This is a genomic window from Novosphingobium sp. (assembly GCF_037133355.1).
Lineage (GTDB): Bacteria > Pseudomonadota > Alphaproteobacteria > Sphingomonadales > Sphingomonadaceae > Novosphingobium.
Window position 1 is genome coordinate 1 of sequence record NZ_JBAXOI010000002.1, and the last position, 57,146, is coordinate 57,146.

The 57,146-nt window shown below is 64.8% G+C and carries 52 protein-coding genes (1 of these 52 running past the window's edge); 25 read left to right on the forward strand and 27 right to left on the reverse strand.

The features are described 5' to 3' along the window. Window positions 1-70: 70 nt before the first annotated feature. Window positions 71-307: a hypothetical protein gene (locus WCL10_RS02250; protein WP_336893993.1), complete on the reverse strand. Its 237-nt coding sequence runs from the start codon at window positions 305-307 to the stop codon at window positions 71-73. Between the two features lie 108 nt (window positions 308-415). Here WCL10_RS02250 and WCL10_RS02255 point away from each other — a divergent pair, with 108 nt between their 5' ends. Genes WCL10_RS02255 through WCL10_RS02265 form a run of 3 tightly spaced genes read left to right on the forward strand, consistent with a single transcriptional unit; the run spans window position 416 to window position 6,651 of the window. Beyond that, the gene (locus tag WCL10_RS02255) at window positions 416-2,959 is read left to right on the forward strand and encodes an FAD-dependent oxidoreductase (RefSeq protein WP_336893994.1); all 2,544 of its coding nucleotides are present in this window, start codon (window positions 416-418) and stop codon (window positions 2,957-2,959) included. A gap of 3 nt (window positions 2,960-2,962) precedes the next feature. Then, complete coding sequence (locus WCL10_RS02260; protein WP_336893995.1) at window positions 2,963-5,407, forward strand: FAD-dependent oxidoreductase; 2,445 nt, start codon at window positions 2,963-2,965, stop codon at window positions 5,405-5,407. Next, window positions 5,407-6,651 (forward strand): aromatic ring-hydroxylating dioxygenase subunit alpha, encoded by a 1,245-nt coding sequence (locus WCL10_RS02265; RefSeq protein ID WP_336893996.1) that lies wholly within the window; start codon window positions 5,407-5,409, stop codon window positions 6,649-6,651. Before WCL10_RS02260 ends, WCL10_RS02265 begins: the two co-directional genes overlap by 1 nt. Before the next feature lie 605 nt (window positions 6,652-7,256). Here WCL10_RS02265 and WCL10_RS02270 read toward each other — a convergent pair. Next, entirely contained in the window at window positions 7,257-7,568 is a 312-nt protein-coding gene (locus WCL10_RS02270; RefSeq protein ID WP_336893997.1) for a hypothetical protein, read from the reverse strand. Here WCL10_RS02270 and WCL10_RS02275 point away from each other — a divergent pair. Genes WCL10_RS02275 through WCL10_RS02320 form a run of 10 tightly spaced genes read left to right on the forward strand, consistent with a single transcriptional unit; the run spans window position 7,567 to window position 17,791 of the window. Then, entirely contained in the window at window positions 7,567-8,040 is a 474-nt protein-coding gene (locus WCL10_RS02275) for a (2Fe-2S)-binding protein (protein ID WP_336893998.1), read from the forward strand. The genes WCL10_RS02270 and WCL10_RS02275 overlap by 2 nt on opposite strands. Continuing rightward, window positions 8,037-10,409 (forward strand): xanthine dehydrogenase family protein molybdopterin-binding subunit, encoded by a 2,373-nt coding sequence (locus WCL10_RS02280; RefSeq protein ID WP_336893999.1) that lies wholly within the window; start codon window positions 8,037-8,039, stop codon window positions 10,407-10,409. Before WCL10_RS02275 ends, WCL10_RS02280 begins: the two co-directional genes overlap by 4 nt. Next, complete coding sequence (locus WCL10_RS02285) at window positions 10,409-11,203, forward strand: xanthine dehydrogenase family protein subunit M (RefSeq protein WP_336894000.1); 795 nt, start codon at window positions 10,409-10,411, stop codon at window positions 11,201-11,203. Before WCL10_RS02280 ends, WCL10_RS02285 begins: the two co-directional genes overlap by 1 nt. 18 nt (window positions 11,204-11,221) lie before the next feature. Next, window positions 11,222-11,800 carry a carbon monoxide dehydrogenase subunit G gene (locus WCL10_RS02290; protein WP_336894001.1) on the forward strand — a complete coding sequence of 193 codons (579 nt, stop codon included), beginning with the start codon at window positions 11,222-11,224 and terminating at the stop codon, window positions 11,798-11,800. A gap of 39 nt (window positions 11,801-11,839) precedes the next feature. Further along, on the forward strand, window positions 11,840-13,186 hold the full coding sequence (locus WCL10_RS02295) for an amidohydrolase family protein (RefSeq protein ID WP_336894002.1): 1,347 nt from the start codon (window positions 11,840-11,842) through the stop codon (window positions 13,184-13,186). Then, on the forward strand, window positions 13,183-14,403 hold the full coding sequence (locus WCL10_RS02300; protein ID WP_336894003.1) for a cytochrome P450: 1,221 nt from the start codon (window positions 13,183-13,185) through the stop codon (window positions 14,401-14,403). The genes WCL10_RS02295 and WCL10_RS02300 overlap by 4 nt, the downstream gene beginning before the upstream one ends. Next, window positions 14,403-15,611, forward strand: a complete 1,209-nt coding sequence (locus tag WCL10_RS02305; RefSeq protein ID WP_336894004.1) for a cytochrome P450 — start codon at window positions 14,403-14,405, stop codon at window positions 15,609-15,611. The genes WCL10_RS02300 and WCL10_RS02305 overlap by 1 nt, the downstream gene beginning before the upstream one ends. Beyond that, the gene (locus WCL10_RS02310; protein WP_336894005.1) at window positions 15,611-16,339 is read left to right on the forward strand and encodes an SDR family oxidoreductase; all 729 of its coding nucleotides are present in this window, start codon (window positions 15,611-15,613) and stop codon (window positions 16,337-16,339) included. Before WCL10_RS02305 ends, WCL10_RS02310 begins: the two co-directional genes overlap by 1 nt. Further along, complete coding sequence (locus WCL10_RS02315; RefSeq protein WP_336894006.1) at window positions 16,336-17,049, forward strand: ThuA domain-containing protein; 714 nt, start codon at window positions 16,336-16,338, stop codon at window positions 17,047-17,049. The genes WCL10_RS02310 and WCL10_RS02315 overlap by 4 nt, the downstream gene beginning before the upstream one ends. Beyond that, window positions 17,039-17,791, forward strand: a complete 753-nt coding sequence (locus tag WCL10_RS02320; RefSeq protein WP_336894007.1) for an SDR family oxidoreductase — start codon at window positions 17,039-17,041, stop codon at window positions 17,789-17,791. Before WCL10_RS02315 ends, WCL10_RS02320 begins: the two co-directional genes overlap by 11 nt. Before the next feature lie 2 nt (window positions 17,792-17,793). On the opposite strand, the gene WCL10_RS02325 is transcribed toward WCL10_RS02320, so the two are convergent. Further along, a complete protein-coding gene (locus WCL10_RS02325; protein WP_336894008.1) occupies window positions 17,794-18,783 on the reverse strand; it encodes an amidohydrolase family protein in 990 nt (329 codons plus the stop codon). Window position 18,784: 1 nt separating this feature from the next. After that, window positions 18,785-19,549 (reverse strand): SDR family oxidoreductase, encoded by a 765-nt coding sequence (locus WCL10_RS02330; protein ID WP_336894009.1) that lies wholly within the window; start codon window positions 19,547-19,549, stop codon window positions 18,785-18,787. 198 nt (window positions 19,550-19,747) lie between these two features. Here WCL10_RS02330 and WCL10_RS02335 point away from each other — a divergent pair, with 198 nt between their 5' ends. The 4 genes from WCL10_RS02335 to WCL10_RS02350 all read left to right on the forward strand — a co-directional run bounded on the left by WCL10_RS02335 (window position 19,748) and on the right by WCL10_RS02350 (window position 24,707). Beyond that, on the forward strand, window positions 19,748-20,986 hold the full coding sequence (locus tag WCL10_RS02335; RefSeq protein WP_336894010.1) for an MFS transporter: 1,239 nt from the start codon (window positions 19,748-19,750) through the stop codon (window positions 20,984-20,986). Continuing rightward, entirely contained in the window at window positions 20,976-21,509 is a 534-nt protein-coding gene (locus tag WCL10_RS02340) for a MarR family transcriptional regulator (RefSeq protein ID WP_336894011.1), read from the forward strand. The genes WCL10_RS02335 and WCL10_RS02340 overlap by 11 nt, the downstream gene beginning before the upstream one ends. 528 nt (window positions 21,510-22,037) lie before the next feature. After that, window positions 22,038-23,138 carry an NAD(P)-dependent alcohol dehydrogenase gene (locus tag WCL10_RS02345; protein ID WP_336894012.1) on the forward strand — a complete coding sequence of 367 codons (1,101 nt, stop codon included), beginning with the start codon at window positions 22,038-22,040 and terminating at the stop codon, window positions 23,136-23,138. A gap of 9 nt (window positions 23,139-23,147) precedes the next feature. Beyond that, window positions 23,148-24,707, forward strand: coding sequence for a long-chain-fatty-acid--CoA ligase (locus WCL10_RS02350; protein WP_336894013.1), 1,560 nt, complete (start codon window positions 23,148-23,150; stop codon window positions 24,705-24,707). 10 nt (window positions 24,708-24,717) lie between these two features. Here the strand turns inward: WCL10_RS02350 and WCL10_RS02355 are convergent, their stop codons facing one another. Genes WCL10_RS02355 through WCL10_RS02390 form a run of 8 tightly spaced genes read right to left on the reverse strand, consistent with a single transcriptional unit; the run spans window position 24,718 to window position 32,418 of the window. Then, window positions 24,718-25,833: an alkene reductase gene (locus WCL10_RS02355; RefSeq protein WP_336894014.1), complete on the reverse strand. Its 1,116-nt coding sequence runs from the start codon at window positions 25,831-25,833 to the stop codon at window positions 24,718-24,720. A 19-nt stretch (window positions 25,834-25,852) separates the two neighbouring features. Then, window positions 25,853-26,356, reverse strand: a complete 504-nt coding sequence (locus WCL10_RS02360) for a hypothetical protein (RefSeq protein ID WP_336894015.1) — start codon at window positions 26,354-26,356, stop codon at window positions 25,853-25,855. Further along, window positions 26,353-27,267, reverse strand: a complete 915-nt coding sequence (locus WCL10_RS02365) for an SDR family NAD(P)-dependent oxidoreductase (RefSeq protein ID WP_336894016.1) — start codon at window positions 27,265-27,267, stop codon at window positions 26,353-26,355. The genes WCL10_RS02360 and WCL10_RS02365 overlap by 4 nt, the downstream gene beginning before the upstream one ends. A gap of 10 nt (window positions 27,268-27,277) precedes the next feature. After that, on the reverse strand, window positions 27,278-28,456 hold the full coding sequence (locus WCL10_RS02370) for an acyl-CoA dehydrogenase family protein (RefSeq protein ID WP_336894017.1): 1,179 nt from the start codon (window positions 28,454-28,456) through the stop codon (window positions 27,278-27,280). After that, window positions 28,453-29,328, reverse strand: a complete 876-nt coding sequence (locus tag WCL10_RS02375; RefSeq protein WP_336894018.1) for a CoA ester lyase — start codon at window positions 29,326-29,328, stop codon at window positions 28,453-28,455. The genes WCL10_RS02370 and WCL10_RS02375 overlap by 4 nt, the downstream gene beginning before the upstream one ends. Beyond that, on the reverse strand, window positions 29,325-29,777 hold the full coding sequence (locus tag WCL10_RS02380; protein WP_336894019.1) for a MaoC family dehydratase: 453 nt from the start codon (window positions 29,775-29,777) through the stop codon (window positions 29,325-29,327). Before WCL10_RS02380 ends, WCL10_RS02375 begins: the two co-directional genes overlap by 4 nt. 14 nt (window positions 29,778-29,791) lie before the next feature. Beyond that, window positions 29,792-30,991: an acetyl-CoA acetyltransferase gene (locus WCL10_RS02385; RefSeq protein ID WP_336894020.1), complete on the reverse strand. Its 1,200-nt coding sequence runs from the start codon at window positions 30,989-30,991 to the stop codon at window positions 29,792-29,794. Beyond that, a complete protein-coding gene (locus WCL10_RS02390; protein WP_336894021.1) occupies window positions 30,991-32,418 on the reverse strand; it encodes an OB-fold domain-containing protein in 1,428 nt (475 codons plus the stop codon). Before WCL10_RS02390 ends, WCL10_RS02385 begins: the two co-directional genes overlap by 1 nt. 232 nt (window positions 32,419-32,650) lie before the next feature. Between WCL10_RS02390 and WCL10_RS02395 the strand changes: the two genes are divergently transcribed. The 8 genes from WCL10_RS02395 to WCL10_RS02430 all read left to right on the forward strand — a co-directional run bounded on the left by WCL10_RS02395 (window position 32,651) and on the right by WCL10_RS02430 (window position 40,859). Then, entirely contained in the window at window positions 32,651-33,814 is a 1,164-nt protein-coding gene (locus tag WCL10_RS02395) for an acyl-CoA dehydrogenase family protein (protein WP_336894022.1), read from the forward strand. Between the two features lie 74 nt (window positions 33,815-33,888). Then, on the forward strand, window positions 33,889-34,368 hold the full coding sequence (locus WCL10_RS02400) for a MarR family transcriptional regulator (RefSeq protein WP_336894023.1): 480 nt from the start codon (window positions 33,889-33,891) through the stop codon (window positions 34,366-34,368). 25 nt (window positions 34,369-34,393) lie between these two features. Then, complete coding sequence (locus tag WCL10_RS02405; protein WP_336894024.1) at window positions 34,394-35,155, forward strand: SDR family oxidoreductase; 762 nt, start codon at window positions 34,394-34,396, stop codon at window positions 35,153-35,155. Between the two features lie 42 nt (window positions 35,156-35,197). Next, on the forward strand, window positions 35,198-35,980 hold the full coding sequence (locus WCL10_RS02410) for an enoyl-CoA hydratase-related protein (protein WP_336894025.1): 783 nt from the start codon (window positions 35,198-35,200) through the stop codon (window positions 35,978-35,980). Between the two features lie 21 nt (window positions 35,981-36,001). Continuing rightward, window positions 36,002-37,243 carry an acetyl-CoA hydrolase/transferase C-terminal domain-containing protein gene (locus WCL10_RS02415; protein WP_336894026.1) on the forward strand — a complete coding sequence of 414 codons (1,242 nt, stop codon included), beginning with the start codon at window positions 36,002-36,004 and terminating at the stop codon, window positions 37,241-37,243. Window position 37,244: 1 nt separating this feature from the next. Next, window positions 37,245-38,174, forward strand: a complete 930-nt coding sequence (locus WCL10_RS02420; protein ID WP_336894027.1) for a 3-keto-5-aminohexanoate cleavage protein — start codon at window positions 37,245-37,247, stop codon at window positions 38,172-38,174. After that, complete coding sequence (locus WCL10_RS02425; protein ID WP_336894028.1) at window positions 38,158-39,579, forward strand: AMP-binding protein; 1,422 nt, start codon at window positions 38,158-38,160, stop codon at window positions 39,577-39,579. The genes WCL10_RS02420 and WCL10_RS02425 overlap by 17 nt, the downstream gene beginning before the upstream one ends. Next, entirely contained in the window at window positions 39,576-40,859 is a 1,284-nt protein-coding gene (locus WCL10_RS02430) for an enoyl-CoA hydratase-related protein (RefSeq protein ID WP_336894029.1), read from the forward strand. The genes WCL10_RS02425 and WCL10_RS02430 overlap by 4 nt, the downstream gene beginning before the upstream one ends. Here WCL10_RS02430 and WCL10_RS02435 read toward each other — a convergent pair. The 15 genes from WCL10_RS02435 to WCL10_RS02505 form a co-directional block, all read right to left on the reverse strand. Further along, window positions 40,847-41,704, reverse strand: a complete 858-nt coding sequence (locus tag WCL10_RS02435) for an aldo/keto reductase (protein WP_336894030.1) — start codon at window positions 41,702-41,704, stop codon at window positions 40,847-40,849. The genes WCL10_RS02430 and WCL10_RS02435 overlap by 13 nt on opposite strands. A gap of 41 nt (window positions 41,705-41,745) precedes the next feature. Further along, entirely contained in the window at window positions 41,746-42,240 is a 495-nt protein-coding gene (locus WCL10_RS02440) for a hypothetical protein (protein ID WP_336894031.1), read from the reverse strand. Beyond that, window positions 42,237-43,466, reverse strand: coding sequence for a phosphotransferase family protein (locus WCL10_RS02445; RefSeq protein ID WP_336894032.1), 1,230 nt, complete (start codon window positions 43,464-43,466; stop codon window positions 42,237-42,239). Before WCL10_RS02445 ends, WCL10_RS02440 begins: the two co-directional genes overlap by 4 nt. Window positions 43,467-43,470: 4 nt before the next feature. Beyond that, window positions 43,471-44,466: a hypothetical protein gene (locus WCL10_RS02450; RefSeq protein WP_336894033.1), complete on the reverse strand. Its 996-nt coding sequence runs from the start codon at window positions 44,464-44,466 to the stop codon at window positions 43,471-43,473. A gap of 53 nt (window positions 44,467-44,519) precedes the next feature. Continuing rightward, on the reverse strand, window positions 44,520-45,296 hold the full coding sequence (locus WCL10_RS02455) for a cyclase family protein (RefSeq protein ID WP_336894034.1): 777 nt from the start codon (window positions 45,294-45,296) through the stop codon (window positions 44,520-44,522). Between the two features lie 3 nt (window positions 45,297-45,299). After that, the gene (locus WCL10_RS02460) at window positions 45,300-46,226 is read right to left on the reverse strand and encodes a 3-keto-5-aminohexanoate cleavage protein (RefSeq protein WP_336894035.1); all 927 of its coding nucleotides are present in this window, start codon (window positions 46,224-46,226) and stop codon (window positions 45,300-45,302) included. A 16-nt stretch (window positions 46,227-46,242) separates the two neighbouring features. Further along, the gene (locus tag WCL10_RS02465) at window positions 46,243-47,058 is read right to left on the reverse strand and encodes a nuclear transport factor 2 family protein (protein ID WP_336894036.1); all 816 of its coding nucleotides are present in this window, start codon (window positions 47,056-47,058) and stop codon (window positions 46,243-46,245) included. A 5-nt stretch (window positions 47,059-47,063) separates the two neighbouring features. After that, window positions 47,064-48,584, reverse strand: a complete 1,521-nt coding sequence (locus tag WCL10_RS02470) for an AMP-binding protein (protein WP_336894037.1) — start codon at window positions 48,582-48,584, stop codon at window positions 47,064-47,066. A gap of 4 nt (window positions 48,585-48,588) precedes the next feature. After that, window positions 48,589-49,767, reverse strand: a complete 1,179-nt coding sequence (locus WCL10_RS02475; protein WP_336894038.1) for an acyl-CoA dehydrogenase family protein — start codon at window positions 49,765-49,767, stop codon at window positions 48,589-48,591. 24 nt (window positions 49,768-49,791) lie between these two features. Next, window positions 49,792-50,646, reverse strand: a complete 855-nt coding sequence (locus WCL10_RS02480) for a 3-hydroxyacyl-CoA dehydrogenase family protein (protein ID WP_336894039.1) — start codon at window positions 50,644-50,646, stop codon at window positions 49,792-49,794. A gap of 10 nt (window positions 50,647-50,656) precedes the next feature. Next, window positions 50,657-51,421, reverse strand: a complete 765-nt coding sequence (locus WCL10_RS02485) for a crotonase/enoyl-CoA hydratase family protein (protein WP_336894040.1) — start codon at window positions 51,419-51,421, stop codon at window positions 50,657-50,659. After that, the gene (locus tag WCL10_RS02490) at window positions 51,418-53,364 is read right to left on the reverse strand and encodes an NAD(P)/FAD-dependent oxidoreductase (RefSeq protein WP_336894041.1); all 1,947 of its coding nucleotides are present in this window, start codon (window positions 53,362-53,364) and stop codon (window positions 51,418-51,420) included. Before WCL10_RS02490 ends, WCL10_RS02485 begins: the two co-directional genes overlap by 4 nt. A gap of 93 nt (window positions 53,365-53,457) precedes the next feature. Next, window positions 53,458-54,651, reverse strand: a complete 1,194-nt coding sequence (locus WCL10_RS02495) for an LLM class flavin-dependent oxidoreductase (RefSeq protein ID WP_336894042.1) — start codon at window positions 54,649-54,651, stop codon at window positions 53,458-53,460. A 40-nt stretch (window positions 54,652-54,691) separates the two neighbouring features. Continuing rightward, window positions 54,692-55,351, reverse strand: a complete 660-nt coding sequence (locus tag WCL10_RS02500) for a glutathione S-transferase N-terminal domain-containing protein (protein ID WP_336894043.1) — start codon at window positions 55,349-55,351, stop codon at window positions 54,692-54,694. 58 nt (window positions 55,352-55,409) lie between these two features. Continuing rightward, window positions 55,410-57,146: the 3' portion of a TonB-dependent receptor plug domain-containing protein gene (locus tag WCL10_RS02505; RefSeq protein ID WP_336894044.1), read on the reverse strand. Its footprint extends 669 nt past the window's final position; only the last 1,737 of its 2,406 coding nucleotides appear in the window; its start codon lies beyond the right edge, outside the window — the gene reads right to left on this strand; the stop codon is at window positions 55,410-55,412.

A 57,146-nucleotide genomic window follows, 5' to 3' on the forward strand; every position in this document is an offset into this window, starting at 1 on the left:
GCCGGTGCATGGGCTTCGGGCTGGGCCAGCCAATTCGCTTCGCAGGAAGCATAGCCGGGGCCCCATCGGGTCATGATCGGTTGCCTGACCCAGCTAGCGCGACGGCACAGTAGGCCGGCAATTCCTCCGTCTCGACCGTCTTGCCCTTCATCACACAGCGCCCTGCAACTGCTCCCCGGCGGTGGCCGGCATTGAGCATGCCGCGCGCATCCTCGTTGTCCTTGGCCTTCGGGCCGAACACGGTGTCCATCAAACCGGCAGCAGCCCAGAATGTCATGAGATGGCGCAAAGCCGGATTCGGGCTCATGCCGTCGGCCGGAAACATGTTCGCGTTGGACTGGACAACACCTTTCGGACTTCTCCAAACCTTGCACCGCCAGCAACATCCTCAGCCTGCTAGATCTGATGAGCCCCGATGCGGCTGGCAGGCCTTAACCCATTAAAAAAATTAATGAACCAATCTCGGGATATTCGCTGTTTGCCCCGACGGGAGTTCAGGGCCTATTATTGCGTCCATAAATGTACCCTGGGGAGCGGGCTTGGCATGCAAACATCGGCACGGGTTGTCATTATCGGTGGTGGGATCATGGGCGCTTCGCTCCTCTATCATCTTGCCGAACTCGGTTGGACCGATTGTCTGCTCATTGAGAAGGATGAGTTGACCTCAGGGTCGACCTGGCATGCCGCGGGTCAGTGCCCCAGCATCACCGGCAGCTATAATCTTGCGAAAATACATGCCTATAGCAACGATCTCTATCCGCGACTGGAGGGGATCACCGGACAGTATGTCAGCTGGCACAAGTCCGGCGGCATCCGCTTGGCGACGAATGAGCGGGAGCTGGCCTGGTTCAAGCAGATCCATGGCTATTCGAAGATCATCGGCTTCGACATGGAGATCATCGATCCGGAGGAAATCCGGCGCATCAATCCCTTCTTGACCACCGACGGCATAATCGCCGGGGCGCACACCACCGGTGACGGCCATGCCGACCCTGCCGGTCTGTGCAATGCTATGGCCATCGGGGCCAAGAATATGGGCGCAAAGATCGTGCGCCAGAACCGGGTCACCGGCCTCACGCAACTGCCGTCGGGTGAATGGGATGTGATCACCGAAAAGGGCACGGTCCGGGCCGAAATCGTGGTCAATGCTGCAGGTTGCTACGCCCGGCAGGTCGCTCAAATGGCGGGCATCGACATTCCGGTGACCAATATGGAGCACCACTATGTCGTCACCGATCCCATCCCGGCCTTTGCGGAGCGCGACGGGGAAATCCCGGTCATGCGCTGCCCCTACGTGTCGGGCTATTTCCGTCAGGAGCAGAAGAGCGCCCTGATCGGCGTCTATGAGAATATCGGCCTGGCCGAGGCCTGGGCGCCCAAGGGGATGCCCGAATGGGAATCGACCAGCGAGCTGTTCGTCGATGATCTTGACCGCATTTCAAAATGGCTGGAACGGGCCATCGAGCGGATGCCCATCCTGGGGGAGGTCGGCATTCGCCGGATCGTGAATGGCGCGATTCCCCACACGCCCGATGGGGGTCCGCTGCTGGGTCCAGCCGCTGGCCTGAGGAATTTCTGGCATTGCTGCGGCACTTCGTTCGGCATCGCCCAAGGCGGCGGGGCGGGCAAATATCTGGCGCAATGGATGGTCTATGGCGATGCTGACATCAACATGACCGAGTTCGATCCGCGTCGCTACGGCCCCTATGCCGATGAAGACTATAGCCGCGACAAGGTATTCCTCGACTATCGGATGACCTTTACGACCCGGCTTCCGGGCGAAGAGGAGCCGGATGGGCGCCCGCAAAAGACCAGCACGCTCTATGAGCCGCTCAAGGCCGCGGGCGCGGTCTTTGGCGAGACTTTTGGCTGGGAGCGGCCCAAATGGTTTTCGCTCGATGGGCGCGAGGAAGAGGGCGGCTATCACCGCACCAACACATTCGAAGTCGTGGCCAAAGAGGTCGAGGCGGTTGCCGAACGGGTCGGCGTCCTGGACCTGTCCGGCTTTGCCAAGTATGACGTGACCGGCCCCGATGCCGAGGCGTTCCTGAACCGCATCTGCGCCAATCGCATGCCCAAGAAGATCGGCGGGATCGGCCTGGTCCATCCCCTGTCGCGCCAAGGGCGCATCTATGGGGAAATGACCGTCACGCGCTTTGCGGATGATCATTTCTATTGCCTCTCGGCCGCCGCCGCTGAACAGCGCGACTGGGTTCTGATGATTCAGAGCAAGCTGCCTGATGAGGCCGTAACCATCACCAACCGCACCATGGAGCTCGGGGTGCTGGTGCTCAGCGGGCCCCGCGCACGCGATGTCTTGGCAAAGCTCACCGATGCTGACTTGAGCAATGCCGGATTCCGCTGGTTGAGCGGCCAGGTGATCTCGGTGGCCGGCATCCGCCTGCGGGCGCTGCGGGTGTCCTATGTCGGCGAACTGGGCTGGGAACTGCATCCCGCAATGGCCGATCTTCCCGCGCTCTATGATGCCATCTGGCAAGCGGGCCAGGAGTTTGGCATCGCCAATTATGGCCTTTATGCCGTCAACACCATGCGGATGGAGAAGGGCTACAAGGCATGGGGGTCGGAGCTCACCAATGAGCTGACCATGATTGAAGCCGACATGCCGCGCTTTATCAATTTCAATAAGGATGACTTCGTCGGCAAGCAGGCGACTTTGGCTGCGCCGGATCGGTTCCGTATCGTCTATGGGGAGGTCGACGCGGACAATGTGGATGTGCGCGGGGCAGAAGCCTGCCTGATCGGCGACACCTGCATCGGCCTCACTACCTCGGGCGGCTATGGCCACCGGGTCGGCAAGAGCCTGTTCTTCGCCTGCGTGCCCATCGATCAATCATCTCCCGGATCGACATTCGATATCTACCTGCAAGGCGCGCGGCGTCAGGCACTGGTTCTGGCCGAGCCCGCCTATGATCCCGACAATGCGAAAATGAAGGTCTGACCCGTGGCCGAACTTCCAAAAAAGGCGCGGGTCGTCGTCATTGGCGGCGGTGTGATCGGATGCTCCATCGCTTATCACCTGACCAAGATCGGCTGGAGTGATGTTGTCCTGCTCGAACGCAAGCAACTGACCAGTGGCACCACCTGGCACGCGGCCGGACTGGTGGGGCAATTGCGGCCATCGATCAACATGACCAAGCTGGCCAAGTATACGGGCGAGCTCTATCGCGGACTGGAGGCCGAAACCGGCCAGGCCACCGGCTATCGCCAGTGCGGATCCATCTCGATGGCGACCAATTCCGAGCGCTTCGAGGAACTGAAACGCAGCGCCTCAATGGCCAAGGTCTTTGACCTTCCGGTCCATGTCATCAGCCCAAAAGAGATCCAGGCCCTGGCCCCGATCGTTAATATTGAGGATGTGGTCGGCGGGATTCACATTCCCAGCGACGGCTACGCCAATGCGGTTGATATCACTCAGGCGCTGGCGAAGGGGGCGCGCAGCGGCGGCGCGCAGATTTTTGAGAACACCAAGGTCACCAAGATCCACCACGATGGCGAACGCGTCACCGGGGTCGAAACCGGCGAAGGATCGATCGCCGCCGACTATGTGGTGATTTGCGGTGGTATGTGGACGCGCGATCTGGCGGCAAGCATCGGTGTGGCCGCGCCGCTCCATGCCTGTGAGCACTATTATGTGTTGTTCGAAGGCGTCGAGGGCATAGACCCGACTTTGCCGGTGCTGCGCGACTATGATTCCTGCGGCTATTATAAATATGACGCGGGCAAGCTGCTGGTCGGTGCCTTTGAGCCCAATGCGCGCCCCTGGGGCATGGACGGCATTTCCGAAGATTTCTGCTTTGACGAAATTGCCGGCAGTTTCGAGCATTTTGAACCGCTGTTGATGGATGCCATGCGCCGGGTTCCTGCCCTTGAAAACGCCGGAATCAAGAAATTCTTCTGTGGGCCGGAGAGCTTCACCCCGGACGTCCGCTATCATCTGGGCGAAAGCCCCGAATTGAAGGGGTGCTTTGTCGCCGCCGGCCTCAACTCCATTGGCCTGCAATCAGCAGGCGGTATCGGCAAGGTTATGGCCGATTGGATCCGCGATGGTATTCCACCGGCTGACCTCTGGACGGTCGATATTCGCCGCAATATGCCGTTTCAGATCAACCGCAAATATCTGCGCGAGCGGGTGACCGAAAGCCTCGGGCTGCTCTACGCCACCCATTATCCTTTCAAACAATATGAGACCGCGCGCGGCGTCCGCCGCTCCGCCATCCATGATCGGCTGGTGGCCGCGGGCGCCTGTCACGGCGAGGCTTATGGCTGGGAACGGCCCAACTGGTATGGCGAACCCGGCAGCACGCCCAGATATGAATACAGCTATGGTCGCCAGAACTGGTTTGAGGCCAATGCGGCCGAATGCAAAGCGGTGCGCGAGACTGTGGGCCTGTTTGACCAGAGCTCCTTTGCCAAATTCCGCATCGAGGGGCGTGATGCCTGCGCGGTCCTGAACCGGGTATGCGCCAACGACGTCGATGTGGCGCCGGGCAAGCTGATCTACACCCAATGGCTCAATGACAAGGGCGGCATCGAGGCGGATTTGACCGTCACACGCCTGTCCCAGACCGCCTATCTGATCGTCACCGGCGCCGAAACCGAGGTGAAGGACTTCAACTGGCTCAAGCGGCATATTCCGGACGAGGCCCATGCCATCTTGACCAATGTCTCATCGTCGATGGGGGTCATCTCGATCATGGGGCCAAAGGCGCGGGACCTGCTCCAGTCCATCTGCCCCAATGATCTGTCCCATGAGGCCTTCAGGTTCGCGACCAGCCAGGAGATCGAGCTGGGCTATGCCTTGGTCCGCGCATCGCGCATCACCTATGTCGGTGAACTGGGCTGGGAGCTCTATATCCCGACCGAATTCATGACCGGCGTCTATGATGAAATCGTCGCGGCCGGCGCGGCCTTTGGCCTGAAACATTGCGGCTATCATGCGCTCAATGCCCTGCGCATGGAGAAGGCCTATCGCCATTGGGGCCACGACATCACCGATGAGGACACCCCGCTCGAGGCGGGCCTTGGCTTTGCGGTGCGCATGGACAAGCCCGGCGGCTTTATCGGGCGCGAAGCCCTGCTGAAGCAGAAGCAGGAGGGGCTGAAGCAAAAGCTTGTGCAATTCCTGCTGAAGTCTCCCGAGCCGATGCTCTACCACAATGAACCGATCTGGCAGGGCGAGCGCATTGCCGGCTATATCCGCTCGGGCATGTATGCCCACACTCTCGGGGCGGCCTGCGGCCTTGGCTATGTGACGGCGGCCGATGGCGGCAGTGTCGGCCCGGTTGGGGCTGACGACTATGAAATCGAGATTGCCGGGATGCGCTATCCCGCGATCGCCTCGCTCAAGCCCTTGTTTGACCCCACCAATGCACGGATCAAGATCTGATGTCGCAAGCTGACCTTATGAGCCGTCTCGCCGCCCAGACCCGCGTTGGATATAGTTTCGATCAGGCATTCTACACCAGCGATGCGGTGTTCGAGGCCGATATGGACCAGATCATCAGCCGCAAATGGATCATGGCGGGCCACATCTCGCGTATCCCGGACAAGGGCGATTATTTCCTGTTTCGCATTGGCAGCGAACAGATAATCGTCATCCGCGAAAATGCAGACAGCGTCCGTGCCTTCTTCAATGTCTGCCGTCACCGTGGTTCCACCATCTGCCAGGCAGAAAGCGGCAATGCGCCGCGTCTGGTATGCCCTTATCACGCCTGGACCTTCGGGCTGGACGGCCGCCTCATTTCTGCTCGGCTGATGCCAGAGGATTTTGACAAGGCAGAAAACAGCCTGTTCGCCTGCCACGTCCGCGTGTTTCACGGCCTGATCTTCATCAATATGAGCGAAGACGAGCCCGACGATTTCGACGCCACCTTTGGCGATATGGGGCCGATCCTCGACTATCACGGCATTGCCGATGCCCGCATTGCCCATGCCGGCAGCTATCCGACCGACGCCAACTGGAAGCTCGTCGTCGAGAACTTCTTCGAGTGCTATCACTGCGTTCCGTCGCATCCCGAATTCTGCTCGATTCACGCTGCAGAATCGATCGTTGCGGTCGGGGCGGGTCCAAGCTCTGGTCCCGCAGACGCCATCGCCAGTTTCGCCCCGAAGCTGAAGGCTTGGGAGGAGCGCGCGGCGGCGCTTGGTCGTCCGATCGGTACGATTGATGATGCCCCTGACAGCAGTCATCTGCGGCTCATGATGCAGCGCATGAACAAAGATGGCTGGGCAGCCGAGACACAAGATGGGTCCGCTCCCGCACCACTGATGGGCAAACGCACCCAGGCCGATGGCGGCCGGATGCATCTGAGCTTCAGCCCCTTTACCCAGATTGTCGCGGATGATCATTTCGCCATTCTGTTCCAATTCACCCCAAGGTCCGCTTTGGCCTCGGACGTCGAGATGATCTGGTTGGTCGATGGGCGCGCGAGCGAGGATCAGGTGGATATTGACAAGATGATCTGGGGTTATCACGCCACCACCACGCAGGATAAGGTGATCACCGAGAACAATCAGACGGGCATCATGTCCCGTCGCTATCGCCCCGGACGCTATTCCGACCAGGAGGGCAGCGTCCTCAAGTTCCAAAAATGGTATCTCAACCAGTTCGGACTTGATCGGGCGGAATGATCCCATCCCCGCACTAGGGGCTCGCCTCTTGACGGGTCAGGGCGTGGCCATTGGCTGGGCTAGTCGATGGTTTTCAGCAGATCTGCAATACTGCCACCGGTCGGTTTTGACGTTGCCGGTCAGGGTACAGGTTTCCAACATTTCGCAAGTCTCAACACCGCGCGTCGCGAGCGTAAGCTTTCAGGACCCTGCAAGTCGGTCCACGGCGACCGATATTGGGGCGCAAGCCGAACTTCGGCTTTCGGCGAAAAACCCGTTGAAGCTGCCTGGCAGATTTCGGAGATGCGGGAGTTCACAGGGAATGACCATTTCTGGGCGGGAAGGTGAATGGCGCACTAACAGTCCTCTTCGACGCGTCCAATCGGCAGCTTCTGTCAGGAGCTGACATTGGTCGTGGTTGTTGTGTCCGCTATGGCACGCATTTTTGCGGTCTTCCCCGAATTTGCGCACCAGTCGAGATCACATATTTTCTTTGATTTTCAGATATTTATAGTAATAAGCGGTTCACACAGGATCGCCCCTAGCCCGCCTCAGAACTTTTGCCAGGACGATGGCTGGTTCTGGCCACCGCATTGCCAGCCGCAAAAGGAGGATAGCGGATCGCTTTACGCTGCGGCCTTCCACTTCATACAGTGGCGCGAGCTGGATAGCCAATCCTGCCGATGCATCCTGTTCCGCCAGCTGGCCAGTTGCTGCCAGCGGAGGCTGCCCAACGAGGTGCGGGACGGCGTCAAAGGAAGCTTGCGGCGCGGAGGTATTTCGATATCAATATATTCTGCTGGAGATACCGAGCGGCGCCAGCGCCACCCGATCACGACCGGTGTGCATGGGAAGAAAACAAGCGCCACGCCCGGAAAGAGGCGCAAGGCTGGGAATGGGATCGCCGGGCCGTGCAGCGGCATTGAGAGGATGATCATGACGGACATAACCTTGACCGTGAATGGCCGGGACCACGTGGTGGAAACGGAGGATCGCACGCTGCTGGTACATCTGCTGCGCGACGAGCTGCGCCTGACCGGCGCGCACGTCGGCTGCGATACCAGCCAGTGCGGGGCCTGCACCGTGCATGTCGACGGCAAGGCCGTGAAGAGCTGCACCATGCTTGCCGTGCAGGCGGACGGGGCCGATATCCTCACGATCGAGGGGCTGGCGAACGGGCGCGAGCTTCACCCGATGCAGGCCGCCTTTCACGAGCATCATGGGCTGCAATGCGGTTTCTGCACGCCGGGGATGATCATGATGGCGATCGACATCGCCCGACGCCACCCACAGCCCGACGCCGCGACCGTGCGCGCGGAGCTTGAAGGCAATCTCTGCCGGTGCACCGGATACCACAACATCGTGAAGGCCGTCGTGGCCGGCGCGCAGCGCATGGGAGAGCCGGCATGACCGCGATGACAGCGCCCATGGGCAAGTTCGGCCAGTCTGTAAAACGAGTCGAGGATTCCCGGCTGATCACCGGAAACGGACGGTATGTCGATGATCTCGTCCTTCCGGGGCAGACTTACGCGTCTTTCGTGCGCTCGGCCTATGCCCATGCGCGGATCGGCGCGATCGACGTTTCCGCCGCCGAGGCAATGCCGGGCGTCGTGAAGATTCTCACCGGTCAGGATCTGGTGGAAGGCGGCCTCTTCACCCTGCCGAGCGGCTGGAACCTGACCTCGATCGATGGCACCCCGGCCCGTGTCGGCGTGCACCATGCGCTTGCCGTGGACACGGTCCGGTTCGTCGGTGAGCCGGTTGCGCTGGTCATTGCCGAAACGCGAGGCCAGGCCCGCGATGCGGCGGACAGCGTTTTTGTCGAGTACGAGGAACTGCCGACGGTCGTCGACATGGCCGCCGCGCTCGGCCCGGATGCGCCGAGGCTCCATGCCGATATCCCATCGAACCGCGCCTTCACGTGGGACATCGGCAATGCCGCGGAGGCGGACGCAGCCTTTGCCCGCGCGACGCGGCGGGTGAGCCTCGAACTGCGCAACAACCGCCTCGTGCCCAATGCGATGGAGCCGCGCGCGATCAACGCCGAATGGCGATCCTTCGATAGCTCGATGACGATCCATCTGACCCACCAGAACCCGATCGGCATGCGCGTGCTGTTCATGATGCTGCTGGGCCTCGAAAGTGAGAACCACTTGCGCGTGGTCTCGCCGGACGTCGGCGGGGGGTTCGGCTCCAAGGCAGCGGCCTATGCCGAGGAACTGGTGGTGGCTTTTGCGGCGCGCGCGGTAGGGCGGCCGGTGAAGTGGACGGCGGAGCGGACCGAGTCCTTCCTTACCGACGCGCATGGCCGTGATCATGTGACCAAGGCCGAACTGGCGATGGACGATCATGGCCGCTTCCTCGGCCTCAAGGTCCACACCCTCGCCAATCTCGGCGGCTATATCTCGACCTCGAACGCCCTGGTCGTGTCCTACATGTACGCGACGATGCTGTGCGGGCAGTATGCGATCCCGGCGGTGCATGCGGTGGTCGAGGGCGTCTATACCAATACCTGCCCGGTCGATGCCTATCGCGGGGCAGGTCGGCCCGAGGCGGCCTATGTCATCGAGCGCCTCGCCCATCTCGCCGCGCGCGAGATCGGGGTCGATCAGGCGGAAATCCGGCGGCGCAATTTCGTCAAGACTTTCCCGCACCAGACCCCGCTCGTCTACTGCTACGACAGCGGCGATTACGAGGGCTGCCTCGATGAAGCCCTGCGTCTGGCGGACTATGCCGGGTTCGAGCAGCGCCGCACCGAGGCACGCGCTCGCGGCAAGCTGCGCGGGATCGGGCTGTCGGCCTATGTCGAGGCCTGCGGCATCGGGCCATCGAAGCTGCTCGCCAGCCTTGGTGGTGGCGGAGGCATGTGGGAATCCTGCGAGATCAGGGTGCAACCGGCCGGGTCGGTCGAGGTTTTGACCGGCGCCCATAACCATGGCCAGGGGCATCAGACGGTCTATGCCCAGATCATCTCGGAGCGCTTCGGCATCCCGATGGACCGGATCACGGTGGTGCAGGGAGATACTGACCGCATTCAGGCCGGCACCGGCACCTATGGATCGCGCGCTTCGGTCGGCCTCTCTGCAGCGGTCAGATCCTGCGACAAGATCATCGATAAAGGGCGCCACATCGTCGGCTACATGCTCGGGATCGATCCCGGCGAGGTCGATTTCGCGGACGGCATCTATACCAGCGCCGCAACCAACCAGACGGTGGCCTTCACCGAAATGGTCCATGCCGCCCATGCCGCGACGCAATTCCCGACTGACCAGCTCGAGCCGGGCCTTGTCGCGACGTCTTTCTTCGATCCGCCGAACTTCACCTATCCCGCCGGCGTCCACGTCTGCGAAGTGGAGATCGATCCGGAGACGGGCGTGACCGAAGTGGTGGCCTTCAACGCCGCCGACGATTTCGGCAACGTGGCGAATCCGATGATCGTGGAGGGCCAGGTCCATGGCGGTCTGACCCAGGGCATCGCACAGGCGCTCTGGGAGAATGCGGTCTACGATCCGGACACCGCGCAATTGATGACCGCATCCTACATGGACTACGGCATGCCGCGCGCCGACAGCCTGCCCGAGTTCGGCCTTGCGTTCTGGCCTTCGCCCACGCCGGTGAACCCGCTCGGCATGAAGGGCTGCGGCGAGGCCGGTGCGATCGGTTCGCCCCCGGCGGTGATAAACGCGGTATGCGATGCGCTGGGGATTGCGCATGTCGACATGCCCGCCAGCCCCGAGAAGATCTGGCGATTGTGCCAGGAACGGCAGGAGGTGGCCTGATGTACGAACTTGCCTATTCCCGCCCGCAGTCCCTTGCCGATGCGCTCGCCATGCTGGCCGAGGACGAGGGCGCCCAGGCCATTTCCGGCGGGCAGACCCTCATGCCGGTGCTGCGGGCGCGGCTGGCCATGCCGACCCGGCTGGTCGACCTGCAGCGGCTGCCCGAACTCGCTGGAATCCGGTCCGTCGAAGGCGGCATCGAGATCGGCGCGGCGACGACGCATGCCGAGGTGGCGACGAGCGCCGAGGTCAGGGCTGTCGTTCCTGCGCTGGCCGATCTTGCCGGCGGGATCGGTGATCCGGCGATACGGCATCGCGGGACCATCGGCGGCTCGATTGCCAACAACGATCCCGCCGCCTGCTATCCGAGCGCGGTCCTCGCCCTTGGCGCAAGCGTCACGACCAGCCGGCGGATGCTGGCGGCTGAGGATTTCTTCACCGGCATGTTCAGCACCGCGCTGGAGCCGGGGGAAATCGTGACCGCCGTGCGCTTCCCAGCCTGCAGCCGCGCTGCTTACATCAAGTTCCGCAATCCGGCCTCCCGCTTCGCGCTGGTGGGCGTATTTGCCGCGCAGCTGCCCTCCGGCTACCGCATCGCCATCACCGGTGGCGGCCATGGCGTGTTCCGCTGGCATGAGGCGGAGCAGCATCTGGATGGCGGCGGCGCGATTGTCGGCATCACCGAAGACCGGCTCGATCCGGGCCACTTTACCGGCGATCTGCACGGATCGGCGCAGTACCGCCGCCATGTCGCGGCCGTCATCGTGCGCCGCACCCTCTCGGCAATGACCTGACAACGGACTGCTTTGAACATGGAGATTACCGGATCCTACCTGCTGCCCTGCTCGCCTGAAACGGCATGGAAGGCGCTCAACGATACCGAAGTGCTCAAATCCTGCCTCAAGGGCTGCGAGGCGCTGGAAAGGACCGCCGAGAACGAGTTCACCGGCAAGGTTGCCGCCAAGATCGGACCGGTCAGCGCCCGCTTTTCGGGTACGATGCGGCAGACCGAACTGGACCCGCCGCGTTCGTGCCGGATGCAGTTCGAGGGGCAGGGCGGGGTTGCCGGATTTGCCAAGGGCGGCGCGCTGGTCACGCTCGCGGCGCAGGATGGCGCGACCGAGCTGACTTACGTGGCTGACACGCAGATCGGCGGCAAGCTGGCGCAAATGGGCGCGCGGCTTGTCGAGGGGACCGCCAAGTCCATGGCGGACGACTTCTTCGGCAAGTTTGCGGCAGCGGTCGCCGCTATGGAGCCCGAGGCAGTCCCGATCGCGGCACCTGCGCAGGATGCGTCCTCCGCCGAGCAGCCCTCGGGCACGCCTGCATGGCTCGTACCGGTGGTGATCGCCGTCCTCGCTGTGGCCGCGCTGGTGCTGTTCTTACGCTAGCAGGATCGATCGGGTCAGAATGGAAAGGCGAGAGGGCCGGTGCGGCAAACAGAACTTACCCTGATCGAGAGCGGGCTTGTCTTCGATGGCACCGGAAGGCCCGCCGCGATCACCCCGATCCTGTTCGGAACCACGATCCTTGGCCTTGGGCCGGAGGCTCTGCGCCTCGCCGAAGGGCAGGCCGTCAGGCGGATCGACGCCTCGGGCGCCACGGTCATGCCGGGGCTGGTCGACGCGCACTGCCACATCAGCTTCGACGAGCCGTTCAGCAACGACGAGCTGTTTTTCCACCGCCGCGAAGGCCTTGCCGCGATCATTGCCGCCTACAATGTGCAGAAGGTGCTGCGTGCAGGGGTGACGACCATGTTCGACGCTGACACGATCTTCGACGTGTCGCTCGATCTGCGCGATGCCATCGAATGCGGCGTGACCGAAGGTCCACGCATGCGCTGCGGGGGCAATGCGCTGTTCACTTCCGTTGGCGGGACGGCCGGGTTGCTCGTGCCGGACGAGGGCAGCATCGGTTATCTCAAGGTCACGCGGACGCGCGACGAGATCGTCACCGAGATCCGCCGTCAGGCCAAGCGCGGAGCGGACTGGATCAAGATCCATGTTACCGGACTGATCCCGCGCCAGCGCCAGGAAGGCGAAATCCAGGTCTGGACACTGGACGAACTGAAACTCGCCGCCGACACCGCGCACGAGGTTGGCCTCCCGATCGTCGGCCATTGCCGCAATGCGTCCAGCACCCGCGATGCCGCCAATGCTGGGTTCGACATGATCCTGCATGCCACCCACATGGATGATGCCGCGCTGCGGGCCGTCTGCGATGCCCGGGCTCCGATCGTGCCCACGCTGACCTTTCAGGCGGTGCTGGCGGACCACGGCGCGAAGATCGGCGCCAGCCCCTATCTGCAAGACATCTTCGCCAAGGAAATCGAGGCAAGCAGCCAGCAGCTGCGGCAGGCCTATGATGCCGGCGTGCCGATGGTCTGCGGCACCGAAAGCGGCTTTTCCATCACGCCTTATGGCGAATGGCACTGGCGCGAGGCGCAGATCCTGGTCGAGAACCTGGGGCTGACGCCGCTGCAGGCCTTGTCCTGCGCAACGCTGGAGGGCGCGCGGGCGCTCAAGCTGGATAGCTGCACCGGCAGTCTGGAGCCGGGCAAGGACGCCGACGTGATCGTGGTCGAAGGCGACGTGACCGGCGATGTCACGCTGCTGGGCCGCGAGGGCGCCATGCGGCATGTGTTCCATAGCGGCCGCGCGGTCGATCTGGCGCGCCCGCTGCCGGAGCGCCGCGATCCCCCCTCATGGCGGGTTTCCAACTACTCGACCACAGCAGCGACGCGGCGCGCGACCGGCCTCTGGACTTCCAGGCCATGACCGAGCACGTCATCACGGGCTTCGAAGCGTGCTCGCGCACGCTGCGCCAGACGGAGCTGCGCCAGGCGCTCTATGATGAAGCGGCCCTGCTGATGGAGCGCTGCCTCGTCAATCTCCACGGAAGCGAACACCGGGCCCGCCGCAATGTCGAGGCGACAGTGTTCCGCAAGAACATCTTCGTCGAGTACGAGCGCAATATCCTGCCGCACACGCTGGCCGAAACGCTGCAGCCCTTTCTGGAGGCGGGGCGCGGCGACCTCGTCGACATCGGCTACCGGATCATGATGAACCTTACGGTCGATTTCACCGGGATCGACCGCGTGAAGCGTACGCCCGAGGAAACCGCGGAGCTGCTGCGCCTGCTCAAGGAATTCAGCCTCGCGCCTGCCTTGGGCCAGTCCCCGCCGGAGGACCGCCCGGAAAAGCGCGCCCGGATCGAGGCGGCGATGGCCGAGTTCAAGACGCAGTTTCTGGGTCCCTCGCTGGCGCGGCGGCGAGCGCTGAGAGCGCAAGTGGAGGCGGGCGAGCTTGCCGCCGACGCACTGCCGAGGGACGTGCTCATGGCGCTGGTGTCCGGGGAAGCCGATCTAGGCATGACCGAGCGTGAGTTCCTGCAGGAAGGCATCTTCTTCACGATGGCCGGGGCGCATACGACGATCCATTCGCTGACCCATGCCGTTCACGAAATCCTGCGCTGGATCGATGCCCATCCCGAAGATGCGGCGCGCCTGCGCGATGATCCCTTCTTCATCCAGCAATGCGTGTTCGAGAGTGTCAGGCTCCATCCCTCGAGCCCGGTTTCCAAGCGCCGCACCACCTGTCCGATGTCGCTCGCCGATGGCAGCGAGGCGGAAGCCGGCGATGTGATCGTCGTCGATCTGCGCACCGCCAACCGGGAGACCGCCATTTTCGGCGAGGATGCGGATCGCTTCAATCCGCATCGCACGGTGGCGGGTTCCGCATTTCCTCATGGCATCTCGATGGGTGTGGGCGCCCATGCCTGCCTTGGCCGCAACCTTGCCATCGGCGTTGAGACAAAGCCGGGCACCGATCCTGCCGACCATCAGTTCGGCACCGTTCCGCTTATCGTGCAGGCGCTGCTGAAGCGGGGCGTCCGTCCCGATCCCGATGCCCCGGCGCAGCTGGACAAGGGGATCACCCGCATTTCCTGGGCTACCTATCCGATCCTGTTCGAACCATCGCAGGCGCTCATCTGATGGCGCGCCACCGCATCGCCGCCTTTCGCGATTGCGAGGCCGCCTTGCGCAACCGCGATCTCAGCCAAGCGCTCTATGATGCAGGCAAGGTCGTGATGGACGGGGTCCTGCTCACCCTGCATGGCGAGGAGCATGCGGCGCGGCGCGCGGTGGAAGTGCGGGTCTTTCGGCGCGGCTTCTTCCACTACTACGAGAAGGAGGTCTTCCCGTGCACGCTTGCGGAGACGCTCGCGCCCTACGTCGCTGCCGGCGGCGGCGATCTCCTGAAGATCGGCTACCGGCTCACAGTCAATCTCACCGCCGATTTTGCCGGTATCGATCGGCCAACGCGCAGCGCGGAAGAGACCGAGCGCCTGATCGCGATCACCAAGAAGCTCGGCGAAGGCGCCACCCTGGTCCACAGCACGCGCGATCATGCCCAAGTCAGCGCTGAAGTGGCAGAGGTGCAGGCCGAGCTGCGCGAGCGCTTCTTCCTGCCATCGCTGGCGCGCCGCCGGGCGCTGCTGGCGGAGCGCGATGCCGGGAGAATGACGGACGCCGGTCTGCCCCGCGACGTGCTGATGACGCTCCTTGCCGGCAATGCTGAACTCGGCCTCAGCGAGGATCAACTCCTGCGCGAGATCGCCTTCTACCTGCAGGCCGGCGCCCATTCGACGGCGAATGCGGTGGTCCAGGCGCTGTGGGAAATTCTCGAATGGGCCGACGAGGACAAGGCACGCTGGGCCCGCCTCGATGATCCGGTCTTCGTCCAGCACTGCGTCCACGAATCCTTGCGACTGCACCCGGCCAGCCCTGAAGCCTGGCGCAACGCCACCTGCCCGATGCATGTCGCGGGGATCGGCGAGGTTGCGGCGCAGGACCGCGTGGAACTGGACCTCTATCTGGCCAACCGCGATGCGACGATCTTCGGCGAGACCGCTGATCGCTTCGATCCGGATCGCGAGGTCCCCGGCACCGCCCTGCGATCCGGCCTCGCCTTCGGAATCGGTCTGCACACCTGCCTCGGGCGGGAACTGGACGGCGGGATCGTGGCCAAGCCCGGCACCGATCCTGCAGAGGCACAGCTTGGCATCGTGACGCTGATCCTCGTCGAACTGCTGCGCCGCGGCGCGCGATGCGTGGCAGACGATCCCCCGCAGCGGGACGCGGGAACCTTCAGGCCGAACTGGGGACGCTTTCCGGTTCGCTTCACTGCGAAAGGCGCTTGATGAAATTCGCTCTCGTCACTGGCGGCGCGGCTGGCATCGGTGCCGCCATCACCGCCGCCTTGCTTGAACGCGGCTACCGGGTCGCGGTTGCCGATGCCCATATCGAAGCCGTCGCCGTTTCCGACGGGCTGACCGCGCATCGGTGCGACGTCTCGGATGGCAGCGCCGTCACCGCCCTTTTCGATGCACTCGGCGCGGTGCCCGATCTGGTCGTCAACAATGCCGGGATCGTGCGCTTCGGGGCGCTGGCGGATATCGCACTGGAGGATTTCCGCCGGGTCGTCGAAGTCAACCTCATGGGCGTGTTTGCTATCACGAGCGAAGCGGTGCGGCGGATGCTTCCGCGTGGCTCGGGCCATGTCGTCTCGCTGACCTCGATCAATGCCTATGGGCCGGGGCCTGGATCGGGCGCTTACCCAGCCACCAAGAGCGCGGTGCTGCAGCTGATGCGGCAATTCGCGATGGAGTATGGCCCACACGGCCTGCGCTTCAACAGCATCGCGCCCGGCTTTATCGACGGCGGCATGTCCGCCCCGATCTACGCCGACCCGAAAGTTCGCGCGTCCCGGTCTGCCGGTGTGCCGCTGGGACGCTTGGGAACGCCCGAAGATGTCGCGAACGCCGTCTGTTTCCTCGACAGCGACGGGGGCGGCTACATCAATGGGCACGATCTCGTGGTGGATGGCGGCGTGACTCATGCCGTGCTGAAAAACCTGCCGCGCACATGACCGGGCAAGGCGCCGCTGTGCATGAGGCCGATCCGCCGCGCCTGATCCTCTACAGCGACGGCTACAACCACCCCTTTGCGCAGTCGAGCGAGGCTCTGGCGGACATTGCACGCGGTGCGGGGATGGCCGTCACGGTCACGTCCGATCTCGCCGATGCACTTGCGAGGCTAAGGCAAGGGCGCGATGTTCTCGGCATCAATGCGCTGCGCTGGTCGATGACCCAGTTCGAACGCTATGCGGCGGATCGCCCGCACTGGGCGGGCAGCCTTAGCGACGGACACCTCGCCGCGATGGCAGGCCATGTGACAAGCGGCGGCGGCCTGCTGGCGATGCATACTGCGGTCATCTGCTGGGACAATCAGCCCGGCTGGCTGGAGCTGCTGGGCGGCGGCTGGAACTGGAACCGATCGTACCATCCGCCGCTTGGGCCCATCACCGTACAGCCCTTGCCTGCCTTCACGGCACCCTTCGAGATCGTCGACGAGGCCTATCACCATCTCGATCCAGCGGTGGACTGCGAGATCATGGCAACCGCTGATGCCGGAGAGGGGGCCCAGCCTGTCGTGTGGCGACGCCGGCGCGGATCGGGCAGGATCGTGGTGGATGCCCTGGGGCACGATGCCCGCTCGCTGGGCGCGGCGGGGCATGTCGCCATTCTGGAAGCCATGCTGAGCTGGCTTTGCGAGAAAGAGACCGCTCATGACGCTTGAGGGCAGGAGCATACTCATCACCGGAGGCGGTTCCGGGCTTGGGGCGGCGATGGCGCGCCATTTCGTAAGCCGGGGCGCTGCGGTGACCATCAGCGGGCGGCGGGCCGACCGGATCAAGGCACTGTGCGACGAGATCGGATGTGCCGGGGTCGTCGGCGATGTCACGGTGGCGGCGGATCGGGAGGCGATGGTCGCGGCGGCGGCCCAGAAAGGTGGCGGGCTCGATGTGCTCGTCAACAATGCCGGCAACATGTACCGCACCCCTGTGGCCGCGCTCGATGAAGCGCAGCTGCTCGGCCTGTTCCACACCAATGTCGTCGGCGCGATGATGCTGACCTCGCTCGCGCTGCCGCACCTCGAAGCGAGCAAGGGATCGGTGCTGTTCTTCGGCTCCAGCCACACCCGCCGCGCGTTTCCGGGCGCGTCGCCCTATGCCGCGACGAAAGGTGCGCTGCAGACCCTGACGCAGGTTCTTGCGGCGGAAATGGGGAGCCGCGGGGTGCGCGTGAACTGCATCGTGCCGGGCGGGGTGCTCACCGAGATCAATGTCCGCGCGGGATTGCTGAGCGAGGCGGAGGCGGCGCAGCGCTATCGAGACATGGCCAGTCTACAGGCGATCGACCGGCTGGGTGAGGGTTCGGATGTGGCCGAGGCAGCCGAATATCTGATCGGTGCCAGCTGGGTGACCGGCGCGATCCTCGATGTCGACGGCGGCCTCGGGCTCGGCGGGTCGCGCGGCTAAGGTCAGGCGCGCAGTAGGCGGCGCGCGTTGTCGGCCAGCAAGGTTTCCATGCCGTGCGTATCGGCGTGCTGCGGCGCATCCCAACCGGCAAAGTTCGTCCCATAGACAAGGCGATCCCTGCCGACGCGCTCGATCAGCAGATCGAGCGAGAGGTCATCGTGCATATGGATGTCGTACCATATGCGGCGCAGCGCGTTCTCGAACTGACCTTCTTCGCGAAGGTGCTCGGGCACCCACTGCCGCTTGTGGGCGGCATGGCGCAAACGCCCCCACACCAGCGCCAGCGCCCCGCCGCCATGGCTGATGCACACATCGAGATCGGAGTGGCGATGGAGCACGCCGCCGAACACGAGCGTGGCGAGCGCCGCCGTCTCCTGCATCGCGAAGCCGAGGGTGATGTCGAGTTCGAACTTCCCGAAGGCGGCCGGCCCGGGAGGACCATCGATGCCCGCCGAGGCCGGATGGATAAACAGCGGGACATCGAGCGCCGCCACGGCTTCGTAGAACCCGTCCATCACCGGATCGGACAAGCCATGCGGCATGTCCGATCCGATGTAGGCCGCGCGGAAGCCGAGGTCGTTCACCGCCCGGCGCAGTTCTGCAATGGCCGCATCGACATCCTGCATGGGCAGGGCTGCCGCCGCGCCAAGCCTATCCGGATAGCGCGCGACCTGGGCAGCCAGCGCATTGTTGTGAGTCCGGCAGAAGGCGACCGCTTCCGCTGCCGGGATGAAGTGGAAATAGGTCAGCGGGTTGGGCGAGAGCAATTGCCAGTCGATGCCGATACGGTCCATCGCGGCGATCCGGATATCCGGGTCCATGAACGCGCTCCCGCGATAACGCACGCCGCGCAGCCGATAGTCCCCGATGCGAAACACCGGCACGCCCGCGTCGTCGTAGAGTTCCGGCCCGAACTTTCCGGCCGTTCCGAAGGTCTCCTCGATCACGGCGTGGGCGTGGATATCGATGATGCGGGCGGTGGCGATACTCATCTCAGGCGTATCCCCGCGCGGCGCCGCCATCGACCGCAATGGCGGTGCCGGTCATGTAGCTCGCGACCTCGGAACCAAGGAACACGGCAAGGCCCGCGATCTCCTCCGCCTCGGCAATGCGGCCGAGCGGGATTTGCGCGGCCATAGCGGCTTCGGCCGGGCTCGGCCCATCCCCGGCGGGTCCGAGGATCTGCTCGATCCGGGCGGTCCGCGTGAAGCCCGGGCAGACGGTGTTGACGAGCACGTTGTCCCCCGCCACCTGCTGCGCCAGCGTCTTCGCCCAGCCGAGCACGGCCATGCGCACGCTGTTCGACAAGGTAAGGTTCGGCACCGGCTGCTTCACACCGACGGAGGAGATGATGACGATTCGGCCCCAGCGCCGCTCGCGCATCGCAGGCAGGACCGCGCGGGTCATGCGCACAGCCGACATCAGCGTGAGGTTGGTCGCATTGAGCCAGGCAGCATCGTCGAGATCCTCGAACAGCCCGGGCGGCGGCCCGCCGGCATTGACCACCAGCACGTCGATCGCCCCCAGCTTGGCCGCTACCTCGCGGGTCATCGCCTCGATCTGATCCGCGTCGGAAACGTCCGCCTGCAGCGCGAGGCAGCCGGGCATCGTAGCGGCGGCGGCGGCGAGCTTGTCGGCATTGCGGGCGCAGATCGCGACCCGCGCGCCCTCGCGGTGATACCCCTGCGCGGTCGCAAGGCCGATGCCCTGACTCCCCGCGGTCACCAGCACCACCTTGTCCTTCAATCCGAGATCCATCCGCCTCAGGCTCCTTGCCGCCACGTGCTGCCGCCGTGCCCCGGAACACACCCCTGAGCGACCGGCGGTCTTGCCTTCCCGTCACTTGACACGGCGGCCATGCCTTGTGAAGCATCGAAATCGATACATTACCGCATGAGGCGGTCCTGTTGCCGGAGCCTGCCCCGGGGTGATCGGACGCGTCGGAGTTACCGCCCAATGATGACGCCCGCCGCCATCGCCGAACTCAGGTCCGGCTGGCGCATTCTGGTCGCTTGCGCACTCGGCATCGCGGCGAGCGCCATTGCCTTGCCCTATTACAGCATCGGCGCACTCACCAAACCGATCGCGCTGGAAACCGGGTGGTCACGCACCGACATCCAGTTCGCAATCGCCTTCAGCTCCGGGCTCGGCGCGCTGACAGCACCGGTCACGGGCTGGCTGGTCGATCACTTTGGCGTTCGCCGGGTCGCCTTGCCGGGCTTCGCAGGCGTAGCATTGGGCATGATGATCGCCGCGATGGCCGGCTCGACCTTGGTGTTCTACCTCGGTTTCGCCCTGACCGCGCTGCTGGGTGCGGGAACCAACCCGGTGGTCTGGTCGAAAGTGGTGACCTCGCGCTTCGATCACGCGCGCGGCGCTGCACTGGGCCTGGCCCTTGTCGGCACGGCCCTGTCGGCAATCCTGCTTCCCTTGCTGATCACGATGCTGATCGAACGCACGAACTGGCACGTCGCGCTTGCCGCAGTGGCCATGCTTCCCCTCGTACTCTCGCTGCCGGTGGCGTGGTTATGGCTCCCGTCCGAACCTGTCCGTCCGTCCCTTGCGCCCGCGCAGCCCACGGTTTCCATTCGCAGCGCCGTGCTCAGCCTGCGCTTCGTGGTTCTCGCGATATCGATCCTGTCTGGGTATCTCGCGGTCTCGGGCGTGCTCACCAGCCTGGTTCCGGCCTTCACCGACAGAGGCCTTTCGCCGGCGCGGGCCGCCGTGATTGCCGGCACAGTGGGCCTCGCGATGATCCCGGGGCGCGTACTCATCGGCATCCTGATCGACCGCTACTGGGCACCGGCGGTCGGCTGCGTGATCCTGCTCATCCCGGCCGTGGCCTGCCTGGTCCTGGTCCGCGCTACAGACAGCCTGAATCTCACCCTGTGCTGCCTTGCGCTCGGCCTCGCCGCCGGTGCGGAGCTCGATCTCCTTGCTTTCCTCACCGCGCGCTACTTCGGCCGTGCCCGCTTCTCGAAGCTCTATGGGCTCCTCTATGCCTGCCTCGCCGTCGGAAGCGCCACCGCACCGGCGATGTTCTCCCGCTTGCGCGAGGTTTCAGGTGATTACACGGCCAGTTTCGTGTCCTCGGCGGCACTGTTTGCCGTAGCGGGCATAACATTGCTCCTGCTGGGACCTTATCCCAGTATTTCAGGACCGAGCGCCAAGGGTTCGCACAGCGATGCCGACTGACCGAGTTGACCAGCAACCGCATGACGAGGCGAGCGCCCTGCCTCCTCTGGCAGAGCGCATCTCGTTCCTCGTGCACCGCGTGGGCGCGCACATGGCCCGCATCTCGAACCCCTGGTTCCAGGAAGCCGGCGTCGATCTTGTCACATCGCGGATGATCGTGCTGCTCGCCGAACGCGGCGAACTGACGGCCGGCGAGATCGTCAAGGTCATGGCGCTGCCGCAATCAACGATCTCGCACCAGCTGAAGCGCCTCGAAGGGCTCGGCTACCTGACAAGGGAAGTCGGATCGGAGGATTCGCGCATCGTCATCGCCCGGCTGACTCCGCAAGGAATCGAAGTGGCAAGGCGTTCGAACGCGCTCAGCCGGGAAGTGGTCGCCGAGCTTGTATCTGCGATCGGAGAGGACGACCTGCCGATCGTCCGGGCGGCCCTGAAGCGAGCCGATGCCGCGCTCGAGGCCATGTACGAAGCGCGTCAGTCCACCGCCGGCCCGCGCCGCAGGAACGCGAGGCCTGAGAGCTAGTTCTACTCGAGGAGGATTGCCGCCACGAACGGCGGCTCTGTCGACGCTTCTGCCAGCATACTCAGGTATATGGCGATGACACGTTTCAGCATGAGCGAGATCAAGCCGCTTCAGCATCGCCTGATCGACCGGAAGATCATGCGCAATGCCCGTCGAAGTCAGTAGCCAGACCCGATTCCGGCAGATCCCGGTGTTGCGCGCCTGATCGGCATTGATGAGCCCGATCACGTCCTGGCTCCCGCATGCGAGCAGGGTGTTTCAGCTGTGCCAAAGAACTTACTGTACACTTGTTTACTGATTGTGATATCGAAAACTGTAAGGCGTGCGAAATGCGAGTCAGCGAGTACGCGCAAGGTGGGTGGACGATGCAGGCTTGTCTCGAACAGAGGCTAAAGGAACCATGGGAACGCCCCGTTGAATGGCCGAACTCCAAGCGCCGTCAACGTGTGCAGCGTGGCTCGCCTATCTCTGCCGCTCGCACCTCCGCAATTGGATCCGAAACCGCAAAGATGACAAGGACCTGAAGCCATGAACGCAACCGCTGCCGTTCTCAACCAGCCCAACGGCCCATTCTCGATCGAGGCTGTCGAAGTCGCACAACCGCAGGCCGGCGAAGTGCGCGTTGCAATCAAGGCTGCAGGTATCTGCCATACCGATCTTGTCGTCGCGTCCGGCGCGATGGGGCTGCAATTCCCCGCCATTCTCGGCCATGAGGGCGCGGGCATAGTTGATGCGGTCGGCGAAGGCGTTACCAGCGTCAAGCCGGGCGACAAGGTGCTGCTAACCTTCAATTCCTGCGGCGCATGCAAGCCGTGCGGGCGCCATGAGCCGGCCTATTGCAGCAACTTCGTGCCGCTCAACATGATCGCCGCGCGCGGCGACGGATCGACCCGCGTCACCCGCGAGGGTCAGCCCATCTCCGACAACTTCTTTGGCCAGTCATCGTTCGCCTCGCTCGCCATCGCGAACGAACGCAACGTGCTGAAGGTGGATGACGACGCCGACCTCGCGGTACTCGCGCCGTTAGGCTGCGGCATCCAGACCGGCGCGGGAGGCGTCCTGCGGTCGCTCGGCGCAAAGGCTGGCGAAGCGCTTGTCGTACTCGGCGCTGGCGCAGTCGGCCTCTCTGCTGTGCTGGGTGGGCGGATCGCTGAGTGCGCCACGATCATCGTGATCGAGCCGCAGGAGGGCCGCCGCGCGCTGGCGTTGCAGCTCGGCGCGACCCATGTGCTCGACGGGCTGGGCGATATGGCCACCGCAGTGCGAGGCATCATTCCCGAAGGCGCGGACATGGTGATCGACACCAGCGGCTACATGCCGGTCGTCGTGCAAAGCGTGAACATGATTGCCAATCGCGGTCGCATCGGGCTGCTCGGCGTGCCGGGCTCGCTCGATGCCGCGTTGCCGGTGCCGGTCGTGCAGTTCATCACGCAGGGCGGCACAGTGCGCGGTATCATCGAGGGCGATTCCGAACCGGCCGTGTTCCTCCCCGAACTGATCGCGCACCACAAGGCGGGGCGGCTGCCGATCGAGACGTTCATCAAGACCTATCGCCTGGACCAGATCAACGAGGCCATCGACGACGCCCACCACGGCAAGTGCGTCAAGGCCGTGCTCCTCGTTGATTGAGGCGCGGCCATGTGGCTCTACCCCGAAGTCAGGACGCTGGGCGAATTCATCGAATACCATGCGCGCATCACGCCCGAGCGACGCGCGCTGGTTGATGGTGATCGAACAATCTCCTATGCCGAGTACGATGCGGTTTCCAACCGGTTAGCGAAAGGCCTGCTGGCGCAGGGAGTGGGGCCGGGCGACCGGATCGGATTCCTTGGCCTCAACAGCGCCGATTTTTACTTCGCGCTCACCGCCACGGCACGCACGCGGGCAGCTTTCATTCCCTTCAACTGGCGCCTCGCGGCAAACGAACTGGGGCAACTGCTGGAAGACAGCGAAGCACGGATCGTGTTTGTCGAACGCGCCTTGGAGGAGCTTTGGAATGCGTCGCTCGCGGCATCCGGTGCGATGATCGAGACGGTCTGGTTCGACGGTGAGGACACGCTGGAGCGCCGCTATGCCGGCGAAGACGGGACGAGGCCCGACCTGTTCATCAGCGAGGAAGACATCGCCGTGCAGCTCTACACCTCGGGCACCACAGGCAAACCCAAAGGCGTGATGCTGAGCCACGGCGGATTCAACCGCATGCGGCTGTGCGAGCATCTCGAGCCGGCCTACCAATGGCATAACGGCGACATATTCATAAACCCGTTACCCAATTTTCACCTTCTCTCGATCGGCATCGCGTTCCAGTGCCTCTACAACGGTGTCGCAGTTTCAATTGTGCGCCAGTTCGATCCCGGAGCGGTGTGCGAGGCGATCCACCGCGACCGCCCGACGCTGTTGACCCTGACGCCGACAATGATCCAGATGCTGCTCGATCATCCGAGCGCGAACGAAACCGATTTCTCGTCGCTGCGGCTGGTGCTCTATGCGGGTTCGGCGATCTCGCTGGGCCTGATACGGCGCGCCATCGCGCAGATGCCCTGCCAGTTCATGCAGTTCTATGGCGCGACCGAAGCCTGCGGGGCGTTCACAATCTTGAGGCCAGGCGAGCATGATCTGGAAGACGAGGCGAAACTGCAAAGCTGCGGCCGCCCCCTTCCGCTGATCGAACTTCGCATCGTTGATGCTGCAGGCAACGACGTGCCTGAAGGCGCGCCGGGCGAGCTGATCGCGCGTGCGCCGGCCATCACCGCCGGGTACTGGAAGCAAGAGGATGCCACCGCCAAAGTGCTGCAGAATGGCTGGTACCGCACGGGCGATGTGGCGCGTCGCGATGCCGAGGGGCTCTATTACATCGTCGACCGGGTTAAGGACATGATCGTCTCGGGCGGTGAGAACATCTACTGCGCTGAAGTGGAGAACGCGCTTTCGACTCATCCTGAGGTGGCGCAAGTCGCGGTGATCGGCGTGCCCGATCCGCGGTGGGGTGAAGCGGTCATGGCCTGCGTGATCCGCAAGGCCGATGGCGGGCTCGATGAAGCCGGGCTGATCGCATACGCCCGCACGCTGCTGGCGGGCTACAAAGTGCCCAAGCGGGTGACATTCATGGAGAGCTTCCCGCTGGTGCCATCGGGCAAGGTCTCGAAGAAGGACCTGCGCGCGCCTTATTGGGAAGGCGCCTCGCGCCAGGTCGGCTGACGCTCAGGCGCTAGGGTGCATCGGCAAAGACCGGATAGTCGGTGTAGCCCCGGGCATCGCCAACATAGGCATAGTCCATATCGGCCGCCGCCATTGGATGCCCGGCGCGCATGCGCGCGGCAAGATCAGGATTGGCGATATAGGGCCGCCCGAACGAGACCGCATCAGCCTTGCCCACCGCGATGCAAGCATCGGCTGCGGGCCCGTCGAAGCTGCCGTTCTGGATCACGACACCCCGGAAGATTGCCCGGATCCGCGCGACCACCGGATTTTCGGGACGCTCCATGAAGCCCGAGGCGATCGGTTCGATCAGGTGGATGTACGCGATGCAATACGTCTGCGCCAAGGCCGCGACCGCATCAGCCAGTGCATCGGGATTCTCGTCGCCCATGCCCTTGCGCGCGCTGGTCGGGCTGATGCGGATGCCGACCCGGTCTGGACCCGCGGCTGCCGTGACGGCTTCCAGAACTTCACGCAGCAGGCGCGTGCGGCCGGCCAGATCACCGCCATACGCATCGGTGCGATGGTTGGCGTTGGATTGCAGGAACTGGTCGATGAGATAGCCATTGGCGGCATGGATCTCCACGCCGTCGAAGCCGGCCTGCAGCGCATTGGCGGCACCCTTGCCATAGGCCTCAACGGCGTGGGCGATATCTGCATGGGTCATTTCGCGCGGGACGACATAGGCCTTCATCGGCAGAAAACCGCCCTGATAGTCTGGTGGTGGCGGCGCGAAGGTTTGCCCCTCCCCCGCGATCTCCGAAGGGCCCAGAGGCTGCGTGCCGCCGATGTAGTCGGGCAGCACGAGCCTGCCCATATGCCAAAGCTGAGCAAAGATTCGCCCGCCCGCGGCGTGAACCGCGCCAGTCACCTGCGCCCAGCCTTCAACCATTTCTGACGTCCAAAGGCCGGGCACCCGGTACCAGCCCATCCCCAGCGGATCGATAGCAGTCGCTTCGGAGACGATCAGCCCGCAGTCTGCGCGCTGCGCATAGTACTGCGCCATCAGTGCAGTCGGCACATTGCCGGGTGTGGCGCGCGCACGGGTGAGCGGGGCCATGATCACCCGGTTGGGCAAAGTCAGCCGGCCAAGCTGGAGCGGCTGGAACAACGCATCAAGGCTCATCGGATCAGTCCGCCGTCAATCATGCATCTCTCCATGCGATCTCGCCTTGATCGAGCAACTTGCGGGTCCCGACGTAGGCCGCGAAGCGTGCGGCTGCGCCCGCTCCCCGCCAGATCTGAAATTCCAGCTCGCCACTGGCCGCATCGAAAATCCGCCGTTCGAGCACCGGCACCGCGCCTTTGCCCTCACCCCGGTCGGTCAGCGAGATGACTTGCGCTTCGCCGCAAGCACAGGCCTCGAATGGTAGAGGTGCGAGGAACTCGGCAGGTTGCGCCGCATGCACCAGCTTGCCGAAATCGACACCATGCGCGGGGTCACGGATCCACATGCCGGGCGTGCACAGCATTACCGCAAAGGTCGGCAAGACCGACAAGGCCTGCTCGTCCAGAAACGCCAGGTCAGCGGTATCGATGGGATCGCCGCCCAGCCCTACGCCCAGCGCATGGAGAATCGCATCGCGCGGGGAATAGGCCTGCGCCGGCTGCCCGAAATCATAGGCAAGAATGGCGGCGGGATCGATCACACGGGGTCCCAGCTGAACACATCGGCCGAGCGGTGCAGCGCATAGAAATCATTGGCGAACTGAGGGAAGACCCGCTCGGCGATCGCCTCGGGTGTCCAGCCTTCCGCGGTGTGCGCGGCGCGCATCGGGCGCGGCTGCGAGAACAGGAAGATCTCGTTGTTGCGCACGCCGAAGATCTGCCCCGTGACCTTGGCTGCCGCATCGCTGCACAGCGCGACGCAAAGCGGGCCGATCTTGTTCGCATCGAGCTTCTTGAGGCCTTCCACGCGCTTTTGCTGTTCGGGCGTGTCGGTCGGAATGGAGTCGATCATCCGCGTCCACGCGAACGGCGCAACCGCGTTCGAGCGCACGCCAAAACGCTGCATGTCGAGCGCGATCGACTTCGAAAGCCCGACGATCCCGAGCTTGGCCGCCGAATAATTCGCCTGCCCGAAGTTGCCGATAAGCCCGCTGGTCGAGGTCATATGAACATAAGCCCCGCTGCCCTGCTCCTTGAAGAACGGCGCGGCGGCGCGGCTGGTGTGGAAGCTGCCCATGAGGTGCACGTCGATGACGGCGCGGAAATCTTCCGGGCTCATCTTGTGGAAGTAGACATCGCGCAAGTTGCCCGCGTTGTTGACCACGCCGTCGATCCGCCCGAACGTATCGACCGCAGCCTTGACCATCCGGCAAGCGCCGTCCCATTCCGCCACGCTGTCGTGGTTTGCGAAGGCCTTGCCGCCAGCGCTACGGATTTCCTCGGCCACCTGCTCAGCAGGGGAGCCCTCGTCCTGCCCCTCCCCGCTCAGCGCGACGCCGAGATCGTTGACGACAACCGAAGCGCCTGCCTCGGCCAGCGCGAGCGCGATCCCGCGGCCCACACCCCGGCCCGCACCGGTGACGAGCACCGCCTTGCCTTGCATCATTCCCATGGGACGTTCCTCAATAGCTCTTGGGAAGGCCGAGCACTTTCTCGGCAATGAAGCTCATGATCAGCTGTTCGGTGATCGGGGCGAGACGGGTCAGCGCCGACTCGCGGTAGAGCCGCTCGACATGGTATTCCTTGGCGTACCCAAACCCGCCGTGCGTCGCGACGGCCTGCCAGGCCGCATCGTGGCAGGCGCGCGCAGCAAGGAACTTGGCGGCATTGGCCTCGGCCCCACAAGGCAGGCCACTGTCGTAAAGCCGCGCGGCCTTCTCGACCATAAGCCACGCGCTTTCGAGGTACATCCACTTTTCCGCGAGCGGGTGCTGGATGCCCTGGTTCATGCCGATGGGCCGGTCGAACACCACGCGGTCCTTGGCATACTGAGTGGCCCGCGCCAGCGCATCGCGGCCGATGCCGATCGCTTCCGCCCCGATCAGGATACGCTCGGGATTGAGGCTGTGAAGGATATAGCCAAAGCCCTTCCCTTCCTCGCCGATGCGGTCTTCTTCGGGAATGAACAGCCCGTCGATGAAGATCGCGTTCGAATCAACCGCCTTGCGGCCCATCTTGTTGATCAGGCGCACATCGATCTTCGAGCGGTCGAGATCGGTGTAGAAGATCGTAATGCCGTCGGTCGGCCGCGCGCAATCCTCGAACTTGGTCGTCCGGGTGAGCAGCATGATCTTGTTCGCGACCTGCGCGGTCGAGGTCCAGACCTTCTGCCCATGGACGACATAGCCACCCGGCACCTTCTCCGCGAAGGTCTTGATGCGGGTGGTGTTGAGCCCGGCGTCTGGCTCTGTAAACCCGAAGCAGCATTGGTCCTCGCCCGAGACAAGGCGCGGAACCCAGCGCGCCTTCTGCTCGGGCGTGCCCTTTACCACGATGGGATGCGGGCCGAACAAGTTGATGTGAATGGTCGAAGCCGCTGCGAACCCGCCGCCGCAAGCTGCAACCTCGCTCATCATCGTCATCGCCTCGGTCACGCCAAGGCCGGAGCCGCCGAACTCCTCGGGCATGGTAATGCCGAGCCAGCCGCCATCGGCCATGGCGCGGTGAAATTCCCTTGGGAACCGGCCGTCATCATCGCGCGCGAGCCAGTATTCGTCATCGAACGGCGAGCAGGCAGCGCGGACACCTTCGCGGATGGCCTGAAGGTCTTCCTCGGTGGGAAGCGGGCGGGTTTGGGTCATTCGGATTCTCCGACAGCGGCGAGCGTCTTCAACGCGGCCTTGAGGTGCGGGATGTCAAACATCTTGCCGTCGATCCCGAGCGTGCCGGCATCCGGATTGGCGGCGAAGGCATCCACGATCCGGCGGGCATGCGCGACTTCCTCCTCCGAGGGGGTGAAGCAGCGGTTGATCGTCTCGACCTGATCGGGATGAATCGCGATGCGGCCAAGGAAACCGTCGCGGCGCGCGCGGCGGCAATCGGCCTCGAGCCCTTCAGCGTCGCGGAAATCGGCATAGAGCGTATCGACCGGCACCACACCGGCGGAGGCCGCCGCGAAGAGGCAAAGCGAGCGGGCGAAGCGGTAGGGTTCGGTCCACTGGCCGTCCGCTTCCTTGTTGGCAGTGGCGCCTATAGCGGCGGCAAGGTCTTCCGCGCCCCATGTGAGGCCGACCAGACGCGGATGCGGCGGGGTATAGCTGCCCAGAGCGAACATCGCCTGCGGGGTTTCGGTGGCGACGACCATCATCTTCACGCTGCCCGCTGCCATGCCGGCAGCAGCTTCAAGCGGATCGATCATCCCGGCAATCGTGGCCACGTCCTGCGCGCCGTTGGCCTTGGGCACGAGAATGCCCGCGAGGCCCGGACGCACCACGGCGGCCAGATCGTTCGCGGTCAGGCCGGTATCCAGCGGATTGACCCGCACGAACAGACTCGCCTCGACCGCATCCGCCTCACCCAACCAGCCCGCCACCATGGCGCGCGCGGCAACCTTCATCGAAGGCGCGACGGCATCTTCCAGATCTAGGATCAGCACATCCGCGCCCGCAGAGCGGCCCTTGGCGAACTTTCTCTCGCTGTCACCCGGCACGAACAGAAGCGAGCGCAGCCTCATGTCGGCTTCTTCATCATAAGCGCGTTGCGCACGGTGCGGCACACGACTTCGTCGCGCTGGTTGAGGCCAACGTGCTCGAACGTAACGATGCCCTGCGTGGGCCGCGACTTGCTTTCGCGCAGTTCCAGCACTTTCGTTTCGGCGCGCAGCGTATCGCCCGAGAAGACCGGCTTGGGGAAGGTCGTGTCGGTCATGCCGAGATTGCCCACCGTGGTGCCCATCGTGGTGTCCTGCACGCTGAGGCCGATCACCAGCCCCAGCGTGAAGATCGAGTTCATCAGCGGCTGGCCGAACTCGGTGCCCTCACAATAGGCGTGATCGATATGGATCTGCGCCGGGTTGTAGGTGAGCGAGGAGAACAGGCTGTTCTCGTAGTCCAGCACGGTCTTGCGCACTTCGTGGCGGAACACCTGCCCCACCGTGAATTCATCGAACCAAAGGCCTGCCATCTTCCCAATCCCTCTCAGTTCAGTCGGCCAAGGATCGCGATAGCGGCCACGCTGTTGAACGGCGATCCGCCCAGATTGTGCGTCAGCCCGAAATCGACCTTGCTCCGCTGGCGATCGCCCGCCCGGCCTTGCAGCTGGGTGTAGACCTCATAGGCCATACGCAGCCCCGAGGCGCCGACCGGATGGCCGAAGCATTTGAGCCCGCCATCAAGCTGGCAGGGGACCGCCCCGCCCGCATCATAGCGTCCGTCGAGAATGTCGACCGGCGCGCGGCCTTCGTCCGAAAGACCCAGATCCTCCATGATCACCAGCTCGGTGATCGAGAAGCAGTCGTGGACCTCGGTCATGTCGAGTTCGGCGCGCGGATCGCGGATACCGGCTTCGGCATAGGCGCGCGCGGCGGCGGCGCGGGTGTTGGGCACCGACGCGCCGTCCCACGCGCCGAACTGCATCTCCCAGCCATTGCTGGCCGAAAGCTGGATTGCCTTGATCGTGACCGGATCAGCCTTGCCTAGCGCACGGGCAATTTCCGGCGTGGTGACGATGGCCGCCGCCGCACCGTCTGAAACGCCGCAGCAGTCGAACAGGCCCAGCGGATCGGCGATCATCGGGGCGCCGAGGATCTTCTCCATATCGACCGCGCCGCGCAGATGCGCCTTGGGCGAGAGCGCGCCGTTCTGGTGGCTCTTCCACGAGACGTGCGCCATCGCGCGCTTCAGATCGCCCGCCGCAATGCCATGGCGCGCAGCATATGCGCCCGCAAGCTGCGCGAATGTGCCCGGTGCCGAACCATAGGGCATCCACAAGTCGTTCTGCATGCCCTTGGTGCGCAGCGGCAAACCGCCGTAGCCCGTGTCTTTGAGTTTCTCGACACCGATGGCGAGCGCAATGTCGACCGCGCCAGACGCGACCGCATAAGCCGCGCCGCGCAGGGCTTCGGTCCCCGTGGCACACATGTTCTCCACGCGCGTGACTGGCACCTTGTCGAGCCGCAAGGCATGGGCGGCAGGCAACGCGCTGTTGCCGACGTTGATGTCATCGAGCGCATTGCCGACCCACGCTGCTTCAATGCGGGCGCGCTCGATTCCGGCATCTGCGAGCGCTTCGGCAAAGGCTTCGACCATCAGGCCATCCGCGCCCACATCCCAACGCTCGCCGAAGCGCGTGCAGCCCATGCCGACAATGGCGACCTTGTCGCGAATTCCGGTGGCCATCAGGCGTCTCCAAGCATGGGCCGCGCCAGCGGGGCGGCTTTCCAGAAGTAGGTGCGAAAGCCGAGGCGGCGGTTCTGGGACTTGATCCGCAGCCGCATCCGCACCCGGTCACCGACGCGGAAACCTTCCGCGGGGCGGTTGACCATTTCCATCAGCACGCGGGCGCCATTGTCGAACTGGACGAGTCCGAAGTCGAACGGCGGATCGGGGCTGAAATTGAGCCGGTCGGCGGTGACAGAAACGATCGTGGCTTCGAGATCGGCCAGCCGCACGTCCTCCAAGGTCTCGACCTCGGCGAGCGCCGGATTGACCGGGAACGCGCTCTTGGGGAACTGCACATTGCCGGTGCTGTCGCGCCCGCCGATGAAGCCGATCATGTCGCGCCCCACGCGCTCGAGCACGGTGGCCTGCGCCTTCTGCTCGAATTCGGCGCGCATGCCCCAATCGAGCTCGACCGATCCGGTGAGGCTGAGGAAACGCGAGTAGCTTGCGAGTACCTGGCCCTCGCGCAGGGCCGCCTCCATGGCACTAGCTCCCGGCACCGGGCCGGTCACTTCAAAGACCACGGCATCGGCGCCACTGCCGAAGCCCAGCAGCAACACGAAATCGCCAGCCTTGGCCGAATTGAACGCTAGACCCAGCCCAAACAGGGCATGCGCGGCGCCAAGATCGCCGGCCAAATCAGAAACCGCTTCACAATGATTGGGAGCCTTGCAGCCGAGCGCTTTGGCCGCCGCGCGCCAGGTTGCCCCGACCGGCTCATTCACCGCGGCATGGGCCAACTGTGCAGGCGCAATGCCCGCCGCCGCGCAGGCCGCGCGGATCACCGGGACCAGCACCTCCGCCACCGCAACATCGCGCACGAAGCGCTCTTCATAGGGGTAGGAAAAGGGATGGTCGCGCGAGGCGTAGCGATCGACGAGATCATGCGACAGGCTGGCATGGCCGGCCAGGCGCGCGGGGGCGCCGGGACCGGTACGCACGGCGGCCGCGCCATCACCGAACCCAAGCTGCGCTGCGCTGCCCGGCTGGGTCGGGCGCAACTCCCCTGCCGTGACGATCTCGTCGCGCGCGGCGAGAATAGCATCGAGCAGCGCCGACGTCGCCGCCCGCCGCGAATTGGCGACATCGCTCGTGCGCACCGTGCGCGGTAGCGCGAGTGCATCGAGCGCAATGACGCTCTGCGCACGATCGGTAAAGTAGGCCGATGTCGAGGCAAACCGGAGAGCTTCGGGCGCGCTCTCGCCGCAAAGCGGGCGCGCCGCTTCGACCGCCATGGTGAGAGCATCCTCATCCCAATCGGCGACAGCGCGAGTACCCGAGCGCGGCATCGGCAGGCCGGACCACGCCAGCTCGCGTGCGGCCGCTTTGCGGTCGAGTCGTAACTCAGGAAGATAGCCGCCAATAGCCGTTATTCCTGACGTCATGCACCCTCCGACAACGCGTTTACTATCATCCGGATTATCATGCGAACGGCAGGAAATCCTAGAGACGAGCTTGACAGCATCGAATCATCTAGTAAACATGTTCACGTTATCTGGCAAGCGCCAAGGGAGCTTGAATTCTGAAGGCCGATCCGCCTCTCGCCATGCAGTGCAGTCTGAAGCTTTCCAATCCCTTCGCCAAGTCCTCGCCCTGCCCGAAAGGCACCCTGTTTCAATGATCGAACGTTCCCTTTTTCAGCCCGAGCACGAGATGTGGCGCCAGACGGTGCGCCACTTCGTCGAGAAGGAGATCGCGCCCTACCACGAGCAGTGGGAGAAAGACGGCATCGTGCCGCGCGAGCTGTGGCTCAAGGCTGGTGAGGCGGGCCTGCTTTGCTGCACGGTGCCCGAGGAATACGGCGGTCTTGGCCTCGACTACCTGTTCGATGTGGTGGTGTTCGAGGAACTGTGGCGCGTAGGTGCCAGCGGTCCGGGTTTCCTGATCCACACCGATCTCGTGGCCACCTATATCCTGACCTTCGGCAGTGACGAGCAAAAGCGCCACTGGCTTCCCAAGATGGTGCGCGGCGAAGCCATCGGCTCGCTCGGCATGACCGAGCCCCATGCAGGCAGCGACCTCAAGGCGATCCGCACCAAGGCCGAGCGTGACGGCAACCACTTTGTCATCAACGGCCAGAAGGTGTTCATATCGAACGGCCAGATGTGCGACGTTCTGGTGCTTGCCACCAAGACCGACACAATGGCCGGGGCCAAGGGTGTCACGCTGTTCCTCGTCGATGCGTCGCTCCCGGGCTTCAACCGGGGCAAGAACCTCGACAAGCTGGGGATGAAGGCACAGGACACCTCCGAGCTGTTCTTCGACAACCTGCGGGTCGATGCCGATGCCATGCTGGGCGAGGAAGGCCAGGGCTTCTCGCTGATGATGACCAAGCTGGCGCAGGAGCGGCTGGCGCAGGCGATCCGTTCGGCCACCGTGGTCGAGACCGTGATCGACTATACGGTCGAGTACACCAGCGAGCGCAAGGCGTTCGACCAGACCATCGCCGATTTCCAGAACACCCAGTTCGTGCTCGCCGATCTCAAGGCCCGCAGCGTGATGGCACGCGTGTTTACCGACAAGTGCATCGAACTGTTCATGCGCGGAGAGCTCGATCCCGTCGATGCCGCCATGGCGAAGATGGTCACGTCAGAGCTGCACTGCGAAACGGTCGACAAGTGCCTGCAATTGTTCGGTGGCTGGGGCTACATGTGGGAATATCCCATCGCCCGGGCCTACGCCGACGCGCGGATCGTGAAGATCGCGGGCGGCTCGATCGAGGTGATGAAGACGATCATCTCGCGCGACATGTTCAAGGGCAAGTTGGCGCGCAGGAAGTGAACTGGCTTACTCAGCCTCTTGCGCCCGGCGCGGTGACGGCTAGTCCGGGGGAGTCCTCTCCCGGAGCTTACACAATGATTCAAAAGAACCTCGATTCCAGCCTGCGTTTTGGCTTCCTTATTCACGATGTGTCGCGCCTGCGCCGCATTGTCGTCGACCGCGCGCTGAAGCCGCTCGGCCTGACGCGTTCGCAGTGGTGGGTGCTGGCTTTCCTCTCGCGCCGCGACGGGATGACCCAGACGGCTCTCGCTGCCGACCTCGACCTGACCAAGGTGGCCATCGGCGGTCTCGTCGACCGCATGGAATCCGCTGGGTTCGTCGAGCGCCGCGCCGATGAACGCGATGCGCGGGCGCGCCGCGTCTACCTGACACGCTCCGGCCAGAAGCTGGTCACGACCATCCGCGAGAGCGTCGATGCGGTCGAGGCCGACATTCTGGCCACCGTGAGCGAGGACGAACTCGACGCGGCTGCGATCGTGCTCGTCAAGATCAAGAACCGCCTGCTCGAACTGGCTGGCGGCGAAGCAGAAGGCGGTCAGGACTTGGATCTCTGACTGCTACATCCGGATGGAGGACACTGTGAAGGGTTTGGACGGTAAGGTCGCCATCGTCACCGGCGGCGGACAGGGCATTGGCCGGGCACTGACGCTGCGGCTGGCGGCGGAAGGCTGCAAGGTCGCGATCTTCGACCTCAGCGTTGCGGCGGGTGAGGAAACCGCAAAGCTAGCCGGCGAGGGCGCCACTGTCCGCACCTGGCAGCTCGATGTGAGCGATCTGCCCGCCGTTCAAGCTGCCGTCGAGGCGGTCGAGGCCGAGCTGGGCCCGATCTGGGCGCTGGTCAACAATGCCGGCTGGGACCGCCCTGCCCCGTTCCTCAAGACCACGCCCGAATTCTGGGACAAGGTCATCGCGATCAACCTCACCGGAAATCTCAACACGCATTTCGCGGTGGCGGGCAAGATGGTCGAGCATGGCGGCGGGCGCATCATCAACATCGCCTCCGATGCCGCGAAGGTCGGCACGGCGATGGAAGCGGTCTATTCGGCGTGCAAGGGCGGGTTGATCAGCTTCACCAAGTCGATCGCGCGCGAACTCGCCCGCAAGAACGTGCTGTGCAACGCCGTCTGCCCGGGGCCGACCAACACCCCGATGATGGCCGAAGTCGCCGGCACCGGTCCCGAGGCGGAGAAGTGGAAGGCCGCGCTCGAACGCGGGATCCCGCTCGGCCGCATGGGCGAGCCGGAGGACTACGCCGGGATCGTCGCGCTGCTGGCTTCGGACGACGGCGCCTACATCACCGGGCAGGCCATATCGGTCTCCGGCGGCATGAACATGGTTTGAGGCGGCACGGCTGCACCATCCCCTCCCCGAAAGGACAGGCACATGGAATTCGAAGACATTCTCTATGAAGTGCGCGGCCGGGCCGCGTGGGTCACGATCAACCGCCCCAAGCTCTACAACGCCTTCCGCGCCAAGACGATCGAGGAACTGATTGCCGCATTCAAGCTGGCGGCGGATGACCGGAACGTCTCCTCGGTCGTGCTGACGGGCGCGGGTGACAAGGCCTTCTGCACCGGCGGCGACCAGAGCGCGAAAGACGGCCAGTATGACGGCCGCGGCATCGTCGGGCTGCCGATCGACGAATTCCAGTCGATCATCCGCGATATCCCCAAGCCCGTGATCGCGCGCGTCAACGGCTTCGCCATCGGCGGCGGTAATGTGTTTGCGACGCTGTGCGACCTCACAATTGCGGCGGACACGGCCAAGTTCGGCCAGGTCGGCCCCAAGGTCGGCTCGGTCGATGCCGGTTGGGGCACCGCGTTCCTTGCCCGCCATGTGGGTGACAAGAAGGCGCGCGAGATGTGGTTCCTCAACCTGCAGTATACCGCGCAGGAAGCGATGGAGATGGGGCTCGTCAACAAGGTCGTGCCCGCAGCCGAGCTCGACGCGGCGGTCGACGAATGGACCGAAATGCTCGGCCAGCGTTCTCCCACCGCGCTGGCGCTTGCCAAGCGCAGCTTCAATGCGGACAGCGACAATATTCGCGGCATCTCGATGATGGCGCTCAATTCGGTGAAGCTGTTCTACGACACCGAGGAATCGAAGGAAGGCATGCGCGCGTTCCAGGAGAAGCGCGCGCCGGAATTCCACAAATACGTCAAGTAAGCGGGATTCGGGGCGCAGACCATGACCACGCGCCAGCTGCGCCCCGGAGACCTGCCCGGCGTTCTGCCGTCGGGCGGGCTGACGCTCGTCTCGTCGAGCCCGGCGGAATCCGATCTGCTCATTGGTGAGGTCGATGAAGCGGGCAGCGCTCTGGGCGACATGGCGTTCTCAGGCGTGTTCGTTCCCGGCCTCAACAAGGCCGTCTGGCGCGCCGGGCCTGACTCCAGCGTCCTGACCTTTTTCCAGACGCCGGAGTTGCGCCGCGAGGGCACGCGCAGCCGGTTCCTGCCGCTGTGCTATCAGGATATCCTTGCGCTCTATCGCCAGCAGAAGCCTGCCGCCGCTCTGTTCATGTGCAGCCCGCCCGATGCCGAGGGCAACTGCAGCTTTGGCGCCGAGACCGGATTCATAGCAGCCTTGTGGCGCGATATCCCGGTGCGGATCGCGCATATCAACCCGCTGATGCCGCGCACGCCGGGCGATCCGGGCATTCCCTTCGCGGAGCTCACCGGCTGGTTCGACGGGGATCAGCCGCTGCGCACGATGACAAGCGGCGAGGATGCGACAAGCCTTGCCATTGCCGGCCATATCGCACCGCTGATTCCGGACGGAGCGACATTGCAGACGGGTCTGGGCAAGGTCCCGGATGCAGTGCTGCGTGCGCTCAAGCATCATCGCGAACTGCGGCTCCACACTGGTCTTATCGGCGACGGGGCGCTCGAACTCGTGCGCTCGGGCGCGATGGCCGAGGGGCCGTCCGCGCTGGTCGGCGTGGCGATCGGCAGTCCGGCGCTCTACGCCGGGCTGGACGATCCGCATTTCCAGTTCCGCCCGGTCACGATCACCCACGATCCGGCCACACTCGCCGCGATCCCCCGCTTCGTGACGATCAATTCGGCGATGGAAGTCGATCTCTATGGCCAGGTCCATGCCGAAGCCTCCTCGCGCGGGTTCATGTCCGGACCCGGCGGCGGCGGTGACTATGCCCGTGGCGCAAGGGCTGCGGGCGGGCTCCGGATCATCGCGTTGCCGTCCGAGGCGGGCGGCACGGGGCGCATCGTACCGGCGGGCGGCGGACACGGGCCGGTCTCGCTCTCGCGCTTCGATGTCGATGTGATCGTCACCGAACACGGCGCCGCCGATCTGCGCAACCTGGGGCACGAGGCGCGCGCGCAGGCGCTGATCGGCATCGCCGCTCCGCACACCCGCGAAACACTGGCCCGGCATTGGCGCGATGCCATGCGGGGTCTGCAGGAGGCATAACGTGGCACAGCACAAGGTCATCATCAGCTGCGCGGTTACCGGTTCGATCCACACTCCGTCGATGTCGCCGCATCTTCCCGTCACGGCGCAGGAAGTCGCCGACGCCGCGCTGGGCGCTGCCGAAGCAGGCGCGGCCATCGTCCACCTCCACGCGCGCGATCCCGAGGATGGCCACCCGGTCCATACACCCGAGGACTTCGAGCCGTTCCTGCGCGTGATCAAGCAGAGCAGCAATGTGGTGGTGAACCTCACCACAGGTGCCTCGCCCTACATGCCGGTCGAATACCGGGTGAAGCCTGCCGAAGTGTGGAAGCCCGAAGTCGCCAGCCTCAACATGGGATCGATGAACTTCGGCCTGTTTCCGATGCTCAAGCGCTTCAAGGAATTCAAGCATGCGTGGGAGCCGGAGATGCTGGAGGGCAGCCACGACCTCGTGTTCCGCAACAGCTTCAAGGACATCCGCTATGCGCTGGACACCCTGAACGCGACCGGCACGCGCTACGAGTTCGAGTGCTACGACACCAGCCACCTCTACAACCTGCACTACTTCTGGAGCGAGGGGCTGGTGCAGGCCCCGCTGTTCATCCAGACCTGCTTCGGCCTGCTCGGCGGGATCGGCGCGCATCCGGACGATGTGATGCACATGAAGCGCACCGCCGACCGGCTGTTCGGCGACAATTACCGCTGGTCGGTGCTGGCGGCAGGCGCGAACCAGATGAAAGTCGCCGCGATGGCCGCGAGCATGGGCGGCCACGTCCGCGTCGGGCTGGAAGACAGCCTGTGGATCGGGCGCGGGCAACTGGCGCAGAGCAATGCCGAGCAGGTCACCCGCGTTCGCCAGATCATCGAAGGGTTGGGGCTTGAAGTCGCCACGCCCGACGATGCCCGCGCGATCCTGTCGTTGAAGGGTGCCGATGCCGTTGGCTTCTGATGCCTTTCTGCCGCTTGCGGATCTGTTCGATCGGGTGCCACCCGAGCGAGAGGCACTGGTCCATGGGAGCGAACGCTGGACATTTGGCGAACTCGACACACGCAGCGCGCAGCTGGCGGCCTGGCTTTTGGGCAAAGGCGTGGAGGCGCACGATCTGGTGGCCTTCCAATTGCCTAATGGTCCCGAATTCCTTGCACTGACCTTCGCGATCTACCGCTGCGGGGCGACCCCGGCACCGCTCTCCTATCGCCTTCCGCCTGCAGAGCGCGATGCCATTCTCGGCGTGATGCAGCCGCGCTGCGCCATCGATGCCGAGATGCTGCCCGCGCCCTCGACCGCCGCGACATCCATGCCATCGCGTCCGGTCGCAGCCTCGTGGAAGGCCTGTACCAGCGGCGGCAGCACCGGTACGCCCAAGGTCATTGTCGACGGCCGTCCGGCAGGCTTCCCCGCTGGCACCGCTTTCATCGGCATTCCTGCCAATAGCAGGGTGAGCGTGCCCGGCCCGCTTTATCACAACGCCCCCTTCAGCGCGGCGGTCTTCGCGCTGTGGAACGGCTCAACGGTCCACACAGCTGACCGCTTCGATGCTGCGACTGTCCTTGACGAGATCGCGCGCGAGGGGATCGGCTGGGCCCTGATGGTGCCGACGATGATGCACCGGATCATGGCCCTGCCCGAAGCGGAGCGCCCCGCAGCCCGCTTCGCCGCGTGGAAGCAGGTCGTCCACACCGCCGCCCCCATGGCCCGCTGGCTCAAGCAGGCGTGGATCGACTGGCTGGGCCCGGACCACATCTGGGAAGTCTATGGCGCCACCGAAGGCCTCGTCCGCTGCTGGATCGGCGGGATCGAGTGGCTGGAACGCCCCGGCTCGGTTGGCCGCCCTATCGGCAACGGGCGCATCCGCATCCTGCGCCCCGATGGCAACGAGGCTGCGCCCGGCGAGCACGGCGAAGTCTTTGCCATGCCGCCGGGCGGCCCCGGATCGACCTACCGCTATATCGGGGCTGAGCGCCGCGCGACGGCTGATGGCTGGGAAAGCGTCGGCGATGTGGGCTGGCTCGATGCGGACGGTTACCTTTTCCTCGCCGATCGCAAGGACGACTTGATCATCAGCGGCGGCGTGAACATCTGGCCCGCCGAAGTCGAAGCCGCCGTGCTACGCCACCCTGATGTGCGCAGCTGCGCGGTGTTCGGCAAGCCCGACGCCGATCTGGGCGCGATTGTCCATGCAGTGATCGAGAGCGACGCGGCGCTGGACACCGCCGGACTCTCAGCCTTCCTTACCGACCATCTCGCCCGCGCCAAACACCCGCGCTCGGTCGACGTCACCAGCCAGACCGTGCGCGACGATGCAGGCAAGTTTCGCAAGCCGCGCTTTGCGACCCCGGAGATACCTGCATGACAAGGCCGAACCTCACCCAGTTCCGTATCGAGCCTCACGATAACGGCCTCGTGCACCTCGTGTTCGATTGTCCCGACCGGTCCATGAACGTATTCTCGAACAAGGCGATCCACGAGCTCGGCGAGTTTGCCGAGTGGCTCCACCGTGCCGACGTGAAGGGCGTGCTCATCCGCTCGGGCAAGGCGAGCGGGTTCTGCGCCGGCGCCGACCTTACCGAGCTTGGCGTCGCCTACGACATGATCGTGGCCGCTCCCAAGGCGGATCGCTTCGACATCGCCTTCAGCCACTTCTTCCCCCTCAGCCATGCGATCCGGAGGTTGGAGACAGCTGGCAAACCCGTTGCCGCCGCCATCGCGGGCGTGGCGCTGGGCGGTGGGTGCGAACTCGCTCTTGGCGCGCACTACCGCGTCGTCAGCAGCAATCGCCGCGCCATGCTGGGCCTTCCCGAATGCGCAGTCGGGCTGCTTCCGGGCGCTGGCGGCACCCAGCGCATGCCGCGTCTGGTTGGCATCGAGGCAGGCCTCGACGTGCTACTGCTGGGCCGCACCTTCGCCGGAGACGAGGCGGTTGCAGCCGGACTTGTCCATGCCGTGGTCAACGAAGGCGAGGAAGTTCAGGCCGCAGAAGCGTGGCTGCTGTCGAACCAAGCGCATGCACTGCAGCCCTGGGACCGCGCCGGTGCAGAGCCGCTCCCCCATGCCGCCTATGTGGCTGCCCTTGCGACGCACCGCTCCCGCGAGCTGGCGCGCATGCTCGGCCACGAACCGGCCCCGCTGGCGATCCTCGATTGTGTGGAATTCGGCCTGATGCAGCCGATGGACGGCGCCATCCGCGCCGAAATGTCGGTCTTCGCCCGCCTGATCCAGCGCCCCGAACCCCGCAACATGATCCGCACGATGTTTCTGGGCAAGCAGGCCTACGACAAGGCCGCACGCGATGGCGGGCTTGATCCGGCTGTGACGGCTGCGGCGACGGCTATTGCGGAGGCCATCGAGGCTATCCGGCAAAAGGTGCCCGAACTCGCACAGGCGGGCCTTGGCGGCTTCGCTGCCGGACATGCGCCCGCGCAAACGCGCCCGGCAGAAGGCTATTGGCTCGAAGCGCAGCTGCAGCTTTTGGCGGAATTGCGCGAGGCTGCGCAAGTTTGCGCAAGCCATTGCGCCAGTCTCGGCGAGACCGAACGGCTACAGCTGGATCATGCCGTGGCACGAAGCGGCGCCATCCCCGCCTATCTCGGCGGCGCGACGGGGCTGATCGCGCTGCTCGCTCAGGGGCAATAGTCCTCGTAGCCTGCGGGCGCTTCGAACGTGTGCGGATCAAGGCCGAAGCAGCTTGCGCCGCGATCGAGCGCAGTCATTGCGGCCAAGTCAGCAGCATCGAATGCTGCAAAACTGGCAGCGAGGTTTTCAGCCAGGTGCGCCGGGCTGCTCGCCTTGACCACGGGGTGGACGCCCGACTGCAGGTGCCAGCGCAGCACGGCCTGCCCCGGCGTGCAGCCGAGCCGCGCTGCCAGTGCGGCGAGGGCCGGATCGGCAAGGCTGCCACCATTGCCGAACGGCGACCACGCCTGCGAGACTATGCCGCGCTCAAAGTTCGCCGCGCGCAGGGCAGCCTGCTGGTGCGAGGGGTTGATCTCGATCTGGTTGGCCGCCGGGACCACGCCGGTCGCATCGATGATCCGGTCGAGATGTTCAGGAAGGAAGTTCGAGACACCGATGGCGCGCACGCGGCCTTCCTCCTTGAGGCGGACAAGCGCCTTCCAAGCCTCGACATAGTGGCCGCGCGTCGGCACCGGCCAATGGATCAGGTAGAGATCGACGGTCTCAAGCCCAAGCCGCCCAGCCGTCCGGTCAAATGCAGCCAGCGCATCGTCGTAGCGGTGGCTGGAGTTCCACAGCTTGGTGGTGACAAACAGCTCCTCGCGCGGGATCGGCGCCGTGCGCAATGCCTCGCCCACCGCGTGCTCGTTGCCGTAGATCGGCGCTGCATCGAAGGCGCGGTAACCCAGCGCGATGGCCTGGTGGAGCGTGGCGATGGTCTGCTGGGCCGGCATCAGCATCGTGCCGAGCGTGAGCGCCGGATAGCCCGGCAGGGCATCGGCAAGGGTCGGCACAGGCAAAGTCATCGGCAGCTCTCCAGTCAGGTGTCGTCGTCCAAGCCCGCCCCCTACCAGGCAGGAGCGGGGAGTTCCTCGGGCCTCAGCTCGAAGCCGAAGGGGCTGGCCCACTGGCGCGCCTGGCCGATCATCGTTCCGCCTGCCTCCAGTACCAGCCGATCAAGCCGCGCAGCAAGGGCGGGATCGCTTGCCGCGGCGCCGAGCGCGGTGACCTCGTCACGCAGACGGCGCGCGGCCTGTTCGATTCCGGCGGTATCGGCAGCAGGATCGGCGCGGACCATCTCGGCGGAACCGACCGCATCGGCGAGCGCAGGCGCGCTTCCGGCGGCAGCGATGGACTCCCGTGCGAGCGCAAGGAGGGCATCAAGTTCCATACGCGCATAGCGGCGCATGTCGGGCAATCGGCCATGGACGAAGCGCAGGGTCAGCAGCGCAAGGTGGAATTGCTCGACCACGTGCTTTTCGGCACCGGCCAGCGAGGGAGCAACGGTTTCCTCCAGCGCGCGCAGGGCAACCTGCAGCTGAACGTCAAGATCGAGGTTCATGCCATGGCTCCCATGAAATAATCGCGCAGTTCCGCGAGCGCGCCCCAGCCGAGGCCAATGAGATAGTTGACCAGCACATCCTGATGCGTGCCGCGCGAGCGTGAAGCGCGGGCGGCGGCGCCGATGGTCAGAACCGCGATGAGATAGCGGTTGAACACGCCGTAGTACATGAGCCGGACCGGATCGACTGGCAGCCCCGAGGCCTTCTCATAGGCGGCATAGAAGTCCGGCGCCGACATCATGCCCGAGGCGAGCAGGGTCGCATCATCCTCGGCATAGTGCGAGAACGAGGGCATGGCTGCGTAGGTGAGGTCCTGATGACGGTCTCCAAGCGAGGCGCCTTCCCAATCGAGCCAGGCGGTGATGCGACCAGCCTCCTCGTCGAACAGGAAATTGCCGCTGCGATAGTCGCCGTGGACGATCGAGACGTGATCGAGCGGCGGGGCATTGGCGATGAGCCAGCGGTAGACGACCTCGAGCACCGGCTCTTCCTCGACGCGGTCTTCCTCCCAGACGCGGCGCAAGGCGTTGACGCGCCAGATTGCGGCCTGGTTCGAGCCGACCTCGGGCCGCGCGAAATGAGCCATGCCGGAAATGCCGTTGACGTCGATCCGGTGGAGGGTGGCCAGCATGCCAATGAAATCGCCGCTTAGCTGCGCGCGCAGTTCGGGCCCGTAGTTCTGACCAAGCCCGGTGACCTTGCCGGCATCGTAGCTCGGCTTGGCGACGCCGGTGACGAAGCCGTAAATCAACGCGGGATAGGGCAGGAACTCCCCTTCGCCATCGACCCACCACGGCTTCGGCGAGGGGATGACGCCCTGCACCGCCTCGAGCACTTCAAACTCACGGTAGCGGCTCGATTCCGTGATCGACGCAGATGGCTCCATCCGCAGGACCAGCGTGTCGGTGCGCGGCTCTTTCCCGTCCGGCCCGCGCCACTTGAGGTCGAAAAGGACCTGCAGCTTGGACGCACCGCCGCCGAGCCAGCGGGCATCGGCAACCTCGACCGGATAACCGACCCGCGTGGTGATCAGCGCACCGATCCCTTCGACCAGCCGCTCAAGCGTGGCGGGCACGTAACCAGGCCCGTGGCGGCGGTGCATCTTGCGGGTGAGCACCGCGTCGATCTCAGGCTCGACCGGATAGCGCGCGCGGATCGCGGTGATGGTTGCCTCGTCCGGCAGGCGGCGCTGCGCCTCGCCAATGATCGCATAGTTGCCTGTCATGGTCTCAGCCCTCTCCTACCGGTGTGCCGCCATAAAGCGCCTCGGCCCGGTGCCGCGATACAGCGCCTTGCCCGACGAAATCGGCGATATGTCCGTATCCGACGCGGCCATCGGATTCCCAGCGCATCAGCACCTGATAGGCGCAGCTCGACGGGTTGAAATTGTACCACGGCCCCGCGGCGACAGTGGTACCGCGCGCGCTCCAGCGTGTCCCGCGATCATCCTCGAACCAGACTTCGGCGCTGGTCGCGAGCATATAGCTGCGCCGCGCAGTCATCGCGCCGGCCATCAGCGGCCGCCGCTCGCCGTTCACCAGCACGTAGCCATAGCGGAAGGCGCCGTAGACCATGTCGCGGCCCTCGAAGGCGATATCGAGGATCAGAAAGGCGCGCAGGCCCTCACCCAGATCGACATGGACCCAGGTGCCGCCCTTGTTGCCCCAGTCGTTGCGCGGGCCCCAGCTCTTGTTGACGCCGTCGATGCAATCGACCGAATAGGTCCGGTCACGCAGGCACAGCGAGCCCTGCACGCGGCCCTTGCCTTCGAGATGGCCGTTGTTCCAGCCGCTGTAGCCGGAGAACTTCTCGGCCGCCTGGGGCACTTGCGCGGGATCGCGGGCATCGGTCGGCTCGCAGATCGCGGAATAGGTGAGGTCGAGCGCGCAGTTGCCATCGCGCGCTTCGTAGCGCCAGTGATGCTCGCGCTCGTCGAGCGCCTTGAAGGTGAGGCCGTTCGCCAGCGTGTAGTCCGAATAGTCCTCCGGGCAGCGCAAATGCATCTGCGCGTCGTTGTGGTGCAGCTCCCACGGGTGCAGGCAGATGCCCTGATGGATCTCGATCGAGGCGTGGCAAATGCCGAGGTTTGGCCGCGCCAGCACATAGATGTTGCCGCTGATCGCAAGCTCGGGAACCGAGAAGATCAGGAACGTGGTTTCAGCCCAGGTATCGTCCCCAGGGTCGCGTTCGTGGAACTTGTAGTCGTCGGCAGTGATCATGGGCATTCTCTCCGCCTATTATGATAAACTACTTTACTGTTAAAGCAAGGCGTAATGGATCATCCCTCGATGATCGCAACGGCGCGGGTCCAGCCGGCGGACGCAGCGCGGATCTTCACCGGGAAGCAGCAAATGGTGAAGCCGTTCGCCGGGAGCGCCTCGAGATTGTGCAGTTTTTCAAGGTGGCAATAGCCGATCTCGCGCCCGGCCTTGTGGCCCTGCCAGATAAGACCGGCATCGCCGCTTGCGGCAAAGGCCTCGCGTGTGTGGGCAAAGGGCGCGTCCCAGCTCCAGCCATCGGTGCCGGTCAGGCGGACGCCGCGTTCGAGGAGATAGAGCGTCGCCTCCCGGCTCATGCCGCAACCCGCCGTCACGTAGTCGTCGCCCCCGTAGCGCTTGCCTGCAGCCGTATTGATCACCACGATTTCGAGCGGCGAGAGCCTGTGCCCGATACGCGCGAGTTCGGCCTCCACTTCCTCGGCGGTGACGACATGGCCGTCGGGCAGATGGCGGAAATCGAGCTTCACGCCAGGCTGCATGCACCAGTCCAGCGGCACTTCGTCGATGGTGATGGCGCGCTGCCCGCCGTTCATGGTCGAGGCGAAGTGGTAGGGCGCATCGAGGTGCGTGCCGTTGTGTGTGTTGAGCGCGATGCGCTCGATCGCCCAAGCCTCGCCGTCGGGCAGGTCTTCCTCCTTCAGGCCGGGGAAGAACCCGAGCAGATCGGGCGCCGAAGTGCGGTGGTCGATGTAATCGATGCGCGGCTGGTAGCCGGGCGGATCGGACACGACCTCGTTCTCGAGGAAGACGCTGAGGTCGATGATGGTACGGGCCATAGTCTAGAACTCCACGCGATCACCGCCCTTGAGGCCAAGCATGGTGCGCGCCTCGGCGGGGGTGGCCGGTTCATGCCCCATCTCGCCAAGGATGCGCACGATCTTCTTGACCTGCTGGGCGTTCGAAACGGCAAGCACGCCGCGCTCGATGAACAGGCTGTCTTCAAGGCCGACGCGGACATGCCCGCCAAGCAGCGCTGCCTGCGTGAGGAAGGGCATCTGGTGCCGCCCGGCCGCCAGCACCGACCACTGGAAAGCACCCTTGCCGAACAGGCGGTCCGCCGTGCTCTTCATGTAGACGAGGTTTTCGAGATCGGGGCCAACGCCGCCGAGGATGCCGAAGATCATCTGGATGAAGAACGGCGGCTTTACGAGGCCGCGATCAACGAAATGAGCGAGGTTGTAGAGGTGGCTGAGATCGTAGCACTCGTGCTCGAAGCGCGTGCCGGCATCCGACAAGCTTTCCATGATGTACGCGATGTCGCGGAAGGTGTTGCGGAAGATGAAGTCGTCCGAGCCGAGGACGTAATCACGCTCCCAATCGTGCTTCCACTCACTGATGCGCGCGGCAGCGGGGAAGAACGCGAAGTTCATGCTGCCCATGTTGAGCGAGCACATCTCGGGCTTGAACGCCATCGCGGCGCGAAGGCGTTCAGCGACGGGCATCGTCGCTGAACCGCCGGTGGTGATGTTGATCACCGCATCGCTGCGCTGGCGGATCACCGAGAGAAACTGGCGGTAAACTTCGGGATCGCCCGTCGGCGCGCCGTTCTCCGGATTGCGCGCGTGGAGGTGGAGGATCGCCGCGCCCGCCTCTGCTGCTGCAAGGCTCTGCTCTGCGATTTCCTGCGGGGTGACGGGCAGCGCGTCCGACATCGTAGGCGTGTGCGCCCCGCCGGTGACTGCGCAGGTGATGATGACCTTGGCCATGGCGATCCCCTACCCCTCAGCCACGCGACAGATCGAGCAGGCTGCGGTGCAGCCCGAGCCGGTCGGCTGAAAGCTGCATACGCGCGACGGAACCGTCGGCGTTCAGCGTCGCCATGCCGGCCACCGCAAGCGAGACTTCGCAGCCGGTGCGCGCGCCGTCGATTTCGGAGAAGCCGCCCGCATAGCGGCCATGGCAGACGATATGGAAGGCCGCGCGCTGCCCCGCGGTAAACAGCGCATCGATCTCAATCCGCTCCGGCACGACAAGGCTGGCGAAGGCGGGCCCTTCGGCGCAGATCGTCTCGACCGCAGGATCGGCGAAGAGGCGGGTGGCATCGGCCAGCCAGCGGCGAACGGCAGCCTCGGTCTCGCCGGATGCGGGCAGCGCGGGCTGGTCCCATGGCGCGGAGGCGGGCGGCAGCACGGCATCGCAGGCACCTGCCTTGAGCTGGCGCTTGCGGGCGAAGTAGTCTTCCTCGGCCCAACCCCGGCGCATGCGGCCCTGCTCCACGCGGAACAGGGTGATGCCTCCCCAGGCCGCTGCGACGCCGGGGTTGCGGATGGAGATGCCGTGCTCGGTGAAGCGCATGGCCATCGCATCCTCGCCGATGATCACATCGTGGACCGTGACGCAAAGGCCGGGGAACTGCTCGAGTTGGGCGACAGTGGCTGGAAGGTAGGCATCATCCCGCCCGGAAAGCTCGAAACCACCGATGGACAGGCAATAGTCAGGGTCCATGATCCGGCGCGCGGCTTCGGGTTCATGGGCAGTCAGGAAATCGACCGCGAAGCCGCGCAGCAGTTGGGCAGTGGGCGCAATGGCTTGTTGCATGGGGATCACTCCTGGCCGGACCGGGCGCGGTCGATGCGCCGCAGCTCGCCCTTGTTGAGCTTGCCAGTGGCGTTGCGCGGCAGTGTGGGCACGAAGACGACGGACGTCGGGCACTTGTAGCGGGCGAGCCGCATGCGGGTGTATTGGATGAGTTCGGCCTCGCCGGGCACCACACCGCGCGGGACGACATAGGCGCGCGGGGTCTCCCCCCACTGCGGATGGGCGGTGCCGATCACCGCGACTTCGGCGACGGCGGGATGCGCGGCGAGCACATTCTCGAGCTCGGCGGGGTAGATATTCTCGCCGCCCGAGACGATCATGTCCTTGTAGCGATCGTGGATGGTGAGGAACCCTTCCTCGTCCGCGATCGCCGCATCACCAGTGCAGAGCCAGCCATCGGCGGTGACGGTGGCGGCGGTTTCGGCGGGCTTGTTCCAATAGCCTTGCATGTTCATCGCCGAGCGAATGCGCACTTCGCCGACCTCGCCAGGGGCAACGCGCGCGCCGGTAGCGGGGTCGAACAGCGCGAGTTCCACCCACGGGAATGGCCGGCCGCAGGAGCGCAGGCGGGCGGGGTTCGGGCCATCGGGATCGTGGTATTCCGGCGCGAGCGAGACGATCGTGCCGCTCGTCTCGGTCATGCCATAAGCGTGGCTGAAACCGCAGCCGAAAGCCGCGAGCGCGCGGCGCAGCAGATCCTCGGCAATCGGCGCGGCGCCATAGACCATGAGCTGGAGGCGCGGCGGCGCGAGGCCGGTCTCTTCGACATGCTCGACAAGGCGCTGGATCACGGTGGGGACGAAGAAGGCATGCGTGACACCGTGACGGGCCATCGTGGCCAGCACCGCGCCCGGTTCGGACGGCTGCATCAGCACAGTGAGGCCGCCCTGGGCCATCGCCATCATGCCATAACCCATGCCGCCGATGTGGAAGAGCGGCGAGGCGACGAGATTGACGCTCTGCGCGGTGAAACCCCAGACTTCCGAAGCAATGCGCCCGTTCCAGGCATGGCTGCCATGGGTGATGACGACACCCTTGGGCTTGCCCGTAGTGCCCGAGGTGTAGAGGAGCAGCACCGGGTCGTCCGGCGCGTGGCACGGCGGCAGCGGTGCGGTATCCGCCCCGCATGCGCGGGGGGCGGAGCCGTCTTCCAGCAGCAGCGCGGCGATGTCCCCCGCCTCTTCGAGCAGCCCCGTCAGTTCGGGCGCAACGAAGACCAACTTCGGCGCACCGTCCGCGAGGATATCGGCGACCTCGCCCGCAGCCAGCCGCCAGTTGAGCGGCATCAGGATCGCGGCCAGCTTGGCGCAGGCGAAGAACAGCTCGAAGGTCGCGATGCCGCTCTTGTCGAGCACCGCCACGCGGTCGCCCCGCCCGACTCCCGCCGCCTGCAAGCTATGCGCGAGCCGGTCGCTGCGCGCGTCGAGTTCGGCGAAAGTCAGCAGCACATCGCCCTGCGCGAGGCACGGGGCCTCCGGCGTTTCGGCCGCATGGCGGCGCAGCAGGTCGACGAGAGGCGTGGGCACGGACTCAGTAGCTCTTGGGCAAGTGCAGGCTGTGCTGGGCAACGTAGTTGAGGATCATCTCGCGGCTGACCGGAGCCGTCTTGTGCAGGCGGGCGATGAACCACAAGTCGGCCAGACCATACTCGAACGACAAGCCGTTGCCACCGTGGACCTGGATGGCCTGATCGAGCGCCTTGAGCGAGGTTTCGGCGGCGAGGAACTTGGCCATGTTGGCCGCTTCCGCCGCATCCTCGCCCATGTCGACAAGCTGGGCCGCACGCGCTGCGAGCAGGCGCGCGGACTGCACCCCCACATAGGCTTCAGCGAGCGGGTGGGCAACGCCCTGATGCGCGGCGATAGGCGTCTTCCACACCTTGCGGTCCAGCGCGTAACTCGCCGCCTGCGCGATGGCGAAGCGCGAGATGCCGTTGTTGATCGCGGCGGCGGCGATGCGCTCGGGATTGAGGCCGGCGAAGACCTGCTTGAGACCGGCGCCGGGCTCGCCGATCAATGCATCGGCGGGAAGCTCGACATTGTCGAAGAACACGAAGAACTGGCGCTCGGTGGACTTCACCGCCGCGTCGATCTGCTGCAGCGTGATGCCGGGCGTATCGGTCGGCACGACGAAGAGCGAGAGCTGAGAGCGATCCTCGGTCGAGAGTTCGGCATCACGGGCGACGACGAGCACGGCCTGTGATTCATCAATCGCCGAGGTCCAGTACTTGGTACCGTTGAGCACCCAGCCGTTTGCGTGGCGGCGGGCGGTGGTGGTGACTTTGTGCGTGTTCGAACCGGCATCGGGCTCGGTGATGCCGAAGGCCATGCGCAGCGAACCATCGGCAAGGCCGGGCAGCCACTTGGCCTTGAGTTCATCGGAGCCGTGCGCGGCAATGATCGGCGCGCAGATCGAGGCAATGACGAGCGCGAGCATCGGGCAGCCTTGCGCGGCGCATTCCTCGATCACGATGTAGAGTTCGGAAAGTCCGCCGCCGCTACCGCCCCATTCCTCGGAGATATGCACGCCGAGGAAGCCCGCCTCGCCCAGTTCGCGCCACAATTCGGTCGGCGAGCCGCCTTCCGCGACCACCTTCTGGAAATACTTGCGGCCATACTTGCCGACCAACTTTCCCACGCTCTCGCGCAGTGCGCGGTGATGGTCGGCCGTATCGACCAGCGAGGAGAAGAACAGCGGTTTACCGGACATGGGACATTCCTTGGAGTAATCGGTTCACGTTTTGGGCCAGTCGAAGAAGCCTCGGCCCGACTTGGCGCCGAGCCGGCCTTCCTCGACCATGCGGAACAGGATCTCCGGCGGAGCGAAGCGCTCGCCATGCGCGGCCTGAAGGGTGCGGGCGATATCGAGCCGGACGTCGAGCCCGACGATATCGGAAAGGCGCAGCGGGCCGACCGGGTGGCGGTAGGCAACCACCGCGGCGCGATCGATGTCCTCGGCGCTCGCCACGCCGCTTTCGAGCATGCGCATCGCCTCAAGCGAGGCGATGAGATCGAGGCGGCTGGTGGCAAAGCCGGGAACGTTGCGGACGGTGAGCGATTCCTTGCCGATGCGCGCGGCGAAGGCCCGCGCGCGATCGAGGGTTTCCTCGGATGTCGCTTCACCGCGCACCAGTTCGACCAGCTTGATCGACCAGACCGGGTTGAAGAAATGCATGCCGAGGAAGGCGTGAGGCGCGGGCGTGGCAGCGGCGAGGTCATCGATTGACAGCGCGCTGGTGTTGCTCGCGAGCACGACGGGCTTGCGTGCGGCAGCGCGGGCCAGCACCTCGCGTTTGAGATCAAGGCGTTCGGGCACGGATTCGATCAGGAAATCGAGGCCCTCGGGCAGGTCCTCGATGGTGCCGACGCGCGTGATACGGGCGACAAGCGCCGCGCCGGTTTCTTCATCGAGCTTGCCGCGAGATATGGCGGATTGGACTGCATCGGACACCGTGCGCAAGGCACCGGCAACGCGCGCGTCGTCAGGTTCGACCAGCAGCACTTCATACCCGGCCTGCGCGCCGACATAGGCAATGCCGACGCCCATCGTGCCCGCGCCCAGCACCGCCATCCGTTCGGTCGTGCTCATCGCTCGGCCCTCATCGTCCGCGCCACACCGGCGGGCGCTTCTCGGCAAAGGCGCGCGCGCCTTCGCCTGCATCTTCAGAGCCAATCACGGCCTCGGCCAGCGGACGCTGGCGGTCCCAGATGCCTTCCAGCGGCCAATCGGCGGATTCGGTCACGATGCGTTTGGTCATCGCGAGCGAAAGCGGGGCGTTTTCGGCGATCTGGTCGGCGAGCCTGAGGGCCTCGGCCAGCGCATCGCCGGTGGGGACGAGGCGGTTGACGAGGCCCCAGCGATGCCCGGCTTCGGCCGACATGCGATCGCCGGTGAGCGCGTACTCGAGCGCGATGCCGGCCGGTATGCGCCGGGGGAGCCGCACGAGCCCACCCGAACCGGCAACCAGCCCGCGGCAGACTTCGGGCAGACCGAAAGCGGCGCCAGCACCCGCCACGATGAGGTCGCAGGCAAGCGCAAGTTCGCACCCACCGGCCAGCGCGAAGCCTTCGACCGCGGCGATCAGCGGCTTGACCGGCGATCGTTCGGTGAGCCCGCCGAAGCCGCGCCCTTCGAGCTCCGGACGTTCACCGGTGACGAAGGCCTTGAGATCCATCCCTGAGCAGAAACTACCCTCTGCGCCGGTGAGCACCCCGACCCGAAGGTCGCCATCCGCGTCCAGCCGGTCGAGCGCGGCGGCGATGCCGAGCGACACCTCGCGGTTCACCGCATTGCGCTGCGCCGGGCGGTTGATCGTGATGACCAGCACGCCGCCGCGCGCCGCTACGAGGACAGCTTCGGTCATGGCGCCACGGCCTCGGCCGTTGCCGGCGAGCCGACCAGCGGCGTGCAGACATAGTCGTCAAGGTTCGCCGTCTCGGTCATTTCCCACACCTCGATGATGCGGAAGGGGTTGTTGACGACGATGCGGCCCTTCGAGTTCTGGCAGTAGTTCTCGACGCCCGGATAGGTCCAGATCATCCGCGAGTGGCGGCTGTCGACATCGGCGTTGTAGGCATCGTGGACATCCCGGCGCACATCGACCGTGGCGATGCCGTGCGCGAACATCTGGCCCAGCAACGACATGACGTAGTGCATCTGCCGCTCAAGCACGGTGATCAGGCTGCCGCCGTGGCCGAACTGGGTGTTGGGGCCATAAAGACAGAACAGGTTGGGATAGCCGGGCACCACCGTGCCCAGATAGGCGCGGGCATCGTCACCGTCCCAGTCCTCATGGATATCGCGCCCGCCGATACCCTTGACGCGCATCGGGGCGAGCAGGTTGACCACATCGAAGCCGGTCGCCCAGATGATCACGTCGGCGGGATGCTCCACCCCGTCGCTGGTGACGACGCTGTTCGGCCGCACTTCTTGCACGCCGGCAGTGACGAGTTCGACATGATCGCGCGCCAGGGTTCGAAACCAGCCGTTGTCGAGCAGCATGCGCTTCCCGAACGGCGGATAGTCCGGCAGCAATTGGGGCAACAGGTCCTGCCGCTCGCCGAGTTCGGCGAGGGCATAGGCGCCGAGATGGCGGCGGTGGCCCTCGTTGATCGCATTGATCGAGCGGCCGTCGCCCTCCCATGCCGGATCCTGCTGGAGTGCGTCGTAAAGCTTGTCGTTGAACGCCCAGCTGAGGCGCAGGCGGTACCACAGCCGGTAGAGCGTGACGTTCTGCAGCAGGTCCTGCAACGGCGCGGGGATCGGCTGGTGGAACTTGGGGAATGGCGCAACCCATTGCGGCGTGCGCTGCACGATGGTCAGCGCGGCGACTTCGTCGACAATGGCCGGGGCCACCTGCATCGCGCTCGCGCCATTGCCGACGAGCACGACACGGCGGCCGGCAAGGTCGAGCCCTTCGCCGGGATAGCAGGCAGTGTGGACGCTAGGGCCTTCGAAGGTGGCGAGGCCCGGTACATCGGGAATGCGCGGCTTGTTGAAGGCGCCGACGCCGCTGATGACGATATTGGCGCCAAGCGTTTCCGTGCGGCCGTCTGGCGTGCGCACATCGGCATGCCACAGCGCGGCCGCCTCGTCGAAGCGGGCCTCGATCACTTCGTGGCCGAAGCGGATGTGGCGGCGGATGTCATTCTCGTCCGCCACCTGTTCGAGGTAGGCGTGGATTTCGCGGCTGCCCGCAAAGTAGCGGGACCAGGGATAGGGCGCGAAGCTGAACGAATAAAGATGGCTCGGCACGTCGCAGGCCGCGCCGGGATAGCGGTTCTCGAACCATACCCCGCCAAGGCTCTCACGGCGCTCGACGATGGTGTAGGCAATGCCCGCTGCGCGGAAGGCAATCGCGGCACAGAGGCCCGAAATGCCTGCGCCGATGATCAGCGCTGAAAAGCCCGCAGGCGGGGGGACGCTGAGATCAGGCCCGGGCGCGAGGCCCAGTTCATGGCGTATCATCGAGGCGTATTCGGCCGGGATCTGCTCACCCAGCGTGACGCTCATCATCTCCAGCAGCAGCGCGTCATCGGGATCGGGTAGCGCAGGCTGTTTACCGGCAAACCACTCCGCAAATGCCTTTACCGCCGCGTCGCGGACCTCCTGCTGGACCAGCTCGGGCAGGCCGCCGTCGTCGTTGTCCTCCAGCCCGCGCGTGCGGGTGGGAACGTAGGGCGGTTCGATCCAGCGCCGGTCGCCGGTCAGCTGCACGAGCACGCAGGCCAGCGTCGGCACGTTCGCCGCTGCAACGGCGGCGGCGAGCGCGGCGGGGTCCGGGGTGTAGGCGGTAGTCTGGCTCACGGGTACATCTCGATCAGGGGTACGCTTTCCCGTTCGGCGACCGGCGGTGCCGGCGCCGTCGGGGCCACTTGGTATGTGCGACCCTTCAGGGTTTCAGCCGGCACTCGGCAGGGCAGCGAGGATTTCGGGAGCGATGTCCTTGGTCCCCTGTTCGTCGATGTGGCGCTGGATGCGGGCCTGGATCGCCGCGCCGATCTGGCCGGCAAGCTCGGGCCGCGCCGCGCGGCATTCCGCTTCGGAAACCATCCGGTTGTCGATCATGGCATCGACCTTGGGCATCACATACCGAGCGATCATTTCGTAGGAGCGCTTGGTCGCCTCCCACTCCGCCCAGTTGTGTGCGAAGAGCACCAGCGTACCGAAGCCGCCCGACTGCTTGGTGAGCCGCTCGATCTGCGCGACGGCGTCATCGGGCGTGCCGATGACGGCCATGTTGTTGCTGAGGATCGCATCGACGACGTCGCCGCCGCCCGGCACAATCGGCAACGCCGCGACGTTGAGGAGATAGTCGGCCCAGCCATCGATGCCGAACTTCACTTCCTCGCGCGCCTGTTCGCGGGTCGGGGCGATGTGCATCGGGGCGACAAGGCGCCAGTTCTTGCGGTCGATCGTCTTGCCGTTGGCCGCCGCGACCTGCTCGGCGATGTTCCAGTTGGCCGAAAGCGCATCGAACGCGCCGCCCGAGGTTGCGCCGAAAGAAAGCATCCCGATGCCGTTGCGCCCCGAAGCGCGCGAACCGGTGGGAGAAACAGTGCTCGCGCAGATCATTTCGATCGACGGGCGGGTATACGGCGTCATGTGAATGCGCGCGTTGTCGAGGGTGAACCAGTCGGTCTTGGCACTCACCGTCTCGCCGCGCAGCAGCGGCACCAGCACGTCGATCGCCTCGTCCATCATGTCGCGCTGCCTGGCGACTTCGATGCCCATCATCTTGGCATCGGACGCCAGCGAGCCCGGGCCCATGCCGAGCATGACGCGGCCACGGGTCATATGATCGAGCTGGCTATAGCGCTCGGCGATCATCAGCGGGTGGTGGTAGGGCACCGAGGTAACGGCCGAACCCAACCTGATCCGCTTGGTGCGCTGGGCGGCAGCAGCGATCATGATTTCAGGGCTGCCGATCAGCTCCCAGCCGGCCGAGTGGTGCTCACCGTACCAGATTTCGTCGTAACCAAGGTTGTCGAGATGCTCGGCCAGTTCGAGATCGCGCTGAAGGCACAGCGTCGGGTTCTCGTTCATCGGGTGGTGCGGGCCGCAGAAGGCGCCGAAGCGAAGCTTGCCTGCCATCTTTACTCTCCTTGATTATCTTTTGTTTGGTTACATCGCCTTACGCGACGACAGCCTGTAGGTTCACATCCATCAGCGCGGGCGCAGTATCGGTGAACGAAGGCCGGATTTCGAGCGCCGCGATCCGCGAGGTCAGCGCCGGATAGGCGCCGCGCCATGCGAGGACCGGGACTTCGGGGCTGAGGCCCGATGCAATCGCGAACTCGACACCCAGCAGCGTGGTCGCGACAGCGAGGTCGCCGAGATCGAGCGGCGCTGCCTGCCGGTCTGCCGGTGTGTACATCGCCTCGAGCGCGGCCAGCCCGCCATTGATCTTGCGCGTCTGACGATCGACCCAAGGGTCACTCGGCTGCGGGCGGGTGAGCTCGAAAATGAGTGACTGGGCGATTTCCATCAACCGCTCGCCCAGCAAGCGGCGGCGCCCCGCCTCGAGCCGCGCGTCCACGCCTTCGGGAAGCAGCGCGGGAGAAGGATACTTCGCCTCCAGCCAATCGAGTATGTAGGCGGAATCGTAAATGTTCTCGCCCGCCTCGGTTATCAGGATCGGCAGCTGTTCCAGCGGGCTGTATTGCGGCGTGCAAGTGCCCTCACCCCATGGCACATCGTAAAGTACGGCATAGGCCAGACCCTTTTCCCTGAGCGCGATGGCGACCTTGCGGCCGAACGGGCTGGGGCGGGCGTTGATGAGGGTGAAGGCCATCGTCTTTGCTTCCCTGGATCGCCGGGATCCGCGCGGGATCCCGGCATTTTCGCTCCAATCAGAACTTGTAGCGCAGTTCGGCCATGAACGTCCGGGGCGCGCCGGGCACGACAGTGTTGAACTGGAACAGCTCGCCGGTGGCGATGCCGCCCACGTAGTAGACCCGGTTGAAGGCGTTCTTGAGATTGGCCGCAAGCGACCAGCCAGCCTTGTTGTCTGCCAGGCCGAGGCGGAAGTTCACCAGAGTGTAGCCCTTGACGTTGGCGCCGGGGCTGCGGTTGCCGGTGGAGGCGAACCAGAACAGCGACTGCGAGTAGACATCGGACCGCAGGCTGAGGTCGATCGAATCCCGAACCGGAACCGTGATCTCACCGAAGGCCGAACCCGACCATTCAGGCGTATCGGGATAGGTGCCGAAAGGAACCGGAGTGCCGCCGCCAATCGAGACCAGATTATCGGTGAACCGGGCATTGGTGTAGTTCAGCGATCCGCCGATGTTCAGCCATGTGGCGGGACGGATCGAACCATCGAATTCAAAGCCGGTGACCTTGGAGAATGGCACGTTGACCGTGACGGCCGCCGGCGTCGAACCCAGCAGCGTGTAGGCCACCCGCTGCCCGTCCTTGATCCAATTCTGGTAACCGGCGAGATTGAACTGGACCGGAACACCGCCCATCTGACCGCGATACTTGATGCCGATTTCCGCATCGGTCAGGGTTTCGAGACCGTACTCGTTGCCGCCGGTGGAACCAAGGCCCGGTCTGGGGTTCTGGATGCCGTTGTAACCACCGTTCTTGTAGCTGCGACGCGAGGCAAGATAGATCAGCAGGCCGGGATTGACCTGATACTGCAGGCCCAGCGTCCAGCTGAGGTTGCCGAAGGACTTGCGCTGGTTGAAGTCGAACGTTGCCTTCACGGCCGGCGGTTCGTTGTAGGCGGTGTCTGCGGCAAGCGTATCGAACTTGATCTTCTCGTGCGTGTAACGCGCGCCGATCGTGATGCCGAGCCCTTCGAGGCCGGTCGCCTCGCTGAGATCATATGTGCCCTGCGCATAGCCGGCGATCATGTCGCGCGTAGTGAGCTTGTTGTAGTTGGTTTGCGACGTGAGCGGCGGGAACTGAAGCAACAGGCTTGTCGTCACGTTCTCGTTGGTTTCGTGGCTGAGGAAGCCGCCGACCACATAATCGAGATTGCCGCCGAACGCCTTGCCCACCAGCTGCAATTCTTCGGAGTACTGGCGGGTGTTGTCGTTCTTGCCGCCGGTGCCGTTGTCATCGATGCCGAAGGGCGTGCCGTCGATATCGCCCCGGATGCCGTTCTGAAGATAGGTATAGCCGAAGATGTTGCGGATCTTGGTGTCGGTCGCAACCTCGAAGGTGGTGATGTTCGAGACGATGATGTTGCGACCGCGATACTCAGCCGGACCATCGGATTCGATCTGGTAGGGACCACGGGCCTTCTGCGTCTTGAGATAGGACACCAGACCGCCCGGATCGAGCTTGGGGTTGGCGGCAGCGTACGCGGCAGCGCAATTGTTGGTCGTGTCGTTGCAGCCGGCAGCACCGCCGGTGAACGCGTTGATCAGGAAGTTGTACTGCGCCTGGTTGCCGAAATTGGTCAGCGCGAGCAGCGGAACCAGCCCGGTCGGCTCGAGGCTGTCGATCAAGCCGCTCAGGCTGTTGCCGCCTGAATGCAGATAGTCGACCACGAGCTCGTTCTTGATCGTGTCGGAAAGCTTGAAGGTCAAGCTGCCGCGCAGACCATAGCGATCAACGTTGCCGGCACGCGTGTTGTT

Bases quoted from the DNA above. Each gene is read 5' to 3' on its own strand.
- WCL10_RS02250 (WP_336893993.1), bottom strand. From the start codon at position 307: ATGAGCCCGAATCCGGCTTTGCGCCATCTCATGACATTCTGGGCTGCT.
- WCL10_RS02255 (WP_336893994.1), top strand. From the start codon at position 416: ATGCGGCTGGCAGGCCTTAACCCATTAAAAAAATTAATGAACCAATCT.
- WCL10_RS02265 (WP_336893996.1), top strand. From the start codon at position 5,407: ATGTCGCAAGCTGACCTTATGAGCCGTCTCGCCGCCCAGACCCGCGTT.
- WCL10_RS02275 (WP_336893998.1), top strand. From the start codon at position 7,567: ATGACGGACATAACCTTGACCGTGAATGGCCGGGACCACGTGGTGGAA.
- WCL10_RS02270 (WP_336893997.1), bottom strand. From the start codon at position 7,568: ATGATCATCCTCTCAATGCCGCTGCACGGCCCGGCGATCCCATTCCCA.
- WCL10_RS02280 (WP_336893999.1), top strand. From the start codon at position 8,037: ATGACCGCGATGACAGCGCCCATGGGCAAGTTCGGCCAGTCTGTAAAA.
- WCL10_RS02285 (WP_336894000.1), top strand. From the start codon at position 10,409: ATGTACGAACTTGCCTATTCCCGCCCGCAGTCCCTTGCCGATGCGCTC.
- WCL10_RS02290 (WP_336894001.1), top strand. From the start codon at position 11,222: ATGGAGATTACCGGATCCTACCTGCTGCCCTGCTCGCCTGAAACGGCA.
- WCL10_RS02300 (WP_336894003.1), top strand. From the start codon at position 13,183: ATGACCGAGCACGTCATCACGGGCTTCGAAGCGTGCTCGCGCACGCTG.
- WCL10_RS02305 (WP_336894004.1), top strand. From the start codon at position 14,403: ATGGCGCGCCACCGCATCGCCGCCTTTCGCGATTGCGAGGCCGCCTTG.
- WCL10_RS02310 (WP_336894005.1), top strand. From the start codon at position 15,611: ATGAAATTCGCTCTCGTCACTGGCGGCGCGGCTGGCATCGGTGCCGCC.
- WCL10_RS02315 (WP_336894006.1), top strand. From the start codon at position 16,336: ATGACCGGGCAAGGCGCCGCTGTGCATGAGGCCGATCCGCCGCGCCTG.
- WCL10_RS02320 (WP_336894007.1), top strand. From the start codon at position 17,039: ATGACGCTTGAGGGCAGGAGCATACTCATCACCGGAGGCGGTTCCGGG.
- WCL10_RS02325 (WP_336894008.1), bottom strand. From the start codon at position 18,783: ATGAGTATCGCCACCGCCCGCATCATCGATATCCACGCCCACGCCGTG.
- WCL10_RS02330 (WP_336894009.1), bottom strand. From the start codon at position 19,549: ATGGATCTCGGATTGAAGGACAAGGTGGTGCTGGTGACCGCGGGGAGT.
- WCL10_RS02335 (WP_336894010.1), top strand. From the start codon at position 19,748: ATGATGACGCCCGCCGCCATCGCCGAACTCAGGTCCGGCTGGCGCATT.
- WCL10_RS02340 (WP_336894011.1), top strand. From the start codon at position 20,976: ATGCCGACTGACCGAGTTGACCAGCAACCGCATGACGAGGCGAGCGCC.
- WCL10_RS02345 (WP_336894012.1), top strand. From the start codon at position 22,038: ATGAACGCAACCGCTGCCGTTCTCAACCAGCCCAACGGCCCATTCTCG.
- WCL10_RS02350 (WP_336894013.1), top strand. From the start codon at position 23,148: ATGTGGCTCTACCCCGAAGTCAGGACGCTGGGCGAATTCATCGAATAC.
- WCL10_RS02355 (WP_336894014.1), bottom strand. From the start codon at position 25,833: ATGAGCCTTGATGCGTTGTTCCAGCCGCTCCAGCTTGGCCGGCTGACT.
- WCL10_RS02365 (WP_336894016.1), bottom strand. From the start codon at position 27,267: ATGGGAATGATGCAAGGCAAGGCGGTGCTCGTCACCGGTGCGGGCCGG.
- WCL10_RS02370 (WP_336894017.1), bottom strand. From the start codon at position 28,456: ATGACCCAAACCCGCCCGCTTCCCACCGAGGAAGACCTTCAGGCCATC.
- WCL10_RS02375 (WP_336894018.1), bottom strand. From the start codon at position 29,328: ATGAGGCTGCGCTCGCTTCTGTTCGTGCCGGGTGACAGCGAGAGAAAG.
- WCL10_RS02380 (WP_336894019.1), bottom strand. From the start codon at position 29,777: ATGGCAGGCCTTTGGTTCGATGAATTCACGGTGGGGCAGGTGTTCCGC.
- WCL10_RS02385 (WP_336894020.1), bottom strand. From the start codon at position 30,991: ATGGCCACCGGAATTCGCGACAAGGTCGCCATTGTCGGCATGGGCTGC.
- WCL10_RS02390 (WP_336894021.1), bottom strand. From the start codon at position 32,418: ATGACGTCAGGAATAACGGCTATTGGCGGCTATCTTCCTGAGTTACGA.
- WCL10_RS02395 (WP_336894022.1), top strand. From the start codon at position 32,651: ATGATCGAACGTTCCCTTTTTCAGCCCGAGCACGAGATGTGGCGCCAG.
- WCL10_RS02400 (WP_336894023.1), top strand. From the start codon at position 33,889: ATGATTCAAAAGAACCTCGATTCCAGCCTGCGTTTTGGCTTCCTTATT.
- WCL10_RS02410 (WP_336894025.1), top strand. From the start codon at position 35,198: ATGGAATTCGAAGACATTCTCTATGAAGTGCGCGGCCGGGCCGCGTGG.
- WCL10_RS02415 (WP_336894026.1), top strand. From the start codon at position 36,002: ATGACCACGCGCCAGCTGCGCCCCGGAGACCTGCCCGGCGTTCTGCCG.
- WCL10_RS02425 (WP_336894028.1), top strand. From the start codon at position 38,158: ATGCCGTTGGCTTCTGATGCCTTTCTGCCGCTTGCGGATCTGTTCGAT.
- WCL10_RS02430 (WP_336894029.1), top strand. From the start codon at position 39,576: ATGACAAGGCCGAACCTCACCCAGTTCCGTATCGAGCCTCACGATAAC.
- WCL10_RS02435 (WP_336894030.1), bottom strand. From the start codon at position 41,704: ATGACTTTGCCTGTGCCGACCCTTGCCGATGCCCTGCCGGGCTATCCG.
- WCL10_RS02440 (WP_336894031.1), bottom strand. From the start codon at position 42,240: ATGAACCTCGATCTTGACGTTCAGCTGCAGGTTGCCCTGCGCGCGCTG.
- WCL10_RS02445 (WP_336894032.1), bottom strand. From the start codon at position 43,466: ATGACAGGCAACTATGCGATCATTGGCGAGGCGCAGCGCCGCCTGCCG.
- WCL10_RS02450 (WP_336894033.1), bottom strand. From the start codon at position 44,466: ATGCCCATGATCACTGCCGACGACTACAAGTTCCACGAACGCGACCCT.
- WCL10_RS02455 (WP_336894034.1), bottom strand. From the start codon at position 45,296: ATGGCCCGTACCATCATCGACCTCAGCGTCTTCCTCGAGAACGAGGTC.
- WCL10_RS02460 (WP_336894035.1), bottom strand. From the start codon at position 46,226: ATGGCCAAGGTCATCATCACCTGCGCAGTCACCGGCGGGGCGCACACG.
- WCL10_RS02465 (WP_336894036.1), bottom strand. From the start codon at position 47,058: ATGCAACAAGCCATTGCGCCCACTGCCCAACTGCTGCGCGGCTTCGCG.
- WCL10_RS02475 (WP_336894038.1), bottom strand. From the start codon at position 49,767: ATGTCCGGTAAACCGCTGTTCTTCTCCTCGCTGGTCGATACGGCCGAC.
- WCL10_RS02480 (WP_336894039.1), bottom strand. From the start codon at position 50,646: ATGAGCACGACCGAACGGATGGCGGTGCTGGGCGCGGGCACGATGGGC.
- WCL10_RS02485 (WP_336894040.1), bottom strand. From the start codon at position 51,421: ATGACCGAAGCTGTCCTCGTAGCGGCGCGCGGCGGCGTGCTGGTCATC.
- WCL10_RS02495 (WP_336894042.1), bottom strand. From the start codon at position 54,651: ATGGCAGGCAAGCTTCGCTTCGGCGCCTTCTGCGGCCCGCACCACCCG.
- WCL10_RS02500 (WP_336894043.1), bottom strand. From the start codon at position 55,351: ATGGCCTTCACCCTCATCAACGCCCGCCCCAGCCCGTTCGGCCGCAAG.